The 52,833-nt window shown below is 62.0% G+C and carries 52 protein-coding genes and 2 pseudogenes; 12 read left to right on the forward strand and 42 right to left on the reverse strand.

Translation table 11 applies throughout. The features are described 5' to 3' along the window. From OJJ21_RS13235 to OJJ21_RS13310, 16 genes are all read right to left on the reverse strand, one after another. The coding region (locus OJJ21_RS13235) for a putative sulfate exporter family transporter (RefSeq protein ID WP_297687010.1) at positions 1 to 541 on the reverse strand (541 nt) is incomplete at its 3' end. Continuing rightward, positions 538 to 753, reverse strand: coding sequence for a hypothetical protein (locus OJJ21_RS13240; RefSeq protein ID WP_297687012.1), 216 nt, complete (start codon positions 751 to 753; stop codon positions 538 to 540). The genes OJJ21_RS13235 and OJJ21_RS13240, both read right to left, overlap by 4 nt. Before the next feature lie 282 nt (positions 754 to 1,035). After that, entirely contained in the window at positions 1,036 to 2,946 is a 1,911-nt protein-coding gene (locus OJJ21_RS13245; protein ID WP_297687014.1) for a TRAP transporter fused permease subunit, read from the reverse strand. Between the two features lie 74 nt (positions 2,947 to 3,020). Beyond that, on the reverse strand, positions 3,021 to 4,013 hold the full coding sequence (locus OJJ21_RS13250; protein WP_297687016.1) for a TAXI family TRAP transporter solute-binding subunit: 993 nt from the start codon (positions 4,011 to 4,013) through the stop codon (positions 3,021 to 3,023). A 69-nt stretch (positions 4,014 to 4,082) separates the two neighbouring features. Next, positions 4,083 to 5,648 carry a carboxyl transferase domain-containing protein gene (locus tag OJJ21_RS13255; protein WP_297687018.1) on the reverse strand — a complete coding sequence of 522 codons (1,566 nt, stop codon included), beginning with the start codon at positions 5,646 to 5,648 and terminating at the stop codon, positions 4,083 to 4,085. A 4-nt stretch (positions 5,649 to 5,652) separates the two neighbouring features. Then, entirely contained in the window at positions 5,653 to 5,874 is a 222-nt protein-coding gene (locus OJJ21_RS13260; protein ID WP_297687020.1) for a biotin/lipoyl-containing protein, read from the reverse strand. A 17-nt stretch (positions 5,875 to 5,891) separates the two neighbouring features. Continuing rightward, positions 5,892 to 7,424, reverse strand: a complete 1,533-nt coding sequence (locus tag OJJ21_RS13265) for a carboxyl transferase domain-containing protein (RefSeq protein ID WP_297687022.1) — start codon at positions 7,422 to 7,424, stop codon at positions 5,892 to 5,894. Between the two features lie 33 nt (positions 7,425 to 7,457). Continuing rightward, positions 7,458 to 8,687 (reverse strand): CoA transferase, encoded by a 1,230-nt coding sequence (locus OJJ21_RS13270; protein ID WP_297687024.1) that lies wholly within the window; start codon positions 8,685 to 8,687, stop codon positions 7,458 to 7,460. A gap of 22 nt (positions 8,688 to 8,709) precedes the next feature. Further along, on the reverse strand, positions 8,710 to 9,288 hold the full coding sequence (locus OJJ21_RS13275; protein WP_297687026.1) for a biotin transporter BioY: 579 nt from the start codon (positions 9,286 to 9,288) through the stop codon (positions 8,710 to 8,712). A 758-nt stretch (positions 9,289 to 10,046) separates the two neighbouring features. Beyond that, complete coding sequence (locus OJJ21_RS13280; RefSeq protein ID WP_297687028.1) at positions 10,047 to 10,508, reverse strand: hypothetical protein; 462 nt, start codon at positions 10,506 to 10,508, stop codon at positions 10,047 to 10,049. Between the two features lies 1 nt (position 10,509). Then, on the reverse strand, positions 10,510 to 11,064 hold the full coding sequence (locus tag OJJ21_RS13285; RefSeq protein WP_297687030.1) for an integrase arm-type DNA-binding domain-containing protein: 555 nt from the start codon (positions 11,062 to 11,064) through the stop codon (positions 10,510 to 10,512). Positions 11,065 to 11,445: 381 nt separating this feature from the next. Continuing rightward, positions 11,446 to 13,173, reverse strand: a complete 1,728-nt coding sequence (locus tag OJJ21_RS13290) for a hypothetical protein (RefSeq protein WP_297687033.1) — start codon at positions 13,171 to 13,173, stop codon at positions 11,446 to 11,448. Positions 13,174 to 13,398: 225 nt separating this feature from the next. Next, positions 13,399 to 15,309: an asparagine synthase (glutamine-hydrolyzing) gene (gene asnB / locus OJJ21_RS13295; RefSeq protein ID WP_297687035.1), complete on the reverse strand. Its 1,911-nt coding sequence runs from the start codon at positions 15,307 to 15,309 to the stop codon at positions 13,399 to 13,401. Between the two features lie 3 nt (positions 15,310 to 15,312). Beyond that, complete coding sequence (locus OJJ21_RS13300; RefSeq protein ID WP_297687038.1) at positions 15,313 to 15,492, reverse strand: hypothetical protein; 180 nt, start codon at positions 15,490 to 15,492, stop codon at positions 15,313 to 15,315. Then, positions 15,483 to 16,466, reverse strand: coding sequence for a hypothetical protein (locus OJJ21_RS13305; protein ID WP_297687039.1), 984 nt, complete (start codon positions 16,464 to 16,466; stop codon positions 15,483 to 15,485). Before OJJ21_RS13305 ends, OJJ21_RS13300 begins: the two co-directional genes overlap by 10 nt. Beyond that, positions 16,429 to 17,889, reverse strand: a complete 1,461-nt coding sequence (locus OJJ21_RS13310; protein WP_297687041.1) for a radical SAM protein — start codon at positions 17,887 to 17,889, stop codon at positions 16,429 to 16,431. Before OJJ21_RS13310 ends, OJJ21_RS13305 begins: the two co-directional genes overlap by 38 nt. Positions 17,890 to 18,030: 141 nt before the next feature. Here OJJ21_RS13310 and OJJ21_RS24405 point away from each other — a divergent pair. Then, positions 18,031 to 18,117 (forward strand): annotated as a pseudogene (locus OJJ21_RS24405) (Trm112 family protein); the annotation flags it as partial. Positions 18,118 to 18,213: 96 nt separating this feature from the next. Beyond that, positions 18,214 to 18,864, forward strand: a complete 651-nt coding sequence (locus OJJ21_RS13315) for a class I SAM-dependent methyltransferase (protein WP_297687043.1) — start codon at positions 18,214 to 18,216, stop codon at positions 18,862 to 18,864. On the opposite strand, the gene OJJ21_RS13320 is transcribed toward OJJ21_RS13315, so the two are convergent. The 3 genes and pseudogenes from OJJ21_RS13320 to OJJ21_RS13330 form a co-directional block, all read right to left on the reverse strand. After that, positions 18,793 to 19,770 (reverse strand): glycosyltransferase family 2 protein, encoded by a 978-nt coding sequence (locus tag OJJ21_RS13320; RefSeq protein ID WP_297687045.1) that lies wholly within the window; start codon positions 19,768 to 19,770, stop codon positions 18,793 to 18,795. The two genes, OJJ21_RS13315 and OJJ21_RS13320, sit on opposite strands and share 72 nt — an antisense overlap. Then, entirely contained in the window at positions 19,767 to 20,123 is a 357-nt protein-coding gene (locus OJJ21_RS13325; protein WP_297687047.1) for an EamA family transporter, read from the reverse strand. Before OJJ21_RS13325 ends, OJJ21_RS13320 begins: the two co-directional genes overlap by 4 nt. A 606-nt stretch (positions 20,124 to 20,729) precedes the next feature. Beyond that, positions 20,730 to 21,196: pseudogene (locus OJJ21_RS13330) on the reverse strand (arsenical-resistance protein); the annotation flags it as partial. A gap of 91 nt (positions 21,197 to 21,287) precedes the next feature. On the opposite strand from OJJ21_RS13330, the gene OJJ21_RS13335 reads away from it, so the two are divergent. Then, positions 21,288 to 22,115 (forward strand): class I SAM-dependent methyltransferase, encoded by an 828-nt coding sequence (locus tag OJJ21_RS13335; RefSeq protein ID WP_297687049.1) that lies wholly within the window; start codon positions 21,288 to 21,290, stop codon positions 22,113 to 22,115. Between the two features lie 16 nt (positions 22,116 to 22,131). On the opposite strand, the gene OJJ21_RS13340 is transcribed toward OJJ21_RS13335, so the two are convergent. The 6 genes from OJJ21_RS13340 to mtgA form a co-directional block, all read right to left on the reverse strand. After that, on the reverse strand, positions 22,132 to 22,434 hold the full coding sequence (locus OJJ21_RS13340; RefSeq protein WP_297687051.1) for a plasmid stabilization protein: 303 nt from the start codon (positions 22,432 to 22,434) through the stop codon (positions 22,132 to 22,134). A gap of 22 nt (positions 22,435 to 22,456) precedes the next feature. Continuing rightward, on the reverse strand, positions 22,457 to 23,152 hold the full coding sequence (locus OJJ21_RS13345) for a hemerythrin domain-containing protein (RefSeq protein WP_297687053.1): 696 nt from the start codon (positions 23,150 to 23,152) through the stop codon (positions 22,457 to 22,459). 231 nt (positions 23,153 to 23,383) lie between these two features. Next, entirely contained in the window at positions 23,384 to 24,901 is a 1,518-nt protein-coding gene (locus tag OJJ21_RS13350) for a malonyl-CoA synthase (RefSeq protein ID WP_297687055.1), read from the reverse strand. A 123-nt stretch (positions 24,902 to 25,024) separates the two neighbouring features. Beyond that, positions 25,025 to 25,735 (reverse strand): response regulator transcription factor, encoded by a 711-nt coding sequence (locus OJJ21_RS13355; RefSeq protein WP_297687057.1) that lies wholly within the window; start codon positions 25,733 to 25,735, stop codon positions 25,025 to 25,027. Beyond that, positions 25,732 to 27,267 (reverse strand): ATP-binding protein, encoded by a 1,536-nt coding sequence (locus OJJ21_RS13360; RefSeq protein ID WP_297687059.1) that lies wholly within the window; start codon positions 27,265 to 27,267, stop codon positions 25,732 to 25,734. Before OJJ21_RS13360 ends, OJJ21_RS13355 begins: the two co-directional genes overlap by 4 nt. Positions 27,268 to 27,340: 73 nt before the next feature. Continuing rightward, entirely contained in the window at positions 27,341 to 28,015 is a 675-nt protein-coding gene (mtgA, locus tag OJJ21_RS13365; RefSeq protein WP_297687061.1) for a monofunctional biosynthetic peptidoglycan transglycosylase, read from the reverse strand. A gap of 125 nt (positions 28,016 to 28,140) precedes the next feature. Here mtgA and OJJ21_RS13370 point away from each other — a divergent pair, with 125 nt between their 5' ends. After that, entirely contained in the window at positions 28,141 to 31,965 is a 3,825-nt protein-coding gene (locus tag OJJ21_RS13370) for a NahK/ErcS family hybrid sensor histidine kinase/response regulator (protein ID WP_297687063.1), read from the forward strand. Here OJJ21_RS13370 and OJJ21_RS13375 read toward each other — a convergent pair whose 3' ends face one another. Continuing rightward, positions 31,966 to 32,625 (reverse strand): response regulator transcription factor, encoded by a 660-nt coding sequence (locus OJJ21_RS13375; RefSeq protein WP_297687065.1) that lies wholly within the window; start codon positions 32,623 to 32,625, stop codon positions 31,966 to 31,968. A 107-nt stretch (positions 32,626 to 32,732) separates the two neighbouring features. Here OJJ21_RS13375 and bioB point away from each other — a divergent pair, with 107 nt between their 5' ends. Next, positions 32,733 to 33,773: a biotin synthase BioB gene (gene bioB / locus OJJ21_RS13380; RefSeq protein WP_297687067.1), complete on the forward strand. Its 1,041-nt coding sequence runs from the start codon at positions 32,733 to 32,735 to the stop codon at positions 33,771 to 33,773. On the opposite strand, the gene OJJ21_RS13385 is transcribed toward bioB, so the two are convergent. From OJJ21_RS13385 to OJJ21_RS13425, 9 genes are all read right to left on the reverse strand, one after another. Continuing rightward, the gene (locus tag OJJ21_RS13385; RefSeq protein ID WP_297687069.1) at positions 33,753 to 34,124 is read right to left on the reverse strand and encodes a hypothetical protein; all 372 of its coding nucleotides are present in this window, start codon (positions 34,122 to 34,124) and stop codon (positions 33,753 to 33,755) included. The two genes, bioB and OJJ21_RS13385, sit on opposite strands and share 21 nt — an antisense overlap. Positions 34,125 to 34,131: 7 nt before the next feature. Further along, complete coding sequence (locus OJJ21_RS13390) at positions 34,132 to 35,376, reverse strand: MFS transporter (protein WP_297687071.1); 1,245 nt, start codon at positions 35,374 to 35,376, stop codon at positions 34,132 to 34,134. Between the two features lie 368 nt (positions 35,377 to 35,744). Next, entirely contained in the window at positions 35,745 to 36,350 is a 606-nt protein-coding gene (locus OJJ21_RS13395; RefSeq protein WP_297687073.1) for a hypothetical protein, read from the reverse strand. Continuing rightward, positions 36,347 to 37,525: a M48 family metallopeptidase gene (locus OJJ21_RS13400; RefSeq protein ID WP_297687075.1), complete on the reverse strand. Its 1,179-nt coding sequence runs from the start codon at positions 37,523 to 37,525 to the stop codon at positions 36,347 to 36,349. The genes OJJ21_RS13395 and OJJ21_RS13400 overlap by 4 nt, the downstream gene beginning before the upstream one ends. Further along, positions 37,522 to 38,205 carry a hypothetical protein gene (locus OJJ21_RS13405; RefSeq protein WP_297687076.1) on the reverse strand — a complete coding sequence of 228 codons (684 nt, stop codon included), beginning with the start codon at positions 38,203 to 38,205 and terminating at the stop codon, positions 37,522 to 37,524. The genes OJJ21_RS13400 and OJJ21_RS13405 overlap by 4 nt, the downstream gene beginning before the upstream one ends. Before the next feature lie 177 nt (positions 38,206 to 38,382). Continuing rightward, positions 38,383 to 38,580, reverse strand: coding sequence for a YqaE/Pmp3 family membrane protein (locus OJJ21_RS13410; protein ID WP_297687078.1), 198 nt, complete (start codon positions 38,578 to 38,580; stop codon positions 38,383 to 38,385). Positions 38,581 to 38,913: 333 nt separating this feature from the next. After that, positions 38,914 to 39,882, reverse strand: coding sequence for a malate dehydrogenase (mdh, locus tag OJJ21_RS13415; RefSeq protein WP_297687080.1), 969 nt, complete (start codon positions 39,880 to 39,882; stop codon positions 38,914 to 38,916). A 288-nt stretch (positions 39,883 to 40,170) separates the two neighbouring features. Further along, positions 40,171 to 40,932 (reverse strand): SDR family NAD(P)-dependent oxidoreductase, encoded by a 762-nt coding sequence (locus OJJ21_RS13420; RefSeq protein WP_297687082.1) that lies wholly within the window; start codon positions 40,930 to 40,932, stop codon positions 40,171 to 40,173. Between the two features lie 112 nt (positions 40,933 to 41,044). Then, entirely contained in the window at positions 41,045 to 41,803 is a 759-nt protein-coding gene (locus OJJ21_RS13425; protein ID WP_297687084.1) for a transporter substrate-binding domain-containing protein, read from the reverse strand. A 107-nt stretch (positions 41,804 to 41,910) separates the two neighbouring features. On the opposite strand from OJJ21_RS13425, the gene OJJ21_RS13430 reads away from it, so the two are divergent. Together OJJ21_RS13430 and OJJ21_RS13435 are read left to right on the forward strand one after the other, a co-directional pair. After that, positions 41,911 to 42,294: a YkvA family protein gene (locus tag OJJ21_RS13430; RefSeq protein WP_297687086.1), complete on the forward strand. Its 384-nt coding sequence runs from the start codon at positions 41,911 to 41,913 to the stop codon at positions 42,292 to 42,294. A 43-nt stretch (positions 42,295 to 42,337) separates the two neighbouring features. Continuing rightward, entirely contained in the window at positions 42,338 to 42,757 is a 420-nt protein-coding gene (locus OJJ21_RS13435) for a hypothetical protein (RefSeq protein ID WP_297687087.1), read from the forward strand. 17 nt (positions 42,758 to 42,774) lie between these two features. Here OJJ21_RS13435 and OJJ21_RS13440 read toward each other — a convergent pair whose 3' ends face one another. From OJJ21_RS13440 to OJJ21_RS13470, 7 genes are all read right to left on the reverse strand, one after another. Continuing rightward, the gene (locus OJJ21_RS13440; RefSeq protein ID WP_297687088.1) at positions 42,775 to 43,533 is read right to left on the reverse strand and encodes a class I SAM-dependent methyltransferase; all 759 of its coding nucleotides are present in this window, start codon (positions 43,531 to 43,533) and stop codon (positions 42,775 to 42,777) included. Then, positions 43,466 to 43,930, reverse strand: coding sequence for an Rrf2 family transcriptional regulator (locus tag OJJ21_RS13445; protein ID WP_297687089.1), 465 nt, complete (start codon positions 43,928 to 43,930; stop codon positions 43,466 to 43,468). Before OJJ21_RS13445 ends, OJJ21_RS13440 begins: the two co-directional genes overlap by 68 nt. Before the next feature lie 120 nt (positions 43,931 to 44,050). Beyond that, positions 44,051 to 44,650, reverse strand: a complete 600-nt coding sequence (locus tag OJJ21_RS13450; RefSeq protein ID WP_297687090.1) for a YbaY family lipoprotein — start codon at positions 44,648 to 44,650, stop codon at positions 44,051 to 44,053. A 233-nt stretch (positions 44,651 to 44,883) separates the two neighbouring features. Then, complete coding sequence (locus OJJ21_RS13455; RefSeq protein ID WP_297687091.1) at positions 44,884 to 45,384, reverse strand: hypothetical protein; 501 nt, start codon at positions 45,382 to 45,384, stop codon at positions 44,884 to 44,886. An 18-nt stretch (positions 45,385 to 45,402) separates the two neighbouring features. After that, on the reverse strand, positions 45,403 to 45,798 hold the full coding sequence (locus tag OJJ21_RS13460; RefSeq protein WP_297687092.1) for a DUF6152 family protein: 396 nt from the start codon (positions 45,796 to 45,798) through the stop codon (positions 45,403 to 45,405). Positions 45,799 to 45,928: 130 nt separating this feature from the next. After that, positions 45,929 to 46,579 (reverse strand): 3-oxoacid CoA-transferase subunit B, encoded by a 651-nt coding sequence (locus tag OJJ21_RS13465; protein WP_297687093.1) that lies wholly within the window; start codon positions 46,577 to 46,579, stop codon positions 45,929 to 45,931. Positions 46,580 to 46,599: 20 nt separating this feature from the next. Then, positions 46,600 to 47,301, reverse strand: coding sequence for a CoA transferase subunit A (locus OJJ21_RS13470; RefSeq protein ID WP_297687094.1), 702 nt, complete (start codon positions 47,299 to 47,301; stop codon positions 46,600 to 46,602). Between the two features lie 450 nt (positions 47,302 to 47,751). On the opposite strand from OJJ21_RS13470, the gene leuA reads away from it, so the two are divergent. The 5 genes from leuA to OJJ21_RS13495 all read left to right on the forward strand — a co-directional run bounded on the left by leuA (position 47,752) and on the right by OJJ21_RS13495 (position 52,643). Continuing rightward, entirely contained in the window at positions 47,752 to 49,461 is a 1,710-nt protein-coding gene (leuA, locus tag OJJ21_RS13475; RefSeq protein WP_297687095.1) for a 2-isopropylmalate synthase, read from the forward strand. A gap of 159 nt (positions 49,462 to 49,620) precedes the next feature. Continuing rightward, on the forward strand, positions 49,621 to 50,169 hold the full coding sequence (locus tag OJJ21_RS13480; protein WP_297687096.1) for an SCP2 sterol-binding domain-containing protein: 549 nt from the start codon (positions 49,621 to 49,623) through the stop codon (positions 50,167 to 50,169). Then, the gene (locus OJJ21_RS13485) at positions 50,166 to 51,167 is read left to right on the forward strand and encodes a peptidase U32 family protein (protein ID WP_297687097.1); all 1,002 of its coding nucleotides are present in this window, start codon (positions 50,166 to 50,168) and stop codon (positions 51,165 to 51,167) included. The genes OJJ21_RS13480 and OJJ21_RS13485 overlap by 4 nt, the downstream gene beginning before the upstream one ends. Next, positions 51,164 to 52,111: a U32 family peptidase gene (locus OJJ21_RS13490; protein ID WP_297687098.1), complete on the forward strand. Its 948-nt coding sequence runs from the start codon at positions 51,164 to 51,166 to the stop codon at positions 52,109 to 52,111. Before OJJ21_RS13485 ends, OJJ21_RS13490 begins: the two co-directional genes overlap by 4 nt. A 193-nt stretch (positions 52,112 to 52,304) precedes the next feature. After that, complete coding sequence (locus tag OJJ21_RS13495; protein WP_290811128.1) at positions 52,305 to 52,643, forward strand: P-II family nitrogen regulator; 339 nt, start codon at positions 52,305 to 52,307, stop codon at positions 52,641 to 52,643. The last annotated feature ends 190 nt before the right edge of the window (positions 52,644 to 52,833 follow it).

Raw genomic sequence — 52,833 nt, forward strand, 5'->3', positions numbered from 1 at the left:
GAAAGGCCAGCATCAGCAGCGCGCCCGCCAGCGACACTCCAGCCACGGCGCCGAGGGTAGCCTGCTCACGGCGCGGCGTGGGCGGCAGTATGGCCGCCATCGCCGCAGCGGCAGAGGCGCCACAGATCGCCACCGCACCACCCGCGACAAGGCCGTGTTCACGGCCGATTCGAGGATGCCGACCTAGCAGTAGGCCGGCACTGAACACTGTCAGCACCACCGCAGAGGGCACCAAAAAACCGCCCCAGCCAATGACAGCGATATCGTTCGCCGTCAGGCGAGCACCGAGCAGGATGATACCGAGCCGCAGCACGCTGCCGGCAACAAAGCCGTAACCAGCCTCGAGCCTCGGCTCGGGCAATGCCATCCGCAGCAACAGCCCCAGAGCCAGCGCCAAGATCATGGCCGGCAGACCACTCCAGTTGCTCAGTACAAGCGCCAGATAGGCGGAGCCAAAAGCCAGGCAGACGCCGGCGCAGCGATCCACGAACCACTCCGCGGCACGGAGCTGTAAGACCCGCACTATGCTTGTCACGGTCATGCCACGCCCCACCAATACACCAGATGAGCCATGATCAAACACGCCAGAAGTACGCCGATACCGACGAAAATGAGATTCCGGCCAAAGACCAGATCGTACTTTGGCGCATCAAAGCTCACCGCAGCTATCGACGGCAGTAGACCGGAATAGGACATGATCGAGCCGAACGACCACGCTACCAGAATCAGCATGGCAGGCAGCAGATCCAGCACTTGGCCAACCACCGAGCGGCGAAGACAATGGACTGGCGAAAGCCCGTTTCTATTGCTCCTAGTCCGGTTTGCGCCAGCAAAAGAAGGGGCACTGCGAAGAGAAGCAGAAGAAGACTGAGTCCAACACGACTCATCTCCGATTGAGCCAAGCAGAGATAGACCGCCAATGTGACACTGCTTGCCAAGACTAGCCAGCACCATTGCGTCGCAGCCGCCAAAGTCGCGAGCCCCCAGCTCAGCATCATCAACCGCCACAACATCAGGGATCTGCGTCAACTGACCCTAAGTCTTCTCCGCCACCGGCATGCGATGCCAAAACCACAGGCCGATCAAGGCGCCAACTGCAAGGATATCCGTGCCCCAGCCTGGATCAATAGTGCTGAGCGCGATGGCACCGAACACCAACCGCATCGGCCACGACACCGCGCGACGGTAAAAGCCCCCAGTAGAAACGGCGAACAGCATCGATGCAACGACACCCACCACCAACACACGGATGATATCCGGTGTGGAGCCGCTAAGCAGGATTTCCGGGCGGAAGATGAAATAAAACGGTAAAACAAACTTCATTACGGCGAGCTTCATGCTCTCCACCGCGATCGGCCACCAATCTGTACGCGTGATCACAGCTGCGGTGTAGACCGCTGTACAAACAGGCGGCGTAAGGGCGGAGAGCAATGCGCCGTAAAAGACAAAGAAATGCGCCGACAGTGCCGGCAGGCCGAGTGCAATCATTGGCGGAATGCAGACCGCCGCCGCCAGTAAATAAGCTGCCGTGGTCGGCATGCCCATCCCGAGAACGAGCGCCACCAGCATGACCAGTATCACGGTCACGGCCATGCCCTGAGTGCTGCCTACGCTGAGAATCAATTCGCTCAGTTTGATGCCAATACCTGTAAAGCCGATCAGCGACAGGATGATCTGCGCGCAAACCAGCAGGGATACAAGACTGATTACGTTGCGAGCGCCCATCTTTGCGCCTTCCAGTAGACGCGACAGGCGATCCTTCACCGCCGTCTTGTCCCAGGGGCCGAGCAGCAAATAGAGTGAGATATTGGTAACGATCGCGAGAAAGGCGGCCAAGCTGGCAGAGCGGCCAGTGAACATAGCGCCGGCCATCACCAGAATGGTGGCGGCGAGAGGGAAAGCTTCATGAAAGTTTAGCACATCCCGCCATTTCGGGATGTCCGCCTTGTCGACCGGCTTCATATTCTCGCGCCTAGCCTCCACATCGATGGAAGCCCAGATGCAAACATAGAACAGGAAAGAAGGGATGACTGCCGCTGCCGCCACGGCGAGATACGGTACACGCAGCAGCTCGGCCATGATGAAGGCGCCTGCCCCCATCACCGGCGGCGTGATCTGGCCACCTGAAGATGCCGTTGCCTCTACGGCGCCGGCGAAGGCAGGGCGATAACCTAGTCGCCGCATCATCGGAATAGTGAAATTTCCCACCGTGGCCACGTTGGCAACCGCGGCCCCGTTGATCATGCCGAACAACGCACTCGACACATTAGCAACCTTGGCCGCGCCGCCGGGCGACCGACCTGAAACGATCAGCGCAACCTTCATGAAGGTTTCAGAGGCACCCGTGGCAAGCAGGAAACAGCCGAAGATAATAAAAATGGCGATCAGACTCGCGGAAAGGCCAGTAACCGTACCCCACAAGCCCTCGGTACTGAGATAGAGCTGCTCCATCATGAAATCTGGAGCAAAGCCGGGATGGCCCCAATTTCCGCGCAGATGATTTCCAAGCAAGGTGTAACTAATCATTGCCAACACCATGATAGGCAGTATCCAGCCGGTAGAGCGGCGAGCGCTATCAAGAATGAGGACCAGCAGGGCGACGCCGAGTGCCATTTCTTCGGGTCGGATTGCCACGGCAATTTCACTGGTTATGCGAAAATCCTCTACCACCAGATAGCCGCAGGCGACGAGAACGAGCATAGCGCAGGCCACCATCAGCCAGCTCTTCAGCCTTCCTTCTGCGACAGCGGCAACGCCAAGATAAACTAGGCCGATCGACAAGCCGACATGCACACTACGCTGCACCAGTGGCGGAAACTGCCCGAAACCGGCTGTATAGGTCTGAAAGGCGACAAAAGAGAGAGCTAATAATGTCATCGCCCAACCGATAGCCGCTGTCTTGGCGGCGGGCGGCGGAGCTTCGGCAAACGCGTCCTTGGAAATCATTGACTCTTCCCCCTCATTTCAACCTGCTGCCGCATCTGTAAGCACGGCTTATTCTCATGGGCCTTGACGCCGGCCTACTTGGCTTCCGGCGGAATCAGTCCGTCCGGTATCTTGATGCCACGCTTCTGATAGAAGCGCACAGCGCCGCGATGCAGCGGCACCAGCGTGCCGGTCATAGTGCTTGCAGCGATGTCCATAGTCTTGATCTCAGGGAAAGCCGCACCTTGAGCGGCCTGACCCTTGAAGACACCATCCAAAATCGTTTCGGCCTGGTCATCTGTGATCGTGTCGCTATAGGCGAACTCGCCGATGCTCTGGATCGGCATGGTAATCGCACCTAGGCTCTCGATATCGCCGGGCTTGGTGGTGATGAAGGTAACAAAGGGGAACCGATCCTGCACCATCTTGACCTGGGTCGGCGTGAAGCTGAGCACGTTGATTGGAATCAGCGATTTCAATTCCAACGTGGTGCCATCCAATCCGAGGCCGCTGCCGGCCTTCACGTAGCCGATCGAGCGGTTGTTGCGCACCGCCTCCACCGCATCAGAAAGCGTAGCCACATAATAGTCTGGCTTCACATCGACGGCTGCCAGGATTTGCTGCACCATATTCTCTGTGGCAGAGCCGCGCTGCCCGGCTGTGAACTTCTTGCCATTCAGATCGGCGATGGTTTTGACCCCAGAATCGCCGCGCACGATGTAGGATTGTATCGCCAGAGAGTGGACCCATAGGCTGCGCAATTTCGGCTGCGCCTTGCCCTCGAATTTGTCGATGCCGCGATAGGCTTGATACACTGTTTCGAAGGTGCCCAGACCCAACTGAATCTGGCCCCGTGCCAGGCGCGCCAAATTGTCAACCGCGCCGCCAGTGGCGATCACGGTGACATTCATTTTGTCGCCGGCGCTATCGTTGATCGCTTTTGCTGCCGCGACAGCATAGGTGTAATGCACAGATTCTATGGCAGTCGACCCAAAGGCAATACGATCGCTGGCCAAAGCCTGTGTCGATATACCCAGAACGATGCCGAGGGTTAGTGCGGCCAAGCCGGCCGGTGAGTCCGTCTTCATAGTGATATCTCCTTTTTGAGTGTTTCCTGCCCTAGTTTTATTATTGCGCTCGCGGTGAATCCGATCGCATCATGGGCCAACACCGAAGCGCGGCTTTTGCCCCACAGTCGTTGCCAGTCGGTCACGGCTGAGGCTAATAAAATCGATTAGCAGTGGCCGGGTATCGCGCGGATCGATCACATCCTCCACCGCAAATGCCTCGGCGGTGCGTAGCGGTGAGGCAAGCAGGCGTAATTCCGCCTCCAATTCTTGCTCCCGCTGTTTCGGATTGACAGCAGCTTCGATATCACGCCGGAAGGCGGCCGCCACGCCGCCCTCCACCGGCAACGAACCCCATTCGCCCGAAGGCCAAGCCAGTTTCAGATCGAAGCCATTCTTGTTGCAGGTGGCCATACCGGCCATGCCGTAACATTTGCGAATAACGAGTGTGATCACGGGGACCGTGAGCTGCCCGGCGACATAGACTGCACGCATCCCCTCACGTAGAGTGGCGGCCTTCTCGGCGTCCAGCCCTACCATGAAGCCCGGGACATCCACAAAAAATATCAAAGGAATATGGAAAGTGTCGCACAACTCCATAAAATGTATCTGTTTGTGCGCTGATCTCACATCCATGGCACCACCCAGATGCATTGGATTATTGGCGATTATACCAACCACATGACCGTCCAACCGTGCTAGCGACGTGATAACCGATTTCCCATGGCTGGGTTGGATTTCGAATATTGAACCTTTGTCTACCACCATCTCCACTAGGAGACGCATGTTGTAGACGTGCGTGCGCTTGCGTGGCACGATCGAAAGTAAGGCCTCTTCACGACGATCCCGCGCATCGCCGGTATCGACGCGCGGTGGCAGCTGCCAGACATTACGCGGCATGTAGGAAAGGAAGCGGCGGATCTGCTCGAAGGCCTCAGCCTCGCTTGCTGCTGCATTATGGATCGTGCCGGCGGTATCCACTGTCACGCTGGCACCGCCGAGATCCTCCTTATCGATCTCCTGGCCCAGCGAACGCTTCACTACCGGTGGGCCGGCGGCGAATATCTGACTGCTGCCCCGCACCATCACCGAAAAATGCGATAGAATGGCGCGTCCGGCCGGGCCGCCAGCCGCCGTACCGAGCACGCCCGAGACCACCGGGACTTCACCAAGCAGGGCCACTGATCGCTCGAATCCATCCACGCCGGGAAATACCGAATAGCCACGCCGCCGCATGGAGGTGACAGTGCCCCCGGCCCCATCGATCAGGTTGATCAGCGGGATGCGGAATTCATGGGCAAGATCTTCCACGAAGCCACCCTGCCCACCCTTGCGTCGCGCACCGCCCCCACTAGTGCCGCCGCGCACGGTGAAATCCTCACCGCCCACCGCCACTGGCTGACCATCTATATGCGCTAGGCCCATCACATAGGGTGCTGGCACCACATGCTGGATGCCGCCCTCATCGTCGTATTTCGCAGTGCCCGCCAGCCCCCCCACCTCACGGAAGCTTTTCGCGTCACAAAGCTGGTCGATGCGCTCGCGCACCGTGAGACGACCGCGTTCGTGATGCTGAGCCACAGCTCCGGCGCCGCCCATTTCACGAGCCCAGCTTCGGCGCTGCGCGATCTCGTCGACTTCCGGTTGCCAACTCATGCGCTCAACCTTCGACCACGACAAGCGCCTGGCCCTCGGTGATGGCCTCGGTTTCCACTACCATGATCTCCACCACCTTACCGGCTGATGGCGCTTCAACCGGAATTTCCATCTTCATAGATTCCAGAACAACCAGCGTAGCGCCGGCATCAACCACCGCACCGATGCTGGTTTCTATCTTGAACACAGTGCCGGTGATATCGGCTTTGATAATGTGACGTGCCATTGAGCTCTCTCTTTCGATTAATAGGTGGTTGGCCAGCTGCGCAATTGGTGCTGACCGATGCCACGGGTCGGCCGCATCTCGTGGATTTCCAGCATGCGCTTCAGATAACGACGGGTTTCCTGTGGCTTAATTACTGCCTGGACGCCGTAGATACCGGCGAGGTCATATGCTGAGGAGTCACGCCGCATTTCCATTTCGAGTTTCACCACCTCTTCTGGGTCGCTGCCGCTCCAGGCCACAACGCGCGCGGCATAGACTGGATCCATGAAACTGACTTCTGCAGTCGGCCAAGCGGCAATATCATCAGAATTGCGGCCACCACCCATGTTTAGGTACGCCTGCCCGTAGCTTTTACGCATCAGCACAGACAGCTTCGGCACGCTCGCCATCTGCAGGGCGGTCATGAAGTTCATGATCTTGCCGGGCGCCTTCTGGCGTTCGCCATCAATGCCGATGACGAAACCAGGGGTATCGACGAACATCAGAAGCGGGATATTGAAGGAATCGCACATCACGATGAAGCGGGCGATTTTCTCGCAAGAAGCTACGTCCAGCGCGCCGGCCTTGCCCATAGGATTGTTCGCAATCACACCGACACTGCCGCCATCCAGCCGACCGAGCCCAATCACCGCCGGTTTGCCATAAAGTGGCTTTACTTCCATGAAACTGTCGCGATCAAGCACAGAGCGCAGAATCTTGCGCACATCGTAGACGCGAGTGCGATTTTCCGGCAACGCTGCGAGGATACCATCGCCGGCCTCATCGGAATCGGTTGGCGGCGTGAAGCGCGGCGGTACTTCCTTGGAGTGGCTCGGTAGGTAGGAAAGGAACTGCTTGATCGCCGCCATTGCCTCTTCATCGGTATCAACGACAATGTCGGCTAGGCCTGTTATCTCGGAATGCAGCTTGGTTCCGCCCAAATCTTCCGGGTCCACCTTCTGGCCGATCGCCATGGAAGCCAAAGCCGGGCTGGCTACAGCCATAATCGCACCACGCCGCATCACCACAAAATCGGATAGGCAGGCATACCAAGCCGAAGAGCCGTAGCACTGCCCAAGGATAGCTGAAACCCAAGGCGTCTCTCGCATTCGTACATACTGCGCTGGATCGTTGCCAAGCATGGTTCCCATCCCGCGAGCCCCCATATTATCGGGCATACGGGCGCCGGAGCTCTCACCGAACATCACCAGCGGCAAGCCGCGCTGGGTAGCGACGCGCTTGATATGCCCCATCTTCTTCATATTGGTGAGACTGCTTGACGCGCCTTTCACCGTGAAATCGTTGGAGATCACCGCTATCTCGCGGCCTCCCACCTTGCCGAAGCCCGCAACCTTGCCATCGCCCGGTGTATTGTCAGCATCGCCCGGCATTACTGAAGTACCGAACAAACCGCTTTCTAGGAAACTGTCTGTGTCGAGCAGGGCGTCAATACGCTCTCGTGCATTCAGAACGCCAGCCTCGCGCCGCTTTGCCAGCTTTTCCGGCCCGCCCATGGCCAACGCGCGCTGGCGGCGCTCGTCGTAATCCTGCATCAACTGTTCATGTGTCATGGTAAATCCATTCTGAAATCAAATTTCACATCATCAGCGGCGGCCAGAGGCGATACCGGCCTGCTGCATAGCCACGATAGCATCCGGCCGCATGCCGAGCAGATCAGCCAAAACTTCATGGGTATCGCTCCCCACGGCGCGACCGGCCCAGCCAACCTCCCCCGGCGTGCGCGATAATCTCGGCACAACGCCAGTAACCGTGACCTCACCGAATTCCTCGGAGCTGACGCGCTGTAGCATGGCCCGTGACTGGTAATGCGGATCGCTGAAAATATCAGCGATGTTGTATATCCGCGCCGCCGGCACTTCGTTCTCAGCCAACAGGCATTCCAGATCCGCCAGAGGCAGGCTACCGGTCCACGCGCCGATCACTGCATCCATCTCATCCGGGTGCTGCGCCCGCGCAGCAGGTGTGGAGAAGCGAACGTCTTGCGCTAGATCGTCACGCTGCATGGCGCGCAGCAAGCGGCGAAAGATGCTATCGCTGGCGGCGACGATCTGCACATAGCGATCATCTGCGGTTGAGTAGAGATTGTTCGGCACGTGGCCTGGCAGGCGGCTGCCAGCTCGAGTAGCAATGCTGCCCAGTGCCGCGAAGGCGGGGATGTGAGGCTCGACGAAGCTGAAGGCAGCCTCATAGAGTGCCGCATCGATCACCTGGCCCTTGCCGCTACGGTTGCGCTCTATCAATGCCATAGCGGCGCCGAAGGCAGCATAGAGTCCAGTGATATAATCAGTCAGGGAAGTGGCAACACGCGCCGGCGGGCGATCTGGATCGCCAGTCAGGTCGCGCAGGCCGCTAATCGCCTCACTGGTGACGCCGTAGCCAGGCCGCTGGCTATATGGTCCAGTTTGGCCATAGCCGCTGATCCGCACCATCACCAAACCGGGATTATCTGACGATAGTGCCTCATAGCCGAGGCCCCATTTCTCCATAGTGCCTGGACGGAAATTCTCGATGAATACATCAGCCTGGCGCAACAAGTCGCGGACCAGCGCCTGGGCTTCGCTGCGGCGCATATCCAAGGCGATCAGCTTCTTGTTGCGCAGGATGCTGGCGGCATAAAGCGAGGCACCGTCAGAGCGCGCCCCCATCGAACGCACGGCGTCTCCTTCCGCCGGCTCGATCTTGATCACCTCCGCACCGAAATCGGCCAGCAGGCGGCCGCAGAACGGCCCCGCAACCGTAGAAGTCAGCTCGATCACTCGCATGCCAGCGAGAGGACCGGTGCCTGCAGGCGCTGCCTTCATCACGCTATTCATTGCTTGCTCCAACGCCGATTGGTCACGCACGACCAAAGACGCGGCCAATGGCAACCACCAACAGGCCGCCAAGCCCGATCTTGACCAGCGAGGACAGAAGGAAAGGCGCAACACCCAGGGCGAAGGCTTTCTCGATACCCACCAGCGTGGCAAGCCAAGCGGCGCCGCACGTCAAAATGACGGCAGTGCCCAACATCTGCACCATGATCGCGCGCAGCAGGCCGGCACCGAAACCGTGTTCGGCCAGCCTGCCTGCGATATAGGCCGCCACGATGAAGCCAAGCAGATAACCGCCGGTTGGACCGAGCAGATAAGCGAGGCCGACACCTCGTTCCGGCGTATTGGCAAAAACCGGCAGGCCCAGCATGCCTTCAACCACATACAGCACCACCACAGTGCAACCGAGACGAGCTCCCAGTGTCATGGCGATCACCAGTACAGCCATGGTCTGCATGGTCATCGGCACCGGCCAAAATGGAACTTGCAGTCGGGCCGAAACCGCCAACAGCAACGAACCTAACAACGCCGCGGCAGCGACAAGAGCCATCTTTTCGACCTGCGAACGGCCGGCTGCCCATGGATGTGACAGTGTAAGCATCATTTTCCTCCTGAATCGGCCCTGTATGTCTTGGCCTTGGCAGCACTCTTCCACATTGCAAATAAACTGTCTACTATTTTGTCGACAATTTTGTTTGCTTTTGTACTTTTCAATATGTAGACATATTTTTCCTTCAGATTACCCATACGGGCATTTATTGGCCGATATGGCGCTGCATGTGGGGGAACCGTGCAGGGTGGCATTGCTTTGGTGTCAGCCAACGCAATGTTTACCGTCTATCGCAGCAAGACATTATCTCGGGTCGAGATAGATATTCGGTCGATGTGAGCCAACCCGAGCGTGCTGCTGCCGCTGCGCCCCGTGGTCAACGCCTTCTGCCCGATCAAGCCGAGAATTCCGCACCTTCCAGGGCACGCTATGGATCTCTTGCGCTACCCATTCCGGCATGCTCAGCAGACCGGAGATGCCATCGCATAATCACCTGCCGGAGCTGGCGGCATAGACTCTCGAGTTTGCGGAAATGCCTTTGAGTTGGGTATCAATGCTGTCGCATCGGTATAAAGCTCCAGCACATTCCAAGTATTTGTGCGTGCACAGTCGCGCCTAAACTCGCTCGACAGTCATCCCCATCGATCAAAAGCTTCATTACATTGTTTCGCGATCCGCGAATTATACTCGCCAAATTCCAGAATACTATTTCGGCTCGAAACCCACGTTCTTATACTGATGACTCATACAACCCATGTAATTTTCAATCGACTTTTAAGAGTAAGAAAAAGATTAGTTTTGCTTTGCCGCCTTTAACGAGTAGCTTCCGCGCTCCGAAAAGTAACGGGGCATCCATTCATGTTACGTCCAACTCCAACCGGAAATGAACGCACCTTTGCCGTATACAATCCTTCCGGCGAAAGCCGGAGAACCGGGTGGCTCCAGTATGTGGAATCGCGTAGGGCCATCATTAAGTAGCCCTCAAGTCTGAAACGATCGACTTTCACATCGCTAAAATTCGGGAATACTCCGGCAAACTCCACGTTCTTATTGATATCCTCATCGAAAATTATCCTGGTGCGACTGGTGATACGGTGTTCTTTCCCGCCTTTAATGCGGTCGGCCGGCACAACCCAGAGATTCTCTTTAAGATTGACCTCCTTCCAGGAAGCTACAATCGTTTCACTCGTGCGAGTGGCTGTTAGAATCAAAAACTGCAGGGCCAATGCCGACTGGCTATTTTCCGCTCTAAGCTGCTTGTAGAAGTTTGGCATCTCACCATACGGAAGAGCTGCATGGTGTTGAACCTTCTGCACCTTTGAGTATGCTGCAGAAGTCCGGGCTGCTCAAGGATATGGGCTCAAGCACGTCGATAATATCGTTTGTATTAATTGTGTGGACGTATCGGATCTTTAGTTTCGGATAGGCGTAAGTTGTCAGTGTGCTGCTCCACTGATCGGCGTGCTTTTCGCTCTTCCAGCCCGCCTTATGAGACGCGATATAAGCATCACAGCACTGCTGAAATGTCTTTGAGTTGGTCGCCTGTTCCTGAAGTTTAGCCCGCTCGTCTTTTCGGGCCTCAATGGGATCTAAACCTGTGAGCTTCAGCTTCCGGCATTCCGTAGCATGAACCCGTGCTTCCGCCAGGCTAATGGTATGGAGAGGCCCCAGCCCCATTTCCCTCGCCCGCCCGTTGAGCTTGTATCGAAAGATCCATGATTTTGTGCCGCTCGTGCTGATCTGCAAATAGAGACCAGCGCCATCGGCGTAATAACCCGGCTCTTTCAGTTTTGAGACCTGTAGAGCCGTTAGCTTGGAGATCGTCCGCATAACTATTACCCACACCCCTACCCACAATCATATGTGTGATTTGGGGACACTTCCAGAGAAGGTGGGAGAAGCGGATGATAAAATAAATTCTTGGAAATCAGAGGCTTGATAAGGCTGGAGAGGCTCAGAGAAGCCGTGAGAATAGTCGGAACCGACACCCTCTCCGCCAATATTCGCTCCAAGATATTGAAATCATTCCCCTGGCCACCACGCGATGAACCCGCACCGAGGAATCTCGCCCCGGCTCGCAATGAGCCGTATTTTCTTCGGATAGCTACAATAAGGCCAATCCGCCGTAGATGACCTCGGACGGGCGAAACTCTCGATCAATGTCGCTCAGTCCCGCTTCGGTACGTTCGGTAAAAGAGCGGGGGCCGCGCGCTACTGGGCGGGCTCCAAAACTGTGGCGCGAAGGAAACGCGTATTTCCCGAGGACTCCAGGCAGCCCTGAACTAGCTGCCGACCCGGCATCGCCCCATCCCAGAGAAACTGCAGCGGCTTGCCATAACCAAAGCCATCGGTCGCCCCCGGCCGTCGCTGCATGGCATCAACAATCGTCGTACCCGCCGGCAAGGCGACGAGATCATCATAATACGCGACATCTTTATCGACCCGCTTCACAAACCCATCCCGGGAAACGGCCAGCGGATTTATCACCCGCTGCCCCCCAGTAACCAGCGAAATTGCAACGGTCTCCCGCGCCAGGTCGGCAACAAACGGCTTTTGTCCCGCAGGACAACTGACATCGGCCGAAACAGGAGAAAGGACCGGAAACCGGAGCAATATGATTGCCGCGATGAGCGGCAATATCACAAACGCAAGAGCGCCACCCGTCGCCAGTCTCACGCCCCAGTCCGGCCTGACTGCCTGCCGCCCACCAAACAGCCTCGCGCATCCAAGGCCAACCAGCAAAGCATCGACCGGGAAAGTGGCCGCCAAGATTCGGCTTCCTCCGAATGGATACAGAAATGGAGAAGAGACAGCGATTGCCGCGATCATCAAGAGCAGAAGACGCTCCCACTCGCCCCGCCGGTTTAACAGGCAGGACCAGATTCCAAGGAACCACAGCGCCGCAAACATGGCCCGGAGATGAAACACCGGCACAAAGCTAAACCATCCATATATCCACGCCGCCATTCCCCTCAGGTAACCAAAAACAAATAGATGGGGGGAGTTCAGAAGGTTTGCCTTCGCCAGATCGTAAATGGCTCCGGCGAGCTGATCGCCGGGAAGTTGACCGATTTCCGGATGATCCCACAAGACCTGCAAGTACGTGCCGCTTCCGACGGTCATGGCATACAGGGTATATGAGAAGTTCGACTGGGCATTCGCTGATGTACCGCCAAATGCGTGTATCAGTCCGAAATTCGCGGCGATCGCCAACACGACTCCGCAGATGCCCGCCGCAGTGCGTCGCAGTCGGCATGACAGGATACCACCCGAGTAGACCACGCTCCACAGGAGTAGCGCTGGGATCACGAACAGTGCACCAGCCCTGGCGATCAGGGCCGTCGTTAGGGCCAACAAGACAGCAAAGAACGCTCCTATGGATATGCCTTCGCCATCCCGAAAAAGCACCAGAAAAGCTGAAAGCGCCAGTAGCAGGCCGGCATTTTCAGTCAAGACAGGCAAGGTGAATTGTGCGGCGAACATTATCAGTGCGGCAAACGCCGCCAACCCTGCCGGCAGGCCATGCCGACACGCCAAGACATGAGAGAACCATGCCGCCATCCCGCCAATGACCAGTGCCTGGAGAAAAAGTGCCGCCTGGATATATCCACCGGCTGCCGCCAGAAATGTACCGAACAGAGCAGTATAAAATGGCCGCATCTGACAAGAGACGTCGATAGCCGCGCCCGCGACAAGCTGCCGCGCGCACGAGAAATATCCCGCAGCGTCATTCCATTGCACCAAGCCCGCGAGTGCGTTGGGGTGACTGCGTCCGGAGATCCAGTAACTCAACAGGGGTAGAGTGCCCAGAATTGCTCCCGCCAATAATGAAACGGAAGGTCGTGGCAGCGTCATATTCCGCAGAGGTAGAATACAAAGAAGCAGCAATGCCGGAAGAAGAATGTATGTCCGCGCTACAACTTCGATTGCGAGCGCCATAGCCCCCCCAAAAAACCACCAGTCTGAATCAGCGCCTAGCGTCGCCCACTGCTTCTTGAATGATACCTAACAGGTCCAGGAAACAAAGAAAAGAAGCACTTAAATGCGCCTATCTGCGCAGGTCGTCGCATATTCGGCGCGGGGCGCACATACATCAGCCTTCCGTATGGGCCATGCATCGGAGCTTTATCTTCCGTTGCCGAAGCAGCAGAGGCACAACGGGGTCTATGCCGCTGCAGCTTCGGCCCCTCGGGACGCCAAGACCTCTCGTTCCCATATAGCGAACATGGTCAAGGCAAGAACCTGTTTGCTTGGCAGCAAGGATGGTTTTGTAAGCTTGGTCAGCAAAGTATCGATCGCTTGCCGACGGAAAAGCCCAAGTTCGCGAAAGCGTTGAGACCCCAGACTGTCCCCTGCAAGATCGCGAATGACTGCGGCATATGCTCCTTCTTGAGGAATCATGAACGCATGCTTCGGACCGGAAGGGGGCAACTCCGGCACCAGACGCCGCGCGGCGTCGCGCAGGGCCGACTTTCCTGCGCCAGGTCCAAGCCTGGCGGATAGCGGCAACCTGGCCGCAAGCTCGACCAGGCGATGATCGCAGAACGGGACACGTCCTTCCACTGAGTGCGCCATCAGCGTCTTATCCTGTTTGAGGAGGATGTTGTCGACCAGCCATGCTTTGTGCTCAAACCGCCACAGCTGGTCAATCGCAGAATTCTTGCTACCTGTCAGTTCATCACGGACCCTGCGGACGCCTTCATCATGCCCCGCCTCTTGGAGCAGCCTCTCGCGATCCTCTTCGTCAAATAGCGATACGAAGGCAAGATACCGACCTGCAGGCGAACGAGCAGCCCGCAGTAACTTAGCCAGACGCTCGCGCGCTTCCGGTCCAGGCGGTACCGGGTAATCAAACAAACGATCGAGCAAGCGCATTGGCACGCGTTGAGCCATTCGAGCGGCAAGATTCAGACATGCTTGAGGCACGTAGGGAGCAATCGCCGACAGCTGCATCATCTGCTTGTGATGCACATATCCTCCGAATAGCTCATCGGCGCCCTCTCCAGTAAGGATGACCTTGACATCGCGACGAGCCCGCTCGGCAAGGCTAGACATTGCCAGGATGATGGGATCCGGGAACGGTTCATCCACCAGCCGGATGGTTTCGGGCAGTCGCATCAGATCCTGCGGGGCAAGCTCCAGCTCCTGATGCGAAGTGCCGATTGCCCTTGCAACACTAGCTGCACTCTGGCGTTCATCGGCAATGCCACTGAAGCCAATCGAGTAGGTCCTGACGGGTACCGCGGACTCACGGGCCATGAGCCCGACGACGACTCCGCTATCAACACCACCTGACAAAAAGGCGCCGTACGGTACGTCACTCCGCAGGCACAGGCGAACGGCATCTTGCAGATGCCAGTCCAGCTGCTCGGCCTCCATCGGAGTGATATCGCCGGACCGCGAATTGAAATCGATGTCCCACCAACGGGTCATGCTCAGTCGCCCGGATTGCACCCAGCCATAGTGCGCGGCCGGAAATTTCCGGATCCCCTTGACCATGGTGGCCGGCGACGGCACATAGCGCAGCGTCAGATAACTCTCGAGCGCGGCTGGATCGATCTCCCGGGACACGCCAGGTAGCCGGAGCAGGGACTTCAGCTCGGACGCGAACGCTATACCGTGCGCCGTCTCTGCAATATATAATGGCTTGATGCCCATACGATCACGCGCAAGCAGCAGCTTGCGTTCCATCCGATCCCACAATGCCAGGGCAAACATGCCGATCGTCTTGTGGAAGAAGTCTGGCCCCTCCTGCGCAAGACCCGCCAACAGAACCTCAGTGTCTGATGTCGTCCGGAATACCCAGCCTCGGGCCTCCAGCTGCGGCCGCAATTCAAGATAATTATAGATTTCTCCGTTGTAGACGATGACATAACGACCATCGGGAGAGATCATCGGCTGATTGCCGGTGTTGAGATCGATGATCGCAAGCCTGAGATGTCCGAGAACGACACCTGCATCTCGATCGCTCCATTGGTCGCGCCCGTCAGGTCCGCGATGGCCCATCTGGTCGAGCATGTAGCTCATCTGCTCAAACTGCGGGCCGTTGCCGATCCAGCCAGCGATGCCGCACATTGTCTAGTTCAGCTCTGACATCTGGAAGAAGCGGGAGCTTGCCATATAACGTGCGTCGCGCTTCTGGCGCCCGATCAGCGCACGGACCAGCAGACGCCGCAATACCTTGTTCGCCCATGCGCTTCTACCCAGCGAGATATTGAAAAGCCGTAGAGCGATGAGACGTCCGGTCGTCATGAGCATGCCGCAATCTCCCGGTAAGCTAGAAAATAATCCACGGCCATTGCATGACAGTAGCGGTCATCCAACCAACTGGGGCGCAACACAGTGCCGGCAGTAAGTCCCGAAAGGATGGACGGCAGCAGACTGCTGCGCAAACTTGCCAAGGCATATGGATAAATGTACTGGGTCGCGCGACTGTTGACCCTTGAATCGCACTCGCCTTCCGGACCTATGCGTGGCCGGATCACCGCCTCAGCCTTGCGCAAAGCCACCTGCAGTTCCCGGTCCTCCGGGTCAAGACATAGAATACGCGCCATCGTCGACATGGTGATTGTCTGATAGCCCACATCCAGACCGCCATATTCGGCCAGAGTGCCATCCTCCCATTGCGACAAGAGGAGCCTTGCCCGGCGCTTTTGCGCAGCACGCGCGATCGCCTCGTCCCCCGTCAGGCGTGCATAGCCAGCAAGCGCCAACCAGGAAGCGGCCATCTGGTTCGCAACTTCAACATTCTCGTTTTTCGCAAGCCATTGGAAAGTGGGCCGCGACAGCTCCAGTTCCCGGCCCCATTCGGCTGCTCCGCCGAGCAACCTGATTGTTTCCGTGAAGGCCGCTGCCGAAAAAGAGGTTGCGCAGAAGCTTCGCTCATTTGGGTAAACCTCCGAGAGCGATCCGTCCCTATTACGCTGACCAAGCCAGAAGCGCCAGGCAAGCCGTGCCCAGTCGGCCATCCGCTGCCGGCCACAGAACGCGTTTTGTGGTGCCGCGGTGTCATAGGCCAGCGCAAACAGATAGCCAGCCTCCTGAAAACGCGCATTGGCGACATCCAGCAAACGATAGTGCCAGTAATTGCGGTCGCAGCAGCCGCCTGTAACCGATCCAGCGTTCCGGTCGCACAAGCCCAGTACACGCGGAACTGTATCTAGAGCCAGTTCCAGCAGGATTGATGTTGATGCTTCAGGTCTGCTTTTGGCTGGTTGCAAAGCTGAATACATTCAGGCCGCCAATAACTAGATTTCGCAACATATTCCCATTGCGAATGCGACCCGTCATACGGGCCATGTAGCTCGGCCGCAGGTAAAACCGCCGATAGAATTCTTTGACAGCCTTCTTCAATTCATCTGATTGGACAGAGCAATAATGATGGTTGAAGGCTCCCTCGACGTGCAGGCGCTCCATGGCCGCATTGTCCGCGCCGTCGCCGATCGCCGGGTCTTTCCGTTGGACGTCACGGAACAGGGGCGTCCCAGGATACGGCGTGCAGATACCAAATGTCGCCGTAGTAGGCTCGACCTCTAGGGCAAGATTGATGGTATCCTGCATCGTTTCATGAGTATCGCCCGGCATGCCCACCATGAAATGCGCGTGCGTCGCGACGCCGATTTCGTTGCAATCCTTAAATGCCTGCCGCGTCTGCTCGAGGGTGATCCCTTTCTTAATTGAATCAAGCACTTCCTGATTACCCGATTCCGCGCCGAACTTGATAAGATGGCAGCCGGCGGGCTTCATCACCTCAAGCATCTCACGATCTATGGTGTCGACCCGCGAGTTGCAAATCCAGGTGAATTTGTAACCGCGTTCGATGATACCAGCACAGATATCGAAGACACGCTGCCGATCTGCCGTAAAGGTCTCGTCGCGGAAGTAAATCTCACGAATGCCCTTCGACAGGTAATACCCGATGTCGTCCACCACTTTCTTCGCGGATTGAAACCTTGTCCGGGTACCATGGAAAAATGGGGCCGTGCAGTAGTTGCATTTGGCAGGGCAGCCGTGAGAACTCGAAACCGTGATATAGGGCAGATTGCGTACAATCGGGTTGAAATAGACGATGCCGGGTGGGAGAAAGTCGACGTTGATCGGCGGGATCAAGTCGAGATCCTCGATATAGGGATATCGATGATTTTTGATCACCTCGCCGTCGGGCGCCTTGGAGCAGGTGCCTGGGGTCGAGCGTGCCTTCTCCATGTCACCAGCCGACAGAGCGGCGGCCAGATCGCGCACGACCCATTCCGGCTCACGCTGGACCGCAAAATCAACCCCCTTCTCGAGCGTCGCTTCAGGCTGAAAGGTGGGATGGGAGCCATACACGGCGGTGAGCATGCCAGGGATGGCATCTTTGAGCCGGCGCAGGTAGGCCGTATCCGAGTTGGCGGTCATCACAGAAGTCGACATCACAGCCAACTGCGCGCCTTTGATTCGGCGCACGACCTGTTCGACCTCCAATTGCTCGGCCTGGGCATCAACAAAGACCACGTCATGGCCTTCCGTCTGCAGTATCGTCGCAACGGTAAGGAGTTCGAACGGAGGAACTGTAGCGCCCCCAATCCGCTTGCCACCGCACCAGCAGCCATAAATGACATCCCGGATGACGTTTTTCTTGTTTTCCAGGCACGGCTCAATGATTGCGATCTTCATACCATGTCCAGCGGGCTATCGGATTAGCTTCGGCCGGCGGCACATACCGGATGCCACCACCTTCAAAACGAGCAAACCCTTATCACGGATTGAAAAATTGGGTAAGTCACAACCTTTCACTGACTGAGGGCTAAGGTGACGATGCCTCTGATCAACATTCTCTGCTGCCCCGATTGTCGGGGCGACCTCGCAACGCATCATTCAGACCAATTAATTTGCCAATCCTGCCAAAGGGTTTTCATGCGGGAACGGGGCATTATACAAATGCTCCCGCAGCAGACCAAACCCCTCCCCCCGGTTTATCAAGACCAGGATTATCAGCGGATGAGCGCCTTTTTCGACGACTCCGCCTCTTATTTCACAGATAACAACAGTGTTTTCTCCGCCATCCATGAATCGGCCCACCGGACCACGTGCAAATGGGAGCAGCGCTGGCCGGTTTCCGACTGGACGATCGATATTGGCTGCGGCCAAGGGTATCACTGGAAATATGTTTCTGATCACAGCCGCCTGATCGGTTTCGACATCCGGCTTGAGAGCCTGATGAAAATCCGGGACCGCTTTCCTGACGCCATTCTCGTACAGGGCAATCTGCTCAGCCTGCCGTTTAAATCTGCTTCAATCGCAAGGGCCAGTTCGGTCTATGCCCTGGAACACATCTACTTCCTAGAAGATGCGCTGATGGAGATCGCACGTATTCTGGCGCCGAAAGCTAAGTTCTTGATAGGCCTGCCTTGCGAAGGCGGTGCAGCGTGGACTTTGGGACGCAAACTCACCAGTGAGCGGACAATGTCCAGGCGCTATAACCTCGACTATCGCCGCTACATTGCCTTGGAACATTGCAATACAGCGGCGCGGGTCGAGAAGGCACTCAAGTTCCACTTCCGCCCACTGGAGCGGAAATTATTTCCCTTCGACTTTCTGCCGTTCATCAATACCAATCTGACGCTGTCCATCGCGTCCGAAAGGCTGTGAGTTTGCCGGCTGCACAATCGCTCCTGTCTGCGTGAATATACGGCTGCGCTCACGACGCATAGTGGCAATCTGCTCCGCGAGAAGGCCGAAGCAGAAGAAATAGACAGCCGACATCAGCAGCAGCTGTGATGACCCATATATCGCGCTGTAACTGACCAGTTGGTGGATCGCCAAGAGCAGGCCAGCAACCAAGCTCATGGCCGAGAGCGGCAGAAAGAACTTCTGCGGGCTGAACAATATCAGCAGGCGCATCATGATATTGATGAAGCGAATGAAGTCGCGCACTGGACGGATATTGCTTTTGCCATGATAGCGGCGCTGAATGCTGTCGATTGGGACGTACTTCACAAAATGACGCCCCTGAATCATCGCCATGGTGATTGTCGTCGGGTAAGAATACCGCGCCGGAAACAAATGAACGTATTCCAGCAAATGAGTACGCCTAATTGCGCGAAACCCACTTGTCAGATCAACAATCGGATGACCTGAAATCCAACGGGCAATGGAATTCAGCAAGAAATTGCCGAACCTTCTCCGCCGCGACGTCTTGGACTGCCGCGTCCGCGCACCAACAACCATATCGTACTCACCGATAAGGGCGACCAGCGCTGGAATATACTCCGGCGGATGCTGGCCATCGGCATCGATCATGACAATAACGTCGCCCACAGCATGACCGGCGCCGGTTGTGATGCTTGCGCCGTTGCCAAGATTATAGGTATGGCGGATCACGCGTGCGCCTGCTGCAGCGGCAGCGGCAGCAGTATTGTCGCCGGAGCCGTCATCGACCACGATCACTTCATAGGTCGAATCTATCGCTGCAATTCTGCGCACGACATCGCCTATTGTCGACGCCTCATTGAATGCCGGAACGATGACCGAAACGAGGCAATTCACTTTGCTCATACCGTTCGCCCCACGAACACGATGCCAACAAATATCAGACCGATCCCTGCCCAGCGCATGAGAGGAATGGGTTCTCGGAAGATGAAGAATGCCAGCAGTACGACGAAGACATAGACGCAAGCACTGACGGTTATCGCGAGATTCATGGGAACCACAGACAGGGCAAGAAACCAGAAGGCCGCCGCAAAGCCATAAAATAGCGCACCTGCCCATGCATTTGCAGATTTCACAACAACGCCCGCCATGTCCCAGCCAAAGGCCAGCGAGGCAATCTCGCCCGCGCCGCGCTTGAAGAAGAAATTCCCTAGCAACGTACAGACGGCAAAGCCAAGCAACAGACCGGCGCCCTTCATTGACATCTTCCCCTCAGCATAATGTTCCTGGAGCATTAACGACACCCAGCCATGAGCGTTTATAACCGGCGGCACTTCCAGAACCGAGCTCTTTTTCCTGTGTGATCAATAATCTACGCCATCAGACTCCTTGTCGAGCCCGGCATTCCATACTGGGGGCTGCGCCGCCGCCCCAGTCTTCATCCGGGTCAGGACCACGGGACCTGCGCCATCCAGCCAACACCCACAAGCTGAGGCCGACAATTGCAATTGGCATTCGTTTTTTTCCTGATGGCCGACCGCCAGGCGAAAGCGTCTGCCTAGCGGATATTGGGACGGCATATCGCTCCAGACCCGCGGTCTTGCAAAGACTCAGAAAGACCGACAGGCAGCAACCGATTGCAGCCGGATCATCAATCCCCTTGAAGGCCGAAGCTGACATTTAGCGGAAACGAGCTTTAAGCCTTTCATGCAGCAGGGGAATTTGCGCACTATAGCGAAGACACATATGAAAATTCGAGCAGAGATCAGTGAATACGGACTGATCGCTCACACAATACAGTCCGGCATTTCCGTTCAAGCAGTGATCTGCGCCGCCGGACCGGCGCAAGTATGTTCGAAGCGGCCTCAGTTGCTTGTGTGCTCATACCAGCTGCGGCTCCCGTGGACGATTTTCACCACCGAGAGTATCACCGGCACCTTGATGAGCGCGCCGACGACGGTGGCCAGCGCGGCGCCCGAGTTCAGTCCAAAAATGCCGATCGCAGCCGCCACTGCCAATTCGAGAAAGTTGCTGGCAACGCAATGCGCGACACCGCATTGGCGATTGAGCCAGTAGGCCAGGCCGGAATTGAAATAAACTTGGATCAGGATCGGTACCGCGATCAGCGCAATCACCAGCGGGTGCTCGACAATCTACTCACCCTGGAAGGCGAACAGCAAAACCGATCCCAGGGGGCGCAGCGCGCGTTCCAGCGTCCGCTTGCCCCGGACTTCGGCAGCAGGCTGCGCCAGGTCTGGGCGATGATCACCGGAACCACGATATAAAGCCCGACGGACAGCAGCAGCGTGCCCCACGGGATGGTGATGGCGGAGAAAAACCCCTATCCGCCATCTCGCCTTTCGTGTGCTAAGCCGCCACTTAACCCGGCCTTAACGGCCCGCGGTGGTATATAGCAGGCTACGATGCTCTCGCGCCGCGCGGGGGCCGACCCCGAGGCTGATGACGCCGCCATGCAAGCCCGCATTGCCTATGATACCTGCCCGCTCTGCCGGTCGGACAATTTCACCAAGATCGTCGATGCCGACTGTTCGCAGCATCCGCTGTATCAGCCGGTGATCCCGCCGGTCATGCACTGGATGGCCTGCGGCGATTGCGGCCATGTCTTCACCGACGGCTATTTCACCGATGAGGCCGCCGCCGTGATCTTTTCCAGGGTCATGGAGTACCAGGCGGTCGGCTGGGAAATGGAAAAACAGCGGGCCATTTTCTCCCGCATCGTCGAGCGGGTCAGCCGCCATGTCGCCGACGGCGTCTGGCTCGATATCGGCTTCGGCAACGGATCGCTGCTGTTCACCGCGGCCGAATACGGTTTCACCCCGGTCGGCGCCGACCTGCGCCAGGACAATACCCAGGCGCTGATCCATGCCGGTATCGAGGGACATTGCATCGACATCACCAAATTCGACCAGCAGGGCCGCTTCTCGGTCATCAGCATGGCCGACGTGCTGGAACACATGCCCTTTCCGCGCGAAGGCCTGGCGGCGGCACACCGGCTGCTGAACGATGACGGCATCCTGTTCCTCTCCATGCCCAATGCCGACTGTCCGCTGTGGCGCAATCTCAACGCGCGCAATGCCAACCCCTATTGGGGCGAGCTGGAACATTTCCACAATTTCGGCCGGCCGCGCCTGTACCGCTTCCTGGAAGAAAGCGGCTTCAGGCCGGTCCATTACACGATCAGCGAACGCTACCGCGTCGGCATGGAGATCATCGCCCGCCGCGTCGCCTGACAGCCACCCTGAACCATCAGTGCCCGTGACGTTTGCGCGTTGCTGCCGCCTTCTTGGCAGCTTTCTTCCGCGCGGCCTTGGGACGGGCCGCCGCAGCGGCGCCTCCCTTCTTGCCGCCCTTTTTCGAGGCGGCGCGGTTCTCGGTCTTGCCGCGACCGGAACCGCTTTTCTTGCCACCGCCGCTTTCCTTGTTCACCGTGGCCCAGGCACGGCGTTCGGCTTCATCCTTGCCGACGCCGCGCTTTTCATAACCTTCCTCGATATGCTCGGCCTTGCGCTTCTGCTTCGACGTATAACTCGACTTGTCACCGCGTGGCATCGGCACCTCCTGGCATGGCAGGTCAGCCCGCTTTCGCGTAGCCCCGGATCAGTTCGGCCTTGCGCTTGAAAAGCTGCTCGGCCAGGGCATGCAGGTTGAGGCCGCGCCCGCGCAGCTTGGGAAACATCTCGGTTTCCTCTTCCTTCACATGATGCTTGATATACTCGCTCAGCACCTTGATCTTGGCGTCGTAGAGATGCTCGGCGGGATCCATCGCCTCGATCTGCCGGATCAGCTCCTTGGCCGAAGCATGCTCGACAATCGCCTCATCCACGAGGTCATGCTCCAGCTTGCGGTGGGCCGGCGGATACAGCAGCTCTTCCTCGATCTGGGTATGCACGCGCAGTTCGAGGCAGATTTTCGCGGCCAGCGCCGCCTTGTCGGCCTTTTTCTGGGTATTCTCGAATTCCTCGAACAGGGCTTCCACCGCGCGGTGATCCTGCTGCAGCAGGGCGATGGCGTCCTCGGGCATCTCGGCCACCGCCAGACTGGTCTTCACTTCCTGCGCAGCACGACGCACGGCAGCCGATACTTTCGGCGCGGCGGCGCGGCGCACGGCAGTTTTGGCGCGCGTTGCTGTCTTGCGCCGGATTGCGGCCTTGCTGCGCGCGGTGGTCTTGGTCCGCGCTGCCGTCTTGCGCCGCGTTGTGGCGGATTTGGTCGTCTTTTTCGCGCGACTGGCGGTACGGGCTTTGGCTTTTGCGGCTTTCTTGGCCATGGGGCATCTCCCTGTCAGGTCCGCTGGCGACCTGCTGTGATTGGCGTGATCCGGTTTACGGGACGATGAACCGCAATTGGGCGCATTAAGTTCCGCTGCGCGATGCAGAAGGCTGCAAAGGCCACAGGAGGGCCTCACCGCGCCTCAATTCCGACGCGGAAATTCAGTCCGCGACGACGGCGGGCTGCGCCGCCAGCGAGACACGGATCGGCCCCAGGCGCGGGATGCGGCTCAGGCCTTGTAGAGCCCCTTGTACTGGTCGCGCAGCAGGTTCTTCTGCACCTTGCCCATGGTATTGCGCGGCAGGTCGTCGACGAAGAAGACCCGCTTCGGCAGCTTGAACTTGGCCAGGCGGCCATCCAGCGCCTTGAGCACGGCGGCTTCGTCCAGTTTGCAACCTTTGTCCGCCACCACGACGGCGGTGACGCCTTCGCCGAAATCGGGATGATCGACGCCGATCACCGCCGATTCGATCACGCCCGGCATGGCGTCGATCTCGGTCTCGACTTCCTTCGGATAGACATTATAGCCGCCGGTGATGATCAGGTCCTTGCCGCGGCCGACGATATGCACATACCCGCGTTCGTCGATCTTGCCGAGGTCGCCGGTGATGAAGAAACCATCGGCGCGGAATTCCGCCGCGGTCTTTTCCGGCATGCGCCAGTAACCCTTGAAGACATTCGGGCCTTTCACCTCGATCATGCCGATCTCGCCCTGGGCGAGATGCCTGCCGGTTTCCGGATCGGCGATGCGCACGGACACGCCCGGCAGCGGGAAACCCACCGTGCCGGCGACGCGTTCGCCGTCATAGGGGTTGGAGGTGTTCATGTTGGTCTCGGTCATGCCATAGCGTTCTAGGATGCGATGGCCGGTGCGCGCCTCCCATTCCTTATGCGTGTCGGCCAGCAGCGGTGCCGAGCCGGAGACGAACAGGCGGATATGCCTGACCAGGTCCCGGGTCAGCGCCGCGCTCTGCAGCAGGCGCACATAGAAGGTCGGCACGCCCATCATGCAGGTGGCGCGCGGCAGCAGGCGCAGCACCTCATCGGCATCGAACTTCGACAGGAAGATCATCGAGGCGCCCGACAGCAGCACCACATTGCTGGCCACGAACAGGCCATGGGTGTGGAAGATCGGCAGGGTATGCAGCAGCACGTCGTCCTTGCTGAAACGCCAGTAGCGCACCAGGGTCTCGGCATTGGAGAACAGGTTGTGATGCGTCAGCATCGCGCCTTTCGAGCGGCCGGTGGTGCCCGAGGTATAAAGGATCGCGGCCAGATCGTCGGCGACACGCGGCACCGGCGTAAAACCGGCTGGCACGGTCTCGACCCTGTCCATCAGGCTGCCATCGCCCATGCCGTCGAGCGTGAGACAATGCGCGACGCCCAGCCTTGCGGCCAGGGGGGCGAGATCCTTTTCGACGGCGGGGCGGCACACCACCACGCGCGGTTCGGCATCGCCGATGAAGTATTCCAGCTCGGTCAGCGTGTAGCCGATATTGAGCGGCAGGTAGACAGCACCGGCAGCCACCACGCCGAGATAAAGGATCAGCGCCTCGGCCGATTTGTCGACCTGCACGGCCACCCGGTCGCCCGGCTGCACGCCGAGGCCGGCCAGCAGGCCGGCGAACCGCTCCGCCAGGGCGAAGGTATCGGCGTAACTGAAAATCCGCCCGTCGCCGGTTTCGATGAAGGTCTTCGCCGGGTCGGCGACGCGGGAGCGGATCAGGGTATAGAGATTTTCGGACATCTGGTTTGCGCGGCTTTTATCGGATGGGTTGCGGATCGGACGTCCGTACTTAATCTTCCCCGCCCCGGTCCGCGCAAGTCTTCCCGGGTCGCAGCGGCCCTGTTCAAAGCGTTTTAATGGCGCTCAGGGCACCGCGGCTTCCATCTGGTCGGGCGCCAGCAGCCGATAGCCGATCCCCAGTTCGGTCACCACATAGGTCGGCCGCGCCGGATCGCGCTCGATCCGCTGTCGCAGCTTGCGCATGAAGATGCGCAGGTAATGCACATCCTCGGCATGCTCGTCGCCCCAGACGCCGCGCAGCAGTTGCTCATGCGTCACCACCTTGCCGGCATTGCGGGCCAGATGCTGCAGCAGGCCGTATTGCTTCGGCGTCAGCTTCACTTCCGCGCCGTCCACCACGACGCGGCGGCGCGCCAGGTCGACGGCCAGGCCGCCGACTTCGAAAACCGGCTCGTCGGCCGCCGGCGGTGCGCGCCGCATCACGGCATTCACCCGCGCCAGGAATTCGGCGATGCTGAAGGGCTTGGTCAGGTAATCGTCGGCGCCGCATTCGAAAGCGCGGATCTTGTCGGCTTCGCGGCTGCGCACGGTCAGCACGATGACCGGTATCCAGCTCCATTCGCGCAGGCGGCGCAGCACATCGAGCCCGTCCTGGTCGCCGAGCTGCATGTCGAGTACGACGAGATTGATATCGTTTTTCGCCGCCGCCTCCAGTGCCTCGGCGCCGGTCGCCGCCTCGATCACCTCGAAATCGTGCATGGCGAGTGCCGGCCGCAGGAAGCGGCGGATTTGCACCTCGTCATCGACGATCAGGATTCTGCGCTTGTCGCTCATGCGGCTTCTCCTTCATCCGCTACCTGCAATGTCTTGGCCAGCGGCATGCCGATATGGAAGGCGGCACCCTGCCCCGGCCCGCGGCTGTCCGCCCAGATTTCACAACCGGCCGCCTCGACGAAGGCCTTGCTGACCATCAGGCCCAGGCCATTGCCGGCCACCTGGCCCGAACTGGCATCGGCGGCGCGATAGAAGGGTGCGAAAATCTGCTCGGCGTCGCTTTTCTCCAGGCCGATGCCGGAATCATGGACTCCAAGCACCACCCGCCCCGCCTCGACACGCCCGCGCAGGGCAATCGCCGAACCGGGCGGCGAGTATTTGGCGGCATTTTCCAGGATATTGACCAGCGCCTGTTCGATCAGCACCGGATCGGTCTGCACCATCGGCAGATCGAGGAAATCGTCGGATTCGATGCGATGCCGGGCAAGCACCTTCTGGGTCTGGCGCAAGGCCGCATTGGCGATATCGGCCACATCCACCGGTTCGGGCTGCGGCATCAGGCGACCGGCGCGGATGCGGGTGAGATCGAGCATGCGGCGGATATAGCGCTCCAATCGCTCGGCCTCCTCGCGAATGGTCGATTGCAGTTCGGTGCGCGTGGCGTCGTCGCAGATCGGGCCGAATTTCTCAAGCGTGGTGACTGAACCGAGGATCGAGGCCAGCGGGGTGTGCAGGTCATGCGAGATCGAGCCGAGCACGGCCTCGCGCAGGTCTTCCGCCTTGGCCTGCACGCGGGCCTCCTCGACGCGCAGCGCCAGACGCATGCGCGCCATCGCCAGACCAGACTGTTCCATCATCGCGGCAATTGCCAGCGGATCGAGCCGGCTGGCCGGTTCCGGACCCAGCACGATGACGCCGATCGGCGCGCCGCCGCTGCGCAGCATATAGGTGGAGGGCACGGTGCTGTCGTGCTCGCGCTGCCGCCAGGCCTGCTGCGCCAGCGCACGCGGCGGGACGACGCCGAATGTGCCGGCCGCCGCCACTTCCCGCAGGCCATCGGCATCATCCAGATAGATCGCCACGGCGCAACCCAGGCCGTGGCTGAGTTCGTCGGCCAGCAGGGCCGGCGTCTCGGCCGGGTCGACAACCGCGCTGATCCGGCGGTTGAAAGCCAGCAGATATTCCATCATAGCCTCGCGCCGCCGCGACGTGGCCGCCGCGCGCCGGGCATATCCGGCCAACTGGCTGGACGCGATGGCAACGCCGGCGAAGACGAAGATATCGGCAAATTCCTGCGGATCGGCATTGGGCAGGCTGAAAGCCGGATTGTAGAACAGCACCGAGCAGGCCGCGAGCGAGGCCAGCGCCGCGGTCAGCGACGGGATCATGCCGCCGAAAATCGCCGCCCCCAGGATCACCGGCACGAACAGGATCGAAGCGGAAGTGACATTGATGGCGCGGCTGAGCGCGAAAACACCGATACCGGCAATACCGACAACCGCAGCGGCAACGATGCTGTGCAGCAGAATCTTTCCGGCCGGCCTGCGGACGGGTTCATCTCCGGCGATGTGAAGGGCGATGGGCGAAGCCATGATCAATTATCCCACAGGCAATCGGCCCGTACACCCCTTCGGTAGCCCTCCGGCCGGCCCCGACGGGGGTGCGTCAATCGATACAGGCCAGCTGCGCCGGGCCGAGCTGGCCGATGCGGCCCCGGATCACGCCGGTCCGGCGCTCGATATAGGCCGTGGGCCGGGCGGCATTCCAGCGGTTCGGGCTGGGCAGGATCGCCGCCAGCCGTGCCGCCTGGGCCTCGCTCAGCCGGCTTGCCGCCAGTCCGAAATGGCTCTCCGCCGCCGCCGCGGCCCCGAACAGGCCGGGGCCCATCTCGGCGATGTTGAGATACACCTCGATGATCCGGCGTTTCGGCCAGGCCGCATCCAGCGCCAGCGCCAGCGGCGCCTCCAGCCCCTTGCGCACAAAGCCGCCGCCCGGCCAGAGGAACAGGTTGCGGGCCACCTGCATGGTAATGGTACTGGCCCCGCGCAGGCGCCCGGTTTCCTCGTAATCGTCAAGCGCCTCCTGCACCGCGCCGAGATCGATGCCGCGATGCAGGCAGAACCGCCCGTCTTCGGAGGCGATCACCGCCCGGGGCAGGGCCGGCGCGATGTCGGCCAGCCGCACCGGCCGGTAGCGGACAAGGGCACCGCGCTCAAGGCTGCGGATCAGCATCAGCGGGGTGGCCGGCGGGTCGAGGAAACGGAACACCAGCAGGCCGCCGCACCAGAACAGGGCAAGGCCGACCAGCAGGATTTTCAGCAATCGGAACAGCAGCTTCATCCACGACAGCAAAACCCGGTCCGGCCGCGCTGGCAACCATCCCGGCTGCCCGGTCCCGGGCGCCAAGCCGGTGGACAGCGACCCGCCGGGGGGATTAACTGGCCGGAACGGGGAGACAACACCGCATGCTGCAAGGCAGCGCAATCCTGCTTATGTCGCTCGGCTATCTCGGGCTGCTGTTTGCCGTCGCCCACCTCGGCGACCGGCTGAACACGCGCTGGTATACCGGCCGCAGCGGCGCCACGATCTATGCCCTGTCGCTGGCGATCTATTGCACCTCCTGGACCTTCTACGGCTCGGTCGGTCGCGCCGCCCTCTCTGGACCGGACTTCATCCTGATCTACGTCGGCCCGATCCTGGCCATTACCGCCGGCTATCCGGTGTTGGCGAAGATGATCCGCGTCGCCAAGCGGCAGAATCTCATTTCGATCGCCGACTTCATCGGATCGCGCTACGGCAAGAGCCGCGCTGTGGCTGTTCTGGTCACGCTGATCGCGGTGATCGGCGTGCTGCCCTACATCTCGCTGCAGATGCAGGCGGTCAGCGTCAGCTTCGAAGTGCTGCTCGGCAGCGAGATGGCGCATCTGCTCAATGCCACCCTGCCGCCGCCATGGCGCGATACCGCGATGTTCGTGGCCGGCATCATGGGTCTCTTCACCATCCTGTTCGGTGTGCGCCATGTGCAGGCCACCGAACAGCATCGCGGTATGATGCTGGCCATCGCCTTCGAATCGCTGGTCAAGTTGGCCGCCTTCCTCGCGGTCGGGCTGTTCGTTCTTTATGGCCTGTTCGATTCCGGCAGCGACCTGCTGGCCCGGGTGCAGGAAGCGCCCGGCCTGAGTGAGCAACTGAGCAAGGGTCTTGGCACCAACTGGATCGCCATGACGCTGCTCTCGGCCTTCGCCTTCCTTTGCCTGCCGCGCCAGTTCCATGTCGCGGTGGTGGAAAACGGCGACCCCAGCAGCCTGAAAGCGGCGCGCTGGCTGTTCCCCACCTACCTGATTGCCATCAATCTCTTCGTGGTGCCGATTGCCGCGGCCGGCCTGCTGCTGATGAGCAAAGGCACCAATCCGGACTTCTTCGTCATCACCCTGCCGCTGATGCACGATCAGCTGGCGCTTTCGGTCTTCGCCTTCATCGGCGGTCTCTCGGCTGCCACCTCGATGGTGATCGTCGCCTGCATGGCATTGTCGATCATGGTGTCAAACGAACTGGTGACGCCCCTGCTGCTGCGTTCGCGCGCCGGCGGCTCGCACGAGGTCGGCCAGATCGTGCTGAACGTGCGCCGTGCGGCCGTCGTCGTCATCCTGATCGCGGCCTATATCTACCATACATGGATTGCCGGCTACCTGCCGCTCGCCTCCATCGGCATGATCTCCTTCTGTGCGGTGGCCAATTTCGCGCCGCCGCTGCTGCTCGGCCTCTACTGGCGCCGCGCGCATCGCCATGGCGTGCTTGCCGGCCTGGTCGCCAGCTTCGCCATGTGGATCTATACCCTGCTGCTGCCCTCCATCGAGGGGGCCGGCGGCGGCCAGCCGATGCTGGCGCCGCTGGCCGGCTGGTTGCCCGCACCGATCAACGGCTTCGACGCCATCCTGCAGGGCTTTGTCGCCTGCACGGTGGTGAACACCTCGCTGCTGGTTGGCATATCGCTGCTGTCGCGACCCAGCCGCCGCGACCAGGAACAGGCGATGATTTTCGTCTCCGGCGACGAGACCCCGCCGGCCACGGCGCCTGATGAAGTCGACACCGATCCCCGCATCGAGGAATTACGGGCGCTGGCGTCGCGTTTCATCGGCAGCGAACGCGCCGAACGCGCCTTCGCCGGCCAGCGCATGAATGCCGCCGAAGCCATGGCTTTCACCGAACATCTGCTCGGCGGCGCCATCGGTGCCGCCTCGGCACGGATCGTGATGGCCTCGGCACGCGGCAAAAACCTGCTCAGCCCGCGCGCCGCCCGCGCCATGCTGGGCGAGGCGTCCGAAGCGATCCGGCACAATCTCGACCTGCTGCGGACCACACTCGATCACATCAGCCAGGGCATCGGCGTGTTCGACCATGAACAGCGGCTGGCGGCCTGGAATGATCGCTTCTTCGACCTGCTCAGCCTGCCGGCCAACCTGGCCGAGAATGGCATTCCGCTGGCTCAGCTGGCCGGCGATGGCACCGGCGACCTGGCCATGACCCTGGCTTCCGGCGCCCGCGGCTCGCAGATTCATGAACGTCGCCGCCCCGATGGCGGCGTGGTTGAAATCCGCGTCGACCCGATGCCCGATGGCGGCTTCGTCGCTACCTGCACCGATATCAGCGAACGCGTGCGCGCTGCCGAGGCGCTGCGCGCCTCCGAGCGCGCCATCCGCATCTATACCGACAACGTGCCGGTGCTGATCGCCTATGTCGACAGCGAGGAACGCTACCGCTTCACCAACATGCCGTTCCGCCGTTCGCTCAACCTGCCGCAGCAGCAGATCGACGGCCGGCCGCTGAAGGAAATGATTTCGCCGGAACGCTATGCCCGGCTCAAGCCGCATATCGACGCTGCCCTGGCCGGTCAGCGCCAGAGTTTCGAAATCGAATTCCCAACCAACGACGCCAAGATCGAGGTGGCGCACGGCACTTATATTCCGCATGTCGGCCATAGCGGCGATGTGCTCGGCTTCTTCCTGCTCTACCAGGATGTCACCGAACGCCGCCGGGCCGATGCGGCACTGCGCGCCGCGAATGAAGGCCTCGAACGCCGCGTTGCCGAACGCACTGCCGAATTGCAGCTCGCCGTGCAGGAGCTGGAAGCCTCGCGCGCCCAGGCCGAGGCCGCCAATCTGGGCAAGACACGCTTCCTTGCCGCCGCCAGCCACGACCTGCTGCAGCCGCTGCATGCCGCGCGGCTGTTCACCGCGGCATTGGCCGAGCGCGAGCCGGACAATCCGCTGGTCGCCAAGATCGATCATGGACTGGGTTCGGTGGAGGTGTTGCTCGACGCCCTGCTCGATATCTCCAAGCTGGATGCCGGCGCAGTGCGGCCGGAAATCCGCCCGGTAGCGCTGTCGTCGCTGTTCGACTCGCTGGCCACCTCCTTCGGGCCGCTGGCGGCGCGACGCGGTGTGACGCTGAAAGTGGTGCCGACCACCGCCACCATCAACACCGACCCGGCCCTGCTGCGCCGCGTGCTGCAGAATTTCGTCGCCAATGCGATCCGCTATGCCGATCCCGAGTGCGAGGATCGCCGCGTCATCGTCGGCTGCCGGCACCAGGGCGGCCGGATCCGCATCGCTGTCTGCGACAACGGCCCCGGCATTCCGGCCGACAAGCAGCAGGTGATCTTCCAGGAATTCGCCCGGCTGGAGCGCGGCGGCGATGCCGCCGAACGCGGTCTTGGCCTGGGACTGGCCATTGTCGACCGCATCGGCCGCATGCTCAACAATCCGATCAGGCTCGACTCCCGCCCGGGCCATGGTTCGGTCTTCAGCATCGCCGTCCCACGTGCCGCCGCCGAACCGGTACAGCCGGTGGAGGCTGCGGCTGCCCCGGCTTTTATCGCCGGTTCGCTGAGCGGCAGTTTCCTGCTTTGCATTGAAAACGAAGCCGGCGTGCGCGAAGCGATGATCACGCTGCTGGAGGGCTGGTCATGCAAGGTGGCGGCGGTCGACTCAATTCCCGCGGCGCGTCAGGCGGTGGCCGCCGCCGGCCGCAGCCCGGATATCATCCTGGCTGACTTCCACCTGGACGAAGACAGCTCCGACGGCCTTGAGGCCATCGCCCAGCTGCGCCGCGACTGGGGCCAGCGCATTCCGGCGATCCTGATCACTGCCGACCGCAGTCAGGAGATGCGCAGCCGTGCCGCCGAAATGGGGGTCGATGTGCTGAACAAGCCGGTCAAGCCGGCCGCTTTGCGCGCGCTGATCAGCCAGCGGCGGCGCCCGGCCGGCCCGCTTGCCGAGACCGGCGACTGATCAGATGGAGAAATGCCGCGCCGCGATAACCGCCTGGGTGCGGCTACGGACGCCGAGCTTCTTGAGGATGGCGGTGACATGCGCCTTCACCGTGGCCTCGCCGACCGACAGTTCATGCGCGATCTGCTTGTTGAGCTTGCCCTTGCTGAGCAGGGTGAGCACGCGCAGCTGCTGCGGCGTCAGTTCGTTGACCCGGCGGGCGAAGTCGTCGGGCATGGCGGTATCGTCGCCTTCCAGCTCCGGCGGCAGCCAGACCTCGCCATCGAGGACCGCCTGCAGGGCGCTGGCAATGGTTTCCATCGCCGCTGATTTCGGCACGAAGGCCGCGGCACCGAATTCGATGGCGCGCCGCATCACCGCCGGCTCGCGCGTCGACGACACGATGGCGACCGGCACGGCCGGATGGCTGGAGCGCACGGCGGCGAGGCCGGCAAAACCGTCCATGCCGGGCATGTCGAGATCGAGAATCAGCAGATCGACAGACTCGCGGCTGTCCAGCGCGGCACGCGCACCGTCGAGATCGGCGGCGCCGACCACATCGACGCCGGTCATCGCCTGGCGCAGGGCCTGGCCCAGCGCCTCGCGCACCAGTGGATGGTCGTCGGCGATGATAATCGTCAGTGCCGGTTCTGCGGCGCCGGCCTTGGCTGCTCCCGTCATGCGTCGCAAGGTAAACTACGGCCATCCGGTCAGCAAGACGAAGCGGGACTGGACAGGCGACACCGGGCGGGTTAGTGCAGGCCGCCGTTTTCAGTGAGGAGCCCAGCATGACCGCCACCGGCCTTGTGGATATCACCGCGCTGACCGCCCGCTGCACCACTGCAGCACCGCGATACGACTGGACGCGTGCAGAAATCGATGCGCTGTTCGCCCTGCCCTTCAGCGACCTGCTGTTTCTTGCCCAGCAGGTGCACCGCCGCCACTTCGCCGCGAACCAGGTGCAGATGAGCACCCTGCTCAGCATCAAGACCGGCGGCTGCCCGGAAGACTGCGCCTATTGCCCACAAAGTGCCCAGTTCGACACCGGCGTAAAGGCCGAGAAGCTGATGGGTCTGGACGAGACGCTGGACGCCGCCCGCGCCGCCAAGGCGGCCGGTGCCAGCCGCTTCTGCATGGGTGCGGCCTGGCGCAGCCCGAAGGAGCGCGACCTCGACAAGGTCTGCGCCATGGTCGCCGAGGTGAAGGCGCTGGGACTGGAAACCTGCGCCACGCTCGGCATGCTGACACCGGACCAGGCTACGCGGCTGGGCGAGGCCGGACTGGATTACTACAACCACAACCTCGATACCTCGCCCGAACATTACGGCGCGATCATCACCACGCGGACTTACCAGGATCGGCTGGATACGCTGTCGAACGTGCGCGCGGCGGGCCTCAAGGTCTGCTGCGGCGGCATCGTCGGCCTGGGCGAAAAGGCCGGGGACCGCAGCGGGCTGCTGCACAGCCTGGCCACCCTGCCGGCGCATCCCGACAGCGTGCCGATCAACATGCTGGTGCAGGTGGAAGGCACGCCGCTGGACGGCCAGGCGCCGCTCGACGGCATCGACTTCGTGCGCACCATCGCGGTGGCGCGCATTGTCATGCCGGAATCGATGGTGCGGCTCTCGGCCGGCCGCGAGCAGATGAGCGAGGAACTGCAGGCGCTGTGTTTCCTCGCCGGCGCCAACTCGATCTTCCTGGGCGAGAAGCTGCTGACCACGAAAAACCCGGGCCAGGACCGCGACGCGACCCTGCTGAAGAAACTCGGCATCGAAGCGATGCCGCACACCACAGTGGAAGTCGGCGGCTCAGCCGAAGCGGCGGAGTGACGGAAACACCGGCGGCAGGCCGGTGCAGCCGGCCAGCGTGAACAGCGTGAAGGGCTGGGCGCGATAGACGGCAATGGCGCCGCTGTCGCGCAGCCGCGCGGCGAAGCCGGCCTCGTCGGACGCGACTTCCACCGCATTGGGCAGCCAGGTCTGCCGCACCAGCCGGGCTTCCGTCTGCGTCGCCGCCGCCGTCACCGCCAGCGTATCCCAGCCGAAGGGATAGACCGCGACCACCCGGCCGCTGGCCTCGGGCGGCAGCGCGGCGCGCTGCAGGGTCCAGCCGAACAGGCCGGCCCAGAGCAGCAGGACCGCCGCGACAAAACCGAGCGCGAGGCGATGCGGCGCCGCCATGAGACCCTTACTCGGCCGCCGCGGCCGCCGCGGCCGCCGGGGCCACGCGCACCAGCGGGCGCTCGTCGATCGGCCAGTGCACGATGGCGGCAAACACGCCGAGGCCGAGCGAGATCCACCAGACCACATCGTAGGAGCCGGTGAGATCGAACAGCCGGCCGCCGAGCCAGACGCCGAGGAAGCCGCCGACCTGGTGGCTGAAGAACACGATACCGAAGAGCGTGGCCATGTAGCGCGGCCCGAAAATCTGCGCCACCAGCCCCGAGGTGAGCGGCACGGTGGAAAGCCAGAGCAGGCCCATGCAGAAGGCGAAGATCAGCACGCTGACCTGTGTCATCGGCAGCATCACGAAGACGGCGATCACCACGGCGCGGGCGCCGTAGATGAAGCTGAGCAGGTATTTCTTGCTGCGCTTGCCGCCCAGCACGCCGGCGGTATACGAGCCGACCACATTGGCCAGCCCGACCAGCGCCAGCGCCCAGGCGCCGGTCTGCGGATCGAGGCCGCGATCGACGATATAGGCGGGCAGATGCGTCTGGATGAAGGAGACGTGGAAGCCGCAGACGAAGAAGCCGGAGATCAGCAGCCAGTAGCTTTTCTGGACACCCGCCTCCTTCAGCGCCTCGCCCATCGACTGCTTCGGACCGCTGCCTTCGGGCGCCCTGCCGGCCAGCACGCTGGACAGCGGCACGATGGCGAGCGCGAACAGGCTGAGCAGCAGCAGCGCGATCTGCCAGCCCCAGGCGGCGATGAAACCCTGGCTGAGCGGCACCATGAGGAACTGGCCCATCGAGCCGGCGGCCGTGCCCAGACCGAGCGCCCAGGAGCGCCGCTCGGGCGACACCATGCGGGCGATGGCGGCCAGCGCCACGGTAAACGACGTGCCGGCCAAGCCCATGCCGAGCAGCACGCCGAGCGTGAGGTTGAGCATCAGCGGCGTGGCCGAATAGGCGGTGAGCGCGACGCCGGCGGCATAGAGCAGCGCGCCCACCGCCAGCACGCGGCCGGAGCCGTAGCGGTCGGCGATGGCGCCGGCGAAGGGCTGGCCGAAGCCCCAGAGCACGGTCTGGATGGCGATACCGAAGGCAAACACCTCGCGGCCCCAGCCATTGGCGACGCTGATCGGCTCCAGGAACAGGCCGAAGCCCGAGCGCACCCCGAAATTCAGCAGGGCAATGGTGCAGCCGACGATGATGACCAGCAGCGGGGTGCGCCAGGCGGGCATTGCCGGGACAGCGGGGGATGCGGACATCGGGGTCTCCTGAACGCGCGTTCGATTCCTGCTGAAAAGACCTAAACCCCTGACCGGCAAGGGGCAAGTTCACAATTGCAACCCGACATTCGCGGCGCCTGCCCGGTCCCTGGCTGGTGCCTGGCCGGTGCCTATCCCGGCTTATTTCGCGCTTCAGCCAGCTTATCCGGCGCTTAATGCGGCTTAACCGCAGCTTATTCCGGCTTATCCCGACCTTATCCGGGGCTTATTCCGGCTTATTCCGCTTCATTCAACTTCTCCCTGTCCATCCGGACAGGAAATACCCGTAGATGAGAACATTATAGCAACATTCCGGGTAAAAGAAAAGCCGGGTCTACCTGCCCGGCTTTTCAGGAAGTCCGCGTCGATCAGCCGGTGATTTTGGCCGATTCCATGATGCGCAGTGCGCTGGCCCGCCGCATCGGGAAGTGGTGCAGCTTGGTGCCGGAGAAAAAGATCAGATACAGCTTGCCGTCCTTCACGGCCGCATAGCCGACGCCCGACCGGTCGACCTCGTCCTTGGCGACATACTGGAAATCGAACTTGAAACCCGCAGTACCGCCGAAATCCGCCGGCTGGATATTGCTGCCCTTGGCGATCGACGTGGTGTTCATCTTGGTCATCGACGCTTCCCAGAGTTCAACGATCTCGGTCGCGCTCATGCCATTACGGAAAACCAGGTTGTTGACAGTTTCAGTGGTGCCCATCTGGCGCAGCACATAACCACCATCCTTCACACCGCCGACGAAGAGGATGTAGTTCAGAGCGGGACCGTCAGCGGTCCAGTAGGCCAGCGGCGCGGCGCTTTCGACGCGCAGCTTGTTGGCCTTGTTCCAGGCAATGTCGTTCTCGACCCGGAAATTAGCCACGTCGGTGGTTGCGGCCGGCACCAGCGAATAGGCCGTGCAGGCGGTCAGGACAACGAGAATGGCAAGCGCCGCGACGCGGCGCAGGGACAGGATGAAGCGGTTCATGCGGATTTTTCCATATAGCTGGCAATGATGGCCCGATCTTCGGCATCCGGCCGCAGATCGAGATACTTCTTGAAAGACTGCTGGGCGGCTTCGTGCCGACCATCGCGGCGCTGCACCAGGCCGAGGGACCGCCAGGCCTGCGGCGGCGCGTCTGGCGCCAGCAATGCCCGCTCGTATGTGGTTTCGGCCAGGGTTCTGTCGCCGTCCTTGTCGCGCAGGCGATAGGTTTCGGCCTCGAAATAGACCAACTCACCGTCACCCGGCGTTTCCTTCTGCAGACGCTGCAGCAGCACGAGCGAACGCTCGTACTGGCGCAACCGCAGTTCGTCTTCCAGCAGCATGAAGCGGATGTCGCGGATTCTCGCGCGATACCGCTCGGCGTAGGCTTCGCCTTTAACGCCGGTTTCCTCGGCCCGGGCCCGCAGCGTGGTCATGCGCTCGTCGTTGGACGGATGCGTGGCGAACATGATGCTGTCGTTCTTCGGGTTCGGATCGACTTTCTGCTCCTCCAGCAGTTGCTGCCAGACCTCGGAAGCAGCAATCGGGGTATAGCCGGCGCGCGTCATGAGATTCAGCCCGATCTCGTCGGCTTCGCGCTCCTGTTCGCGGCTGAAGGCGAAATGTCCCGCCATCATCGCGATACCTGCGAGGCTGCCCACAGCACCCAGGCCGACACTGAGAAACGTGGCAACGTCGGCACGCGCCCGTGCATCGCGCAGCTTGGCAAGACTGTGCCGCTGCATGTAGTGGCCCATTTCGTGGCCCAGGACAGCGGCCAGTTCAGCCTCGTTGTCGACGCGCAGCAGCAGGCCGGTCCAGACCTGCATCATGCCGTTGGGTGCCATGCTGGCGTTGAAATACGGCGTGCGCATCAGATAGATGCGCATGTCGCTGCTGAAGTCGGCGCTGAGCCGGGTCATGATGCCGCGCAGATAGGCATCCCAGGCCGGGTCGCGGATCAGGTGGCGGGACCGCTTGATGTCGGTTTCCACGCGATTCATGACATGCCACAGGCCGCCTTCATCGGTACTGGCCGCCGGCTTGTAGCCAGATGTCAGCGGCGGTTCGTTGCCCTGCGTCACACAGCCTGCCAGTCCCAGCATGGCGCAGGAGCAAAGCCCGCCGAGAAAGCCACGCCGATGCGACGTGACTGTACCGCGGTCCACAGCAATCATTTCGGCAGCTGTGCGAGCAGGTATTGTGCGGTGCCGACTGCACCTTCGGCGCTGCGCAGATCGCCTATGCCGCGATGGAGCAGGTTGAACCAGACGACATTGCCGGTCTCAAGCTCCACCAGCGAAGCAAAGCCGAGCTGCTGGCCACCCGGAAGGCCGATGCCTGCCGCACCCGCAAGCAGCATCAGCGCAACACGGCCGCCGCTGGAATAGCTGTCGCGCACCCAAACGAAGAGCGCGTAGTCGGACTTGTAGATCTCCTTCAGCGCCTTGGCCGAGGGACCGACACTCCATTCGAATTTGCCGCCCTTGCTCGGCAGCACCGCTTCCTGGACATACTGATGGACGAGGATGGAATTGCCGACCACGCCATGCAGCTTGATCAGCTGGTTGACCACGTCCTGATGGGCAGCCCCGGCCTTTTCGTCCTGGAAGACCACCATATCGATCTGCTTGCCGGCCTTTTCGCTGCGGATGGCTTCCAGCAGGTAGGACTTGGCAGTTTCCGTCCAGTCGGCCCGCGGCTCCAGACCGCCGCCTGCGCTCAACACCGACAATTCGACGTCGAGCGGCATCAGCACCACCTGGGGCTGGCCGCCCTCGGGACGGGTCATGGTCGTGGTGAGTTGATGAGTCCGCGTACAGCCGACCAGCGCCACAACCAGCGCTGCGGCGATCATGAAATGTCGCACTTGATTCCCCCGAAATGCCTACCTGCATAAATCTTAGCGAGGCTCGGCAGGAAAAATCAACAGCTTTGAGTTGAGCAGAACGTCTGATGCCCGCTGCACAGAAGGGCCGTTACAGTCCCCGCCCAACCGGGCGCTGAGAGCGGCCGCCTCAACCGGGCATTCGCCTCAACCGGCCGGCCGGCCGGTTGCCTTCTCGATCTGCTTGGCGGTGCTGTACTGGCTGAGCGCGTAGACGGCCCAGAGCGCGGCCGGGATCCAGCCGATCAGGGTGATCTGCAGGATCAGGCAGACGATGCCGGCAATCGGCCGGCCGATGGTGAAGAACAGCAGGAAGGGCAGGAAGATCGCGATCAGCAGGCGCACTTCAAATCTCCCGAAAGCATGAGTCGAACAAACAATGCAGCGCAAGAAACGAAGTCATCCACCCTCTTAGCTGCCCCCACAAATACACGCCCACACTCAACTCGCATAAGGCAAATATCTTGAAATTGACCGCAGGACCACGATCAAAAACTTACGTTGGAATGAGGAAAAATAATGCCTCGTCAACAAAGATAGAAACGAAAGCGGCGCGCCAGTTGCCCGGTGCGCCGCTGTTCACTTTACCACTCCGTCATGGCCGGGCTTGACCCGACCATCTCCTGCAGACCTGCGAGAGGTCCTCGGGTCGAGCCCGAGGATGACGTGTTCGGATACTTACTTGCCGAGGCTCGGATCGATCTGCTTGCAGGCGTCGACCAGGCCCTTCACGGCATTGGCCGAATGCTCGAACATCTTCTGCTCTTCCGGATTGAGCTGGATCTCGACGATCTTCTCCACGCCATTGGCGCCGATCACCACCGGCACGCCGACATACATGCCCGACTGGCCGTACTTGCCCTTGTCGAGCCAGGCGGCGCAGGGCAGCACCCGGCGCTTGTCCTTCAGGTAGCTCTCGGCCATCTCGATGGCCGAGGAGGCCGGCGCGTAGAAGGCCGAGCCGGTCTTCAGCAGGGCGACGATCTCGGCGCCGCCGTCGCGGGTGCGCTGGATGATCTTGTCGATCTTCTCCTGGGTCGACCAGCCCATCTTGATCAGGTCGGGCACCGGGATGCCGGCCACGGTGGAATAGCGGATCAGCGGCACCATGGTGTCGCCGTGGCCGCCGAGCACGAAGGCATTCACGTCGTTGACCGAGACGTTGAATTCCTCGGCCAGGAAATGACGGAAGCGGGCGCTGTCGAGCACGCCGGCCATGCCGATCACCTTGTTATGCGGCAGGCCGCAGACTTCGCGCAGCACCCAGACCATGGCATCGAGCGGGTTGGTGATGCAGATGACGAAGGCACCCGGCGCATGCGCCTTGATGCCGGCGCCGACCGCCTGCATGACCTTGATGTTGATGCCGAGCAGGTCGTCGCGGCTCATGCCGGGCTTACGCGCCACACCGGCGGTGACGATGATGACATCCGAACCGGCGATGTCGGCATAATCCTGCGTGCCCTTCAGTTTGGCGTCGAAACCTTCGACGGCGCCGGCCTGGGCCATGTCGAGCGCCTTGCCCTGCGGCAGGCCTTCGACCACGTCGAAGATGGTGATATCGCCGAGTTCCTTCATGCCGGCCAGCAGGGCCAGGGTGCCACCGATATTGCCGCCGCCGATCAGGGCGATTTTCTTGCGCGCCATAGGGAAATCCTCCGGGAATTTGCGTCAGTTCTGGGGTGGGAATGGTCGGCCCAAGGGGTAGCGGGAATCGGCCGGGCCGGCAAGGCTCCGGGCACCCTCCGAAGGCCAAAGACGGCCGGATTCTAAGCAAAGTAAAGGCCGCCCGATGGGGCGGCCTGAGCCAGAGGCGTTCGTTTACAAAAAATCGTCATCCTCGGATTTATTCCGAGGATCCATCCCAACCCTCCGCGCATCGGAACACGCAGATGGACCCTCGGCACAAGGCCGAGGGTGACGATCTTTGGGTAATTACCGCGGCGCCATCCGGAGGGCGCCGTCGAGGCGGATGGTCTCGCCGTTCAGCATGGTGTTCTCGCAGATATGTTTGGCCAGTGCGGCATATTCTTCCGGACGGCCCAGACGCGAGGGATAGGGCACCGACTTGCCCAGGCTTTCCTGCGCTTCCGGCGGCAGGGCGAACATCATCGGCGTGCCGAACAGGCCCGGCGCGATGGTGCAGACGCGGATGCCGTACTGGGCGAATTCACGCGCCAGCGGCAGGGTCATGCCATGCACGCCGGCTTTGGAGGCGCCATAGGCCGGCTGGCCGATCTGGCCGTCGAAAGCGGCAACCGACGCCGTGTTGATGATGCAGCCGCGTTCCTTGTCGGCCATCTCGGGCTGCTGCTGCATGTGATGCGCGACCAGGCGGATCATGTTGAAGGTGCCGATCAGGTTGATCTGCACGACCTTGATGAACTTCTCCAGCGCCACCGGGCCATCCTTGCCCACCGCCTTCATCGGCGTGCCGACGCCGGCGCAGTTGACCAGCACGCGCACCGGACCGACCTTGGCGATGGCCTCCTTCACGGCGGCTTCGCCGCCGGGGCCGTCGGCCACATCGCATTTGACCGCCACGCCGCCGATCTCCTTGGCGGTCTGCTCGGCCAGTTCCAGATTCATGTCGAAGATGGCGACCTTCGCGCCGGCGCCGGCCAGCGCGCGCGCAGTGGCGGCACCCAGACCCGAGGCACCGCCGGTGACGATCGCGCCTACACCCTTGAGATCCATGGATCACTCCCTCAATCGTTATATATCGTAACTATTCCGGGCGGTGGTTATAGCCAATCGGCCCGGATTTGGCTACGTCCGGCCCCGATTGCTCACCCCGCTGCCGGGGCGGCTATTGCAGCAGCAGATGTTCGTAGTCGCCACTGTCGCGCAGCCGGCGCAGCCCGTCGTTGAAGCGGCGGATCAGCTCCGCGGCGCCGGGGCGGTCACGCGGCACGATGACATGCAGGTCGGTGCTGCCGAACGGCAGATTGCCGACGGTGACGATGGCATCGGCCAGCCCCGCCCGGGCGACGGTGGCAGCGCCGATGCGTTCGTCCTGCACGAAGAAATCCGCGCGGTCGGCCGCCACCAGTCCCGGGCAGGCGCTGGCGCTGGCCGGCGTCACACGCGCGACCAGATCGCGGTCGAGCATGGCCTGCAACACGGCCGGCGGCGCATAGCCGAGCGCGATGCAGGCGCGGCGCCCGCGCAAATCCTCGGGGCTGCGATAACTGAAGCGGCGCCCGGCCGACATGAAGACAACCTGCCGCACCTGGATCAGCGAGTCCGAATAGAGGAAGTCACGCTCGCGTTCGGCCGTGCGCACATAGGGGAAGGTGGCATCGTAGCGGCCGCGCAGGGTTTCCTCGTAGCCGCGGCGCCAGGGCATGAAGTCGATCTTGGCGGTGGCGCCCATCGCCTCGACGACGCGGCGCACCAGCATCACCGCCAGACCGCCGCCGGGCAGGCGCGGATCGGCGAAGGGCGGATAATCCTCGCCGCTGACCAGGGCGAGGCGTCCGGCCGCCGGATTGTCGGCGGCATGGCCAGGCTGCGCCAGGCCCAGCGCCACGGCCATCGCACAGATCAGGATCGACCTTATCCCCATGGATATTCAGTGCCCTGGAAAAAAACCTGCCGAGTCCGTTATGGCACAGGCCCGGCCGCCATGCAGCAGGCTTGCAGCGGAACGCCCGGCACCCCATATGGGCGATCATGGCCCTGCACGACCCCAACCCCCTCGCCTTTCAGGTCCCGGCCGACCCGGCCCGCCTGAAGATCGAACAGCCGCGGCTGGCGCGGCGCTTCTGGCGCAAGCTGAAAAAGACCGTCAGCTACCTGCCCGGCGGCACCACCTTCCTGGCCGCCTTCTATGCGGCGATCGATCCGAAAACCTCGGCCACGGCCAAGGCCGTGCTGTTCGGCGCGCTCGGCTATTTCATCGTACCGGTGGATTTCATCCCCGACATTTTCGGCGCCATGGGCTATGGCGACGACCTCGCCGTGATCCTGGCCGCCATCAAGGCGGTGGAGTCCAGCATCACCGATGCGCATCGCGAACAGGCTGCCGTGCAGCTCGACAGGCTGCGCCGCGACTGAACCGCCATCTCCGATTCACGGCCGCGATCTGCTAGCATGGGGCATGCGCCCGCTTCTTCTCATCGTCGCGCTGCTGCCGGCGGCGGTCCTGGCCGCTGACGCGCCGGCACCCGACCTGCGTTTCGAGGCCGGCGCCGTGCTGGCCGGCGGCCATGTGCTGGCCGAGGCCGTCACCCTGCCGGCAAAGTCCGGCCCGGTGGTGCTGAAGCTGCGCGAGGGCGCCGACCTGCACTGGCGCGTGGCGGTGGAGCATGGCGAGACGCGGCTGCTGCAGCCGGACGGCCGCTGGGCGGCCAAAGCGGAATACCATCGCGGCGAGCGCAACGGCAGGCCCGCCTGCCTGATCTACCAGACCGTCATCTCGCCGGACTGGGCCGTGCGCGGAACGGAAAAACCGGATCGCGCGGATTTCGCACCGGCCGACGACCGCATCTACGCTTTCCGTGAAACGCCCTGTCCGTGAGTCAGGGCTGTCCGACTTCAGGCATAGGCGACCCAACCGCGCCAGTTGATAGCGGCATAGAACATGGCGACATCCGAAAAACCTGCATCGCGCAGGATGGCTTCGTCCTGCTCGGGCGTCAGCATCGGCAGGTGCGCGTCGACTGTCGCGACCATCTTTTCCACCTGCGCGGGCTCGGCGCCGGACGCGCGCGCGAAGGCGCCGTACCGCGACAGCCAGAGCGGACGGGCACCACTGTCCTGCGGAAAGCTGATATGCGCTGCCACGAACGGAGCGCTGGGTTTGAGTCGCCGACGAAGCTGGGCGAGCGTGCGCCTGCGCTCTTCCGGCGCCAGGAAGTGCAGGGTCAGAAGACAGGTTGCGGCATCGAACGGGCCCAGGGGCGCATCATCGATGTATCCCTCGCAAAACGTGACGCGCGCCGCATCTGACCCCAGCAGGCGTTTCGCCTCGGTCAGCATGGCACCGGCCGGATCGACGCCGACAAAGCGCCACTCCGGCTGTGCGGCAGCCAGGGCCTTCAGCTCAAGACCGCCACCGGCCCCCAGCACCAGCACATGAGCTTGGTGCGGAGCGCGCTCGGCGAGCAGTATCGCCGTCATGCGATGCAGATCGGCAAAGCCTGGTATGAACCGCTGCGGGCCCTCGCCATACCGTCGGGCATGCTCGGGGTCGCTGAAGGATGCGAGAAGGGCCTGCATCATTTGGTCATCCGGCATGAACCGCCTCCAGATCGTAAGATCGCCTGCGACCGGCCAGCCGATTTTGAAAGTCATCGCGGAGTTGCGCGAGCGTCACCGAGGCAAAGCGCGACAGCAGCATCGCTTCGGCCTCGTCGAAGGCGCGGCCGAGCGCAGCGTTGACGGCCTGCTCAACCAGGCAGCCCGGCGCTTCGGTCCGGTTGCCCATCGCCAGCAGCGACGGCTCGCCGAGCGCCTCGTAGACATCCCGCAAGGTGAGCGTCGAGAGGTCGCAGGCCAGCGTCCAACCGCCGCCATGGCCTTTTTCCGAGCGCACATAGCCGCGTTCGCGCAGCCCCGCCATGATCTGTCGGATCACGACCGGGTTGGTCTGCATCGCCCTGGCAAGCATTTCGGATGTGGCCGGCGCATCCCGCTGCGCCATATGCAGCAGCACGTGAAGCACACCTGACAATTTGCTGTCCTGTCTCATGTAATGTTAATTATTACATGAGACAGGACAGGTCAACACCCGGCGTCGGGCCAGATACAAAAGATCAGGGCCCACCTCCGCTGTGGAGGCAGGCCCTGATGCTGAAGACTCAACCGGTGTTTAGCGAACCGGCTGCAGGATGACGGTGCCGGCCGGCGGTGCGGCCGGGGCCGGCTGCACCACATAGGTGCCCGGCGTCGGGGCCGGCTGCACGAGCACGGCGCCGCTCGGCGTGGTGGTCGTGGTGGTGGTCTGCTGCACGACAGTGCCCGGCGCCGGCTGCACGGTGGTGACCGGCTGCGGCACGAAGACCGCGGCGACCTGCTCGAGCTCGACATGGATGTTGCCCATCGGCGCGGTCTTGGTCAGCACCTGGTAGACCTTGTTGTTGCGGAACAGGACGCGGCCGCCCTGTTCGATCCAGGCATTGACCACATAGGTGGCATTCGGATTGATTGAGCCGCGGTCGTAGGGCAGCGAGAAAGAGGTCACCGCCATGCTGTTCGGCACGATACGCTGTTCCGCGACCACGGCCGGATAGGACTGGCCGCGGGAAATGTCTTCCAGCCGGGTGACGATGACGGAATCGGCCGGCAGGATGAGGCGTTCGCGATACGAGACCGTGCCGGTGACGCTGTTGCTGCGCGAGGCGCAGGCGGCGACCGACGAGACGGCGATGGTGGCAGCGGCAAGCATGAAGAAAGTGCGACGCGCGATCATGGTTTTCTCCTTATGATCAGGCGGGATGACGCGCGGACTGCGGCATGCTTGAGCAAGCGATGCGGCGATCCGCCGTGGTCCGCGCCTGTAACCCAGGCAGGGTGGCGGTTGATTAACGCGATGCAGCACGCGCAGTTCCGCTTCGTTGTTGCGCATCGCTTTTTTGTTTCAGGAAAATGTATGCGGAGCGGCGGTCAATTGCGGCCGAAACAAGGCGGCGGCGCCGACAATGCCTACAGATAGGCGATCAGTCGTCCGCCGGCGACGGCGCCGATCCAGGCCAGCAGCGATACCGCGGCACCGATGCGCGCCGTCGCCGGCACGACACCGCTGACCACGCCCCAATGCGCCATGCTGCGCCAGGGACCGAGATGGAACAGCGCCGCATTGGCCATGCCTATGGCGATACAGACGAGCTTGACCTGGAAGGCCGGATTGACCGCGATGCTGGTCGCCTCGGTGGCGAACAGCAGCAGGCCGGCCGGCACGGCGATGCAGAAGCCGGTCATGGCGAGCGGCACGGCATGACGGGCGAAGGGCGAGACCGGCAGCGGCCGGGTCAGGCCGAGCAGGCGCAGATCGAAGCCGACGATGCTGCCGACCAGCAGCACGAAGCCGAGGATGTGCAGCACCTCGACGGCAGGATAGAGGAACAGCGACTGGCGCATCGCGGCGCCGAGGCCGGACTGCTCCAGCGCCACCAGCCAGGGATGATGCGAGGCGACGTGCTCCACGGTCAGCGCAGCTTGCCGCTAACGCAATTCAACGGTGACGCCGTTATGGGTGATGCGTTCGGCGCGCATCTCGTTCGGCGTGGTGCGGCTGGGATAGCCGACCGCGACGACACGGTCGCCGACCCTGATATCGGCCACCGGCTTGCCGCGATTGGCCATGCGGTAGGGCGGCGAGAGCGTGACCTGCCAGGTCCTGTCCGCCGTCTTGAGCAGGAATTCGGCATGGGGGTTGTCGGGCGTGATCTTCTCCACCGTGCCGTCCAGCGTCAGCACCGTGGTGGAATCGTACGAGCCCCAGCCGTGATGGGCCCAGGACGGGTTGAGCATGGCAGTGCCCACAATGCCGGTGAAGGCCAGTTTCAGCACGAGGCCGGCAGCCAGCAGCTTGCGGTGACGGAGCAGGAAAGCGCGCATGATGTGTCCTCCAGTCCGGATGGGCCTTGCAGTTTCCTAGCTGGGGAGCGGACAGGCAACAAAAAAGCCCCGGCAGTTGCCTGCCGGGGCCGTCGGTCGCGCGAATGTGACCGCGCGCAGTGACCCCCGACTATTTCGCCGAGGCGGCCACCGTATACATCGCCTCGGTGGTGCGCTCGATATCAGCAAGCGACACGCCCGGGGCGCGCTCGAGCAGGACCATGCCGCCCTTCTTCTTGTCGATCGAGAAGACGGCCATGTCGGTGATCACCATATCGACCACGCCGGCGCCGGTGAGCGGCAGGTTGCAGCGCTTGAGCAGCTTCTTCTCGCCGTCCTTGGAGGTGTGCTCCATGACGACGACGACACGCTTGACGCCGGCGACCAGGTCCATGGCGCCACCCATGCCCTTGACCATCTTGCCCGGGATCATCCAGTTGGCCAGATCGCCATTCTCGGCCACCTGCATGGCGCCGAGGATCGACAGGTCGATATGGCCGCCGCGGATCATGGCGAACGACTGGTCGGAACCGAAGAAGCTGGAATGCGGCAGTTCGGTGATGGTCTGCTTGCCGGCATTGATCAGGTCGGCATCTTCCTCGCCCTCATAAGGGAATGGGCCCATGCCGAGCATGCCGTTTTCCGACTGCAGCACCACATCGACGCCGTCGGGAATGTAATTCGACACCAGCGTCGGGATGCCGATGCCGAGATTGACGTAGAAACCGTCCTTCAGCTCTTTCGCTGCGCGGGCGGCCATTTCATCGCGGGTCCAAGCCATGATGCGTATCTCCTCTCGGCTCAGGCGCGCTTGCGCACGGTGCGGTTTTCAATGATCTTGTTGTATGGCGCGCCGCAGATGACGCGCTGTACATAGATGCCCGGCGTATGGATGTTGTCGGCATCCAGCTGGCCTGGTTCGACGATCTCCTCCACCTCGGCAATGGTGATCTTGCCGGCCGTCGCCATCGCCGGGTTAAAGTTGCGCGCGGTCTTGCGGTAGATCAGGTTGCCCGCGGTATCGGCCTTCCAGGCCTTCACCAGCGAGATATCGGCGACCAGGCCGGTTTCCATGATATAGCGCTCGCCGTTGAAGATGCGCTCTTCCTTGCCCTCGGCGATCAGGGTGCCGACGCCGGTCTTGGTGAAGAAGGCCGGGATGCCGGCACCGCCGGCGCGGATGCGCTCGGCCATGGTGCCCTGCGGATTGAATTCCAGCTCCAGTTCGCCGGCCAGATACTGCTTGGCGAAAATCTTGTTCTCGCCGACATAGGACGAGATCATCTTCTTGACCTGGCGGGTCTCCAGCAGCTTGCCCAGGCCGGCACCGTCGACGCCGGCATTGTTGGACACGCAGGTCAGGCCCTTCACGCCGCTGTCCATCAGCGCGTCGATCAGCCGTTCCGGCAGGCCGCAGAGGCCGAAGCCGCCGCACATCACCATCATGTTGTCGCGGACGATGCCGTCCAGCGCCGCCTTCGCATTCGGGTAAACTTTGTTCATGCGCCTCTTCCCAAGACCGTGGGTTCGGGGATCCAAGTCCCTGAAACGCGGGGACATTAACCGTGTGCCAAGCCTCCGGCAACGGCTGACTTGACGCGGCGCGGCATGACTGGCAATTTGTTGGGGATATGAACAAAACCGCCCGACTGAGCAGCCTCCTTCTTATCTGCCCGATCCTGTAAGCAGGGTCGGGTCGTCCGAAGGCGCGCGCGCAGTCCACCAACCGGTCGGTTTGTCATGTCTACCCAACTGAAAACGTCCATTCCGTCTCATACCAGCGCCTCATATTCACGCACTGCGGTCTTCGCGGTGCCGGGTGTGATTCCCGGTCTGACCGACCTCCTGACGCTACGACTTACTGACGGCTGCTGAACAGCGGGCCTCTGTCAGCGGCCGTATAGGGCCCAAGTCGAATCGCAAAAAATCCGTTTTCGCTTCAGGAGCGAAGTCATGAACAAGATGAATTTCCACAAATACCGTCCCTTCCAGCCGATCAACCTGCCGGACCGGACCTGGCCCAACCGCACCATCACCAGGGCGCCGACCTGGTGCAGCGTCGACCTGCGCGACGGCAACCAGGCGCTGATCGAGCCGATGGGGCCCGAGCGCAAGATGCGCATGTTCGATGCGCTGGTGAAACTCGGCTTCAAGGAGATCGAAGTCGGCTTCCCGGCAGCGTCGGACACCGACTTCGCCTTCGTGCGCCAGATCATCGGGGAAAACCTCATCCCCGATGACGTCACCATCCAGGTGCTGACTCAGGCGCGGCCGGAACTGATCGCGCGCAGCTTCGAGGCGCTGAAAGGCGCCAAACGCGCCATCATGCATCTGTACAACTCGACCTCGACGCTGCAGCGCCGCGTGGTGTTCGGCCTCGACCAGGCCGGTATCACCAAAATCGCAGTGGATGGCGCCAGACTGGTGAAGCAGCATGCCGATGCCGCGCCGGAGACCGACTGGGTGTTCCAGTATTCGCCGGAAAGCTTCACCGGCACCGAGATCGACTATGCCGTCGAGATATGCGAAGCGGTGATGGATGTGTGGCAGCCGACGCCGCAGAAGAAGGTGATCTTCAACCTGCCGGCCACGGTGGAGATGAGCACGCCCAACATCTATGCCGACCAGATCGAGTATTTCCTGCGCAAGGTGAAGCAGCGCAACTGCATCATCCTCAGCCTGCATCCGCATAACGACCGTGGCACCGGCGTGGCGGCAGCGGAACTCGGCGTGATGGCCGGCGCCGACCGCGTGGAAGGCACGCTGTTCGGCAACGGCGAGCGCACCGGCAATGTCGACGTGGTGACGCTGGCGATGAACCTGTTCAGCCAGGGCGTCGATCCCGAACTGGATTTCAGCGACATCACGGCAGCCGCCCGCACGGCGGAATACTGCAACCAGCTGCCGGTGCATCCGCGCCACCCTTACGTGGGCGAGCTGGCCTTCACGGCTTTCTCGGGTTCGCACCAGGATGCGATCAAGAAGGGCATGGCGGCGCAGGCGCAGCGCAACGACGGCGTCTGGGAGGTGCCCTACCTGCCGATCGATCCCGCCGATGTGGGCCGCGCCTACGAGCCGGTGATCCGCATCAACAGCCAGTCGGGCAAGGGCGGCATCTCCTATGTGCTGGAGCAGGATTATGGTCTTGAACTGCCGCGCCGGCTGCAGATCGAATTCAGCCAGGTGATCCAGCGCATCGCCGACGGCACCGGCAAGGAAATCTCGCCCAAGCTGATCTGGGACACTTTCCGTAGTGAATACCTCGATCAACCAACTGGCCGCTTCGGCTTCGCCAGCCACCGCACCCTGCCCGACCCGCACCAGAGCGAGCGGCGCAGCCTGACCGCCAGCGTGAAGGACGGCGGCACGACGATCGAGCTGGAAGGCCACGGCACCGGGCCGATCGATGCCTATATCGATGCGCTCAACCGCCATGCCGGGGTTTCGATCAACCTGATTGACTATCGCGAACATGCCATCGCGCCGTCAGCCACCCAGTCTGTTGATGGAAAAGGGGGCGGCGCCTCCTCCGAGGCAGTGGCCTATGTCGAGATCAAGCGGGCGGATGGCACCACGCTGTTCGGGGTCGGCCGCGACCGGAATATCGTTGCCGCCTCGCTGAAGGCGGTGACCTCGGCGGCCAACCGCCTGCTCGCGAACTGATCGCGAGTCGCGATCAGACGTTTGCCGAAGATCAAGGAGGCGGGCCAGCAAGGCCCGCCTCTTCGACTCAGGTCTCCGCTTCCTTGATTCACGTCAACGACGGATCGGAGCGAGGCTCCTACCACGCAGGCCGTCGATGTCTGCGAGCAGGAGTGCATTGTGAGTTTTGCCGAACGGCCGGTACGCCGTCTTCTGCTGCTGCCGGGCACGCGCCACCTGGCTGAAATGCTGCTCAACAGACTCGCCGGTCTGCTGGCGCGGCGTCATGCGGGCATGCTGGACCGCCTGGCCGATTTTGCCGGCGCCACCTGCCTGATCGTGCCGCGCGACCTGCCGGCCGCTTTCCTGCTCACCCTGCAGCCTGCCGCGCAGCCGCCGCAGCTCGAACTGGTCGATCCGGCCTGCGTGACGGATGCGCGCGCCACCATCCGGACCGACTTGGCGACACTTTTGAAGCTGCTGGAAGGCCGCATTGACGGCGATGCGCTGTTTTTCTCGCGCGACCTGATGGTCGAAGGCGACATGGAAGTGGTGGTGGCGCTGCGCAACGCGGTGGACGATGCCGGCATCGACCTGATCGGCGATAGCGCAGCCGCCTGCGGGCCGTTTGCGGCACCGGCGGAAAAGCTGGGCCGGCATATGGCGGGGATGGCCGCCCGCCTGCACCGGCGGCTGGCGATCACCATCATGGGTGGAGATACGGCATGACTGGAGCACCGCTCGAACTGGTCTGCCCCGCCGGCACGCCGGCGGCGCTGCGCGATGCCATCGATGCCGGGGCCGATGTGGTCTATCTCGGCTTCCGCGACGAAACCAATGCGCGCAATTTCCCCGGCCTGAATTTCAGCCGGCCGGAGCTGCGCGACGGCATCGGCTACGCCCACCGGCGCGGCCGCGAGGTTTTCGTCGCCATCAACACCTATGCCGCCGCCGGCAATCAGGCGGCCTGGCATCGCGCCATCGACGATGCGGCGCAGCTGGGCGCCGATGCGGTGATCGTCGCCGATATCGGCCTGCTGGATTATGCCGCAACGAAGCATCCCGGCCTGCGCCTGCATCTGTCGGTGCAGGCCGCCGCCTCGCATGCCGAGGCGATCCGCTTTTACCACGAGGCTTTCGGGGTGCGCCGCGTGGTACTGCCGCGCGTGCTGACCGTAGCCGAGATCGCGCAGCTGACCAGACAGATCCCGGTGGAAACCGAAGTCTTCGCCTTCGGTGGCATGTGCCCGATGGCGGAAGGCCGCTGTTCACTGTCGTCCTACGTGACCGGCCAGTCGCCCAACCGGCAGGGCGTGTGTTCGCCGGCCAGCCATGTGCGCTACGAACAACGCGGTGAGGCGCTGGTCTCCAGCCTCGGCGGCTCGACCATCAACATTTTCGACAAGGCGGAAAAGGCCGGTTACCCCACCCTGTGCAAGGGGCGTTTCGCCGTGGGCGGCAGCTATGCCGACTACCTGTTCGAGGAGCCGACCTCGCTGAGCACCGGCGAGATCCTGCACGATCTGGCCAGGGCCGGCGTGAAGGCCCTGAAGATCGAGGGCCGCCAGCGCGGCCGTGCCTATGTCGCCGAAGTGGTGCGGCAGTTCCGCAGCCTGGTCGACGGCATGGCCGGCGGCGATGCACCCGCGGGCGCCGTTGCGGCCCTGCGCCAGCTGGCCGAGGGCCAGCAGGAGACCTCCGGTGCCTACCGGAAAGGCTGGCGATGACGGCACAACTGACTCCGAAACTCACCCTGGGTCCGGTGCTGTTCCACTGGTCCGCCGAAAAGATGCAGGATTTCTATGCCCGCATCGCCGACGAGGCCGAAGTCGATATCGTCTATCTCGGCGAGATCGTCTGCTCGAAACGCGCGCCGTTTTTCGATCCGCTGCTGCCCGACATCATCGAACGGCTGCAGCGCGGCGGCAAAGAGGTGGTGCTGTCGTCGCGCGCCCTGGTGATGACCGAACGCGAGGCGCGCATGACGGCGGGGCAGATCGCCGGTGCCGGCGAAACCGGCTGCACCGTCGAGGCCAACGATCTGGGCGCGGTGCGCCGGCTGGCCGGACGGCCGCATGTGATCGGGCCCTATGTGAACGTCTACAACGAGGGCACGCTGGCCTATCTGGCGCGGCAGGGCGCCATCCGCGTCTGCCTGCCGCCGGAACTGCCGGGCGCGACCATCAATGCCCTGGTTGCCGGCACGCCGGTTCCACTGGAGGTGCTGGCCTTCGGCCGTATGCCGCTGGCGATCTCGGCCCGCTGCTTCCATGCCCGGGCCGAAGGTCTGCATAAGGATTCCTGCCGCTATGCCTGCGGCAACGACCCCGACGGCTGCACGGTGCGCACCCTGGATGGCGAAGCCTTCCTGGCCATCAACGGGACCCAGACGCTGTCGCAGACCTGCCTGAACCTGAGCGGCGAACTGCCCGGACTGGCGGCGGCCGGCATCCGGCATTTCCGGCTGTCGCCCCAGGCGATCGACATGGTGGCGGTGAGCCGGCTGTTCCGCGGCGTGCTGGACGGTGGCCTGACCGCCGCCCAGGCCGAGGCCGGACTGGCCGCCCTGGCCGGCGCTCTGCGCTTCTCGAACGGCTTCGTCCATGGCCGCGAGGGACGCGCTCTGCTGCAGGCGCAGGACCGCGGCGCTTCATCGCGCGCGACTGCCTAATCTTTCGGCAGGTCGCTGCGTTTCGGGCAGAATCCCGCGACGCGGCCTTCCCTGTGGCCGCTCCCGCCGGCTAAAGTAGGGCCAGACTCGGGCTGTATAACCGGCACGGTTCTTGAAGGGTGGGAGTGGCGACGACGTGCCGGGCGGGGGAAACAACCCGGCCAGCGGCCAACAATGCTGAGGAGTGAGACACATGAAACTGGTCATGGCAGTCATCAAGCCATTCAAACTCGATGAGGTTCGCGAGGCACTTACCAGCCTCGGCGTCGAGGGCCTGACCGTCACGGAAGTGAAGGGGTTCGGCCGGCAGAAGGGCCATACCGAAATTTATCGCGGCGCGGAGTATGCCGTCAGCTTCCTGCCAAAGGTCAAGATCGAGGTGGCGGTGAAATCCGCTCTCGCCGATCGTGTGATCGAGGCGATCCAGAATGCCGCCAAGACCGGCCAGATCGGCGACGGCAAGATCTTCGTGGTCGATCTGGAAAAGGCGCTGCGCATCCGTACCGGCGAAACCGACGACGACGCCCTGTAAGGCGAAAATCATTTCAAGACCCGGCCCGGCTGTCGCAAGACCGCCGGGCCGTTTTTTTTGCGGACACCAATGTTTCAGCAGTCGGTCCCGCCGCCGGGACAGGTCTTGTACTGGCCGGGTTCGGATTGAACCGGAACCCGCGGCGGCGGCGGATCGCCCCAGTAGCAGGCGGACAGCAGCGGCACCGCAG

The sequence above is a fragment of the Ferrovibrio sp. genome (genome assembly GCF_025869515.1).
Classification (GTDB): Bacteria; Pseudomonadota; Alphaproteobacteria; order Ferrovibrionales; family Ferrovibrionaceae; genus Ferrovibrio.

What these genes read in the sequence shown, in the direction of transcription:
- OJJ21_RS13245 (WP_297687014.1), bottom strand. Translation starts at nt 2,946, where the DNA reads ATGATTTCCAAGGACGCGTTTGCCGAAGCTCCGCCGCCCGCCGCCAAG.
- OJJ21_RS13250 (WP_297687016.1), bottom strand. Translation starts at nt 4,013, where the DNA reads ATGAAGACGGACTCACCGGCCGGCTTGGCCGCACTAACCCTCGGCATC.
- OJJ21_RS13255 (WP_297687018.1), bottom strand. Translation starts at nt 5,648, where the DNA reads ATGAGTTGGCAACCGGAAGTCGACGAGATCGCGCAGCGCCGAAGCTGG.
- OJJ21_RS13260 (WP_297687020.1), bottom strand. Translation starts at nt 5,874, where the DNA reads ATGGCACGTCACATTATCAAAGCCGATATCACCGGCACTGTGTTCAAG.
- OJJ21_RS13265 (WP_297687022.1), bottom strand. Translation starts at nt 7,424, where the DNA reads ATGACACATGAACAGTTGATGCAGGATTACGACGAGCGCCGCCAGCGC.
- OJJ21_RS13270 (WP_297687024.1), bottom strand. Translation starts at nt 8,687, where the DNA reads ATGAATAGCGTGATGAAGGCAGCGCCTGCAGGCACCGGTCCTCTCGCT.
- OJJ21_RS13275 (WP_297687026.1), bottom strand. Translation starts at nt 9,288, where the DNA reads ATGATGCTTACACTGTCACATCCATGGGCAGCCGGCCGTTCGCAGGTC.
- OJJ21_RS13280 (WP_297687028.1), bottom strand. Translation starts at nt 10,508, where the DNA reads ATGCCAAACTTCTACAAGCAGCTTAGAGCGGAAAATAGCCAGTCGGCA.
- OJJ21_RS13285 (WP_297687030.1), bottom strand. Translation starts at nt 11,064, where the DNA reads ATGCGGACGATCTCCAAGCTAACGGCTCTACAGGTCTCAAAACTGAAA.
- OJJ21_RS13290 (WP_297687033.1), bottom strand. Translation starts at nt 13,173, where the DNA reads ATGGCGCTCGCAATCGAAGTTGTAGCGCGGACATACATTCTTCTTCCG.
- asnB (WP_297687035.1), bottom strand. Translation starts at nt 15,309, where the DNA reads ATGTGCGGCATCGCTGGCTGGATCGGCAACGGCCCGCAGTTTGAGCAG.
- OJJ21_RS13300 (WP_297687038.1), bottom strand. Translation starts at nt 15,492, where the DNA reads ATGCTCATGACGACCGGACGTCTCATCGCTCTACGGCTTTTCAATATC.
- OJJ21_RS13305 (WP_297687039.1), bottom strand. Translation starts at nt 16,466, where the DNA reads ATGTATTCAGCTTTGCAACCAGCCAAAAGCAGACCTGAAGCATCAACA.
- OJJ21_RS13310 (WP_297687041.1), bottom strand. Translation starts at nt 17,889, where the DNA reads ATGAAGATCGCAATCATTGAGCCGTGCCTGGAAAACAAGAAAAACGTC.
- OJJ21_RS13315 (WP_297687043.1), top strand. Translation starts at nt 18,214, where the DNA reads ATGAGCGCCTTTTTCGACGACTCCGCCTCTTATTTCACAGATAACAAC.
- OJJ21_RS13320 (WP_297687045.1), bottom strand. Translation starts at nt 19,770, where the DNA reads ATGAGCAAAGTGAATTGCCTCGTTTCGGTCATCGTTCCGGCATTCAAT.
- OJJ21_RS13325 (WP_297687047.1), bottom strand. Translation starts at nt 20,123, where the DNA reads ATGAAGGGCGCCGGTCTGTTGCTTGGCTTTGCCGTCTGTACGTTGCTA.
- OJJ21_RS13335 (WP_297687049.1), top strand. Translation starts at nt 21,288, where the DNA reads ATGCTCTCGCGCCGCGCGGGGGCCGACCCCGAGGCTGATGACGCCGCC.
- OJJ21_RS13340 (WP_297687051.1), bottom strand. Translation starts at nt 22,434, where the DNA reads ATGCCACGCGGTGACAAGTCGAGTTATACGTCGAAGCAGAAGCGCAAG.
- OJJ21_RS13345 (WP_297687053.1), bottom strand. Translation starts at nt 23,152, where the DNA reads ATGGCCAAGAAAGCCGCAAAAGCCAAAGCCCGTACCGCCAGTCGCGCG.
- OJJ21_RS13350 (WP_297687055.1), bottom strand. Translation starts at nt 24,901, where the DNA reads ATGTCCGAAAATCTCTATACCCTGATCCGCTCCCGCGTCGCCGACCCG.
- OJJ21_RS13355 (WP_297687057.1), bottom strand. Translation starts at nt 25,735, where the DNA reads ATGAGCGACAAGCGCAGAATCCTGATCGTCGATGACGAGGTGCAAATC.
- OJJ21_RS13360 (WP_297687059.1), bottom strand. Translation starts at nt 27,267, where the DNA reads ATGGCTTCGCCCATCGCCCTTCACATCGCCGGAGATGAACCCGTCCGC.
- mtgA (WP_297687061.1), bottom strand. Translation starts at nt 28,015, where the DNA reads ATGAAGCTGCTGTTCCGATTGCTGAAAATCCTGCTGGTCGGCCTTGCC.
- OJJ21_RS13370 (WP_297687063.1), top strand. Translation starts at nt 28,141, where the DNA reads ATGCTGCAAGGCAGCGCAATCCTGCTTATGTCGCTCGGCTATCTCGGG.
- OJJ21_RS13375 (WP_297687065.1), bottom strand. Translation starts at nt 32,625, where the DNA reads ATGACGGGAGCAGCCAAGGCCGGCGCCGCAGAACCGGCACTGACGATT.
- bioB (WP_297687067.1), top strand. Translation starts at nt 32,733, where the DNA reads ATGACCGCCACCGGCCTTGTGGATATCACCGCGCTGACCGCCCGCTGC.
- OJJ21_RS13385 (WP_297687069.1), bottom strand. Translation starts at nt 34,124, where the DNA reads ATGGCGGCGCCGCATCGCCTCGCGCTCGGTTTTGTCGCGGCGGTCCTG.
- OJJ21_RS13390 (WP_297687071.1), bottom strand. Translation starts at nt 35,376, where the DNA reads ATGTCCGCATCCCCCGCTGTCCCGGCAATGCCCGCCTGGCGCACCCCG.
- OJJ21_RS13395 (WP_297687073.1), bottom strand. Translation starts at nt 36,350, where the DNA reads ATGAACCGCTTCATCCTGTCCCTGCGCCGCGTCGCGGCGCTTGCCATT.
- OJJ21_RS13400 (WP_297687075.1), bottom strand. Translation starts at nt 37,525, where the DNA reads ATGATTGCTGTGGACCGCGGTACAGTCACGTCGCATCGGCGTGGCTTT.
- OJJ21_RS13405 (WP_297687076.1), bottom strand. Translation starts at nt 38,205, where the DNA reads ATGATCGCCGCAGCGCTGGTTGTGGCGCTGGTCGGCTGTACGCGGACT.
- mdh (WP_297687080.1), bottom strand. Translation starts at nt 39,882, where the DNA reads ATGGCGCGCAAGAAAATCGCCCTGATCGGCGGCGGCAATATCGGTGGC.
- OJJ21_RS13420 (WP_297687082.1), bottom strand. Translation starts at nt 40,932, where the DNA reads ATGGATCTCAAGGGTGTAGGCGCGATCGTCACCGGCGGTGCCTCGGGT.
- OJJ21_RS13425 (WP_297687084.1), bottom strand. Translation starts at nt 41,803, where the DNA reads ATGGGGATAAGGTCGATCCTGATCTGTGCGATGGCCGTGGCGCTGGGC.
- OJJ21_RS13430 (WP_297687086.1), top strand. Translation starts at nt 41,911, where the DNA reads ATGGCCCTGCACGACCCCAACCCCCTCGCCTTTCAGGTCCCGGCCGAC.
- OJJ21_RS13435 (WP_297687087.1), top strand. Translation starts at nt 42,338, where the DNA reads ATGCGCCCGCTTCTTCTCATCGTCGCGCTGCTGCCGGCGGCGGTCCTG.
- OJJ21_RS13440 (WP_297687088.1), bottom strand. Translation starts at nt 43,533, where the DNA reads ATGACTTTCAAAATCGGCTGGCCGGTCGCAGGCGATCTTACGATCTGG.
- OJJ21_RS13445 (WP_297687089.1), bottom strand. Translation starts at nt 43,930, where the DNA reads ATGAGACAGGACAGCAAATTGTCAGGTGTGCTTCACGTGCTGCTGCAT.
- OJJ21_RS13450 (WP_297687090.1), bottom strand. Translation starts at nt 44,650, where the DNA reads ATGATCGCGCGTCGCACTTTCTTCATGCTTGCCGCTGCCACCATCGCC.
- OJJ21_RS13460 (WP_297687092.1), bottom strand. Translation starts at nt 45,798, where the DNA reads ATGCGCGCTTTCCTGCTCCGTCACCGCAAGCTGCTGGCTGCCGGCCTC.
- OJJ21_RS13465 (WP_297687093.1), bottom strand. Translation starts at nt 46,579, where the DNA reads ATGGCTTGGACCCGCGATGAAATGGCCGCCCGCGCAGCGAAAGAGCTG.
- OJJ21_RS13470 (WP_297687094.1), bottom strand. Translation starts at nt 47,301, where the DNA reads ATGAACAAAGTTTACCCGAATGCGAAGGCGGCGCTGGACGGCATCGTC.
- leuA (WP_297687095.1), top strand. Translation starts at nt 47,752, where the DNA reads ATGAACAAGATGAATTTCCACAAATACCGTCCCTTCCAGCCGATCAAC.
- OJJ21_RS13485 (WP_297687097.1), top strand. Translation starts at nt 50,166, where the DNA reads ATGACTGGAGCACCGCTCGAACTGGTCTGCCCCGCCGGCACGCCGGCG.
- OJJ21_RS13490 (WP_297687098.1), top strand. Translation starts at nt 51,164, where the DNA reads ATGACGGCACAACTGACTCCGAAACTCACCCTGGGTCCGGTGCTGTTC.
- OJJ21_RS13495 (WP_290811128.1), top strand. Translation starts at nt 52,305, where the DNA reads ATGAAACTGGTCATGGCAGTCATCAAGCCATTCAAACTCGATGAGGTT.